Source organism: Streptococcus sciuri (genome assembly GCF_024814375.1).
In the GTDB taxonomy this organism is placed as follows: domain Bacteria; phylum Bacillota; class Bacilli; order Lactobacillales; family Streptococcaceae; genus Streptococcus; species Streptococcus sciuri.
Genome location: NZ_JANUXX010000010.1, coordinates 1 through 57671, shown reverse-complemented (window position 1 = coordinate 57671; position 57671 = coordinate 1). Strand labels below are relative to the sequence as shown.

Annotated in this window: 57 protein-coding genes and 1 tRNA gene (1 of these 58 running past the window's edge); 45 read left to right on the top strand and 13 right to left on the bottom strand. The window is 37.6% G+C overall.

Annotation, left to right across the window (positions count from 1 at the left end):
- A protein-coding gene (locus NXS10_RS07940) for a class II fructose-bisphosphate aldolase (RefSeq protein WP_259139300.1) crosses the window boundary here: on the bottom strand, nucleotides 1-515 show its 5' portion. The gene continues 367 nt to the left of window position 1, outside the view; only the first 515 of its 882 coding nucleotides appear in the window; its start codon is at nucleotides 513-515; its stop codon lies beyond the left edge, outside the window.
- 232 nt (nucleotides 516-747) lie between these two features.
- On the opposite strand from NXS10_RS07940, the gene NXS10_RS07935 reads away from it, so the two are divergent.
- The 9 genes from NXS10_RS07935 to NXS10_RS07895 all read left to right on the top strand — a co-directional run bounded on the left by NXS10_RS07935 (nucleotide 748) and on the right by NXS10_RS07895 (nucleotide 9421).
- Nucleotides 748-820: transfer RNA gene (locus NXS10_RS07935), tRNA-Thr, on the top strand.
- Nucleotides 821-1255: 435 nt separating this feature from the next.
- Nucleotides 1256-1444: a 50S ribosomal protein L28 gene (gene rpmB, locus NXS10_RS07930; protein ID WP_259139299.1), complete on the top strand. Its 189-nt coding sequence runs from the start codon at nucleotides 1256-1258 to the stop codon at nucleotides 1442-1444.
- 119 nt (nucleotides 1445-1563) lie between these two features.
- Nucleotides 1564-1929, top strand: a complete 366-nt coding sequence (locus NXS10_RS07925) for an Asp23/Gls24 family envelope stress response protein (RefSeq protein ID WP_259139297.1) — start codon at nucleotides 1564-1566, stop codon at nucleotides 1927-1929.
- Entirely contained in the window at nucleotides 1929-3593 is a 1665-nt protein-coding gene (fakA, locus tag NXS10_RS07920) for a DAK2 domain-containing protein (protein ID WP_259139296.1), read from the top strand. The genes NXS10_RS07925 and fakA overlap by 1 nt, the downstream gene beginning before the upstream one ends.
- A 289-nt stretch (nucleotides 3594-3882) precedes the next feature.
- Nucleotides 3883-5586, top strand: a complete 1704-nt coding sequence (locus tag NXS10_RS07915; RefSeq protein ID WP_259139295.1) for an acetolactate synthase large subunit — start codon at nucleotides 3883-3885, stop codon at nucleotides 5584-5586.
- Nucleotides 5579-6061: an acetolactate synthase small subunit gene (gene ilvN / locus NXS10_RS07910; RefSeq protein WP_259139293.1), complete on the top strand. Its 483-nt coding sequence runs from the start codon at nucleotides 5579-5581 to the stop codon at nucleotides 6059-6061. The genes NXS10_RS07915 and ilvN overlap by 8 nt, the downstream gene beginning before the upstream one ends.
- A 46-nt stretch (nucleotides 6062-6107) precedes the next feature.
- Nucleotides 6108-7130, top strand: coding sequence for a ketol-acid reductoisomerase (ilvC, locus tag NXS10_RS07905; protein ID WP_259139291.1), 1023 nt, complete (start codon nucleotides 6108-6110; stop codon nucleotides 7128-7130).
- 84 nt (nucleotides 7131-7214) lie between these two features.
- Nucleotides 7215-8465: a threonine ammonia-lyase IlvA gene (ilvA, locus tag NXS10_RS07900; RefSeq protein WP_259139290.1), complete on the top strand. Its 1251-nt coding sequence runs from the start codon at nucleotides 7215-7217 to the stop codon at nucleotides 8463-8465.
- A gap of 59 nt (nucleotides 8466-8524) precedes the next feature.
- Nucleotides 8525-9421, top strand: coding sequence for an SPFH domain-containing protein (locus tag NXS10_RS07895; protein WP_259139288.1), 897 nt, complete (start codon nucleotides 8525-8527; stop codon nucleotides 9419-9421).
- A gap of 57 nt (nucleotides 9422-9478) precedes the next feature.
- Here the strand turns inward: NXS10_RS07895 and brnQ are convergent, their stop codons facing one another.
- From brnQ to NXS10_RS07880, 3 genes are all read right to left on the bottom strand, one after another.
- Nucleotides 9479-10855 (bottom strand): branched-chain amino acid transport system II carrier protein, encoded by a 1377-nt coding sequence (gene brnQ, locus NXS10_RS07890; RefSeq protein WP_259139287.1) that lies wholly within the window; start codon nucleotides 10853-10855, stop codon nucleotides 9479-9481.
- Between the two features lie 119 nt (nucleotides 10856-10974).
- Entirely contained in the window at nucleotides 10975-11715 is a 741-nt protein-coding gene (locus NXS10_RS07885) for an amino acid ABC transporter ATP-binding protein (RefSeq protein ID WP_259139286.1), read from the bottom strand.
- A complete protein-coding gene (locus NXS10_RS07880; RefSeq protein ID WP_259139285.1) occupies nucleotides 11715-13274 on the bottom strand; it encodes an ABC transporter substrate-binding protein/permease in 1560 nt (519 codons plus the stop codon). The genes NXS10_RS07885 and NXS10_RS07880 overlap by 1 nt, the downstream gene beginning before the upstream one ends.
- A gap of 199 nt (nucleotides 13275-13473) precedes the next feature.
- Here NXS10_RS07880 and NXS10_RS07875 point away from each other — a divergent pair, with 199 nt between their 5' ends.
- The 5 genes from NXS10_RS07875 (at nucleotide 13474) to NXS10_RS07855 (ending at nucleotide 18523) form a co-directional block, all read left to right on the top strand.
- A complete protein-coding gene (locus NXS10_RS07875) occupies nucleotides 13474-14316 on the top strand; it encodes an amino acid ABC transporter substrate-binding protein (RefSeq protein ID WP_259139284.1) in 843 nt (280 codons plus the stop codon).
- Nucleotides 14317-14482: 166 nt separating this feature from the next.
- Nucleotides 14483-15319 carry a MetQ/NlpA family ABC transporter substrate-binding protein gene (locus tag NXS10_RS07870; RefSeq protein WP_259139283.1) on the top strand — a complete coding sequence of 279 codons (837 nt, stop codon included), beginning with the start codon at nucleotides 14483-14485 and terminating at the stop codon, nucleotides 15317-15319.
- A 79-nt stretch (nucleotides 15320-15398) separates the two neighbouring features.
- Nucleotides 15399-16775: a M20/M25/M40 family metallo-hydrolase gene (locus tag NXS10_RS07865; RefSeq protein WP_259139282.1), complete on the top strand. Its 1377-nt coding sequence runs from the start codon at nucleotides 15399-15401 to the stop codon at nucleotides 16773-16775.
- A complete protein-coding gene (locus NXS10_RS07860) occupies nucleotides 16765-17838 on the top strand; it encodes a methionine ABC transporter ATP-binding protein (protein ID WP_259139281.1) in 1074 nt (357 codons plus the stop codon). The genes NXS10_RS07865 and NXS10_RS07860 overlap by 11 nt, the downstream gene beginning before the upstream one ends.
- Entirely contained in the window at nucleotides 17831-18523 is a 693-nt protein-coding gene (locus tag NXS10_RS07855; protein ID WP_259139280.1) for a methionine ABC transporter permease, read from the top strand. Before NXS10_RS07860 ends, NXS10_RS07855 begins: the two co-directional genes overlap by 8 nt.
- Before the next feature lie 450 nt (nucleotides 18524-18973).
- Here NXS10_RS07855 and NXS10_RS07850 read toward each other — a convergent pair whose 3' ends face one another.
- Together NXS10_RS07850 and NXS10_RS07845 are read right to left on the bottom strand one after the other, a co-directional pair.
- A complete protein-coding gene (locus tag NXS10_RS07850; RefSeq protein ID WP_259139279.1) occupies nucleotides 18974-20212 on the bottom strand; it encodes an HNH endonuclease family protein in 1239 nt (412 codons plus the stop codon).
- A gap of 16 nt (nucleotides 20213-20228) precedes the next feature.
- A complete protein-coding gene (locus NXS10_RS07845) occupies nucleotides 20229-21212 on the bottom strand; it encodes an adenine-specific methyltransferase EcoRI family protein (protein WP_259139278.1) in 984 nt (327 codons plus the stop codon).
- A 351-nt stretch (nucleotides 21213-21563) separates the two neighbouring features.
- On the opposite strand from NXS10_RS07845, the gene sstT reads away from it, so the two are divergent.
- Nucleotides 21564-22784 (top strand): serine/threonine transporter SstT, encoded by a 1221-nt coding sequence (gene sstT, locus NXS10_RS07840; RefSeq protein ID WP_259139277.1) that lies wholly within the window; start codon nucleotides 21564-21566, stop codon nucleotides 22782-22784.
- A 53-nt stretch (nucleotides 22785-22837) separates the two neighbouring features.
- Here the strand turns inward: sstT and NXS10_RS07835 are convergent, their stop codons facing one another.
- The 3 genes from NXS10_RS07835 to rsmG are packed head-to-tail and all read right to left on the bottom strand — an operon-like array spanning nucleotide 22838 to nucleotide 25630.
- Nucleotides 22838-23509, bottom strand: a complete 672-nt coding sequence (locus NXS10_RS07835) for a potassium channel family protein (protein WP_259139275.1) — start codon at nucleotides 23507-23509, stop codon at nucleotides 22838-22840.
- 16 nt (nucleotides 23510-23525) lie between these two features.
- Entirely contained in the window at nucleotides 23526-24905 is a 1380-nt protein-coding gene (locus NXS10_RS07830; protein ID WP_259139273.1) for a TrkH family potassium uptake protein, read from the bottom strand.
- Nucleotides 24906-24916: 11 nt separating this feature from the next.
- A complete protein-coding gene (gene rsmG / locus NXS10_RS07825) occupies nucleotides 24917-25630 on the bottom strand; it encodes a 16S rRNA (guanine(527)-N(7))-methyltransferase RsmG (RefSeq protein WP_259139272.1) in 714 nt (237 codons plus the stop codon).
- A 134-nt stretch (nucleotides 25631-25764) separates the two neighbouring features.
- On the opposite strand from rsmG, the gene NXS10_RS07820 reads away from it, so the two are divergent.
- The 14 genes from NXS10_RS07820 to greA all read left to right on the top strand — a co-directional run bounded on the left by NXS10_RS07820 (nucleotide 25765) and on the right by greA (nucleotide 40977).
- Nucleotides 25765-26316 carry a LemA family protein gene (locus NXS10_RS07820; protein WP_259139271.1) on the top strand — a complete coding sequence of 184 codons (552 nt, stop codon included), beginning with the start codon at nucleotides 25765-25767 and terminating at the stop codon, nucleotides 26314-26316.
- A gap of 33 nt (nucleotides 26317-26349) precedes the next feature.
- Complete coding sequence (gene htpX / locus NXS10_RS07815) at nucleotides 26350-27243, top strand: zinc metalloprotease HtpX (protein ID WP_259139270.1); 894 nt, start codon at nucleotides 26350-26352, stop codon at nucleotides 27241-27243.
- 130 nt (nucleotides 27244-27373) lie between these two features.
- Nucleotides 27374-27907: a YceD family protein gene (locus NXS10_RS07810; protein WP_259139304.1), complete on the top strand. Its 534-nt coding sequence runs from the start codon at nucleotides 27374-27376 to the stop codon at nucleotides 27905-27907.
- A gap of 93 nt (nucleotides 27908-28000) precedes the next feature.
- A complete protein-coding gene (locus NXS10_RS07805; RefSeq protein ID WP_259139268.1) occupies nucleotides 28001-28690 on the top strand; it encodes a response regulator transcription factor in 690 nt (229 codons plus the stop codon).
- 136 nt (nucleotides 28691-28826) lie between these two features.
- The gene (gene nrdR / locus NXS10_RS07800) at nucleotides 28827-29324 is read left to right on the top strand and encodes a transcriptional regulator NrdR (protein WP_259139267.1); all 498 of its coding nucleotides are present in this window, start codon (nucleotides 28827-28829) and stop codon (nucleotides 29322-29324) included.
- On the top strand, nucleotides 29311-30486 hold the full coding sequence (locus tag NXS10_RS07795; protein ID WP_259139266.1) for a DnaD domain protein: 1176 nt from the start codon (nucleotides 29311-29313) through the stop codon (nucleotides 30484-30486). The genes nrdR and NXS10_RS07795 overlap by 14 nt, the downstream gene beginning before the upstream one ends.
- Entirely contained in the window at nucleotides 30487-31386 is a 900-nt protein-coding gene (dnaI, locus tag NXS10_RS07790; protein WP_259139265.1) for a primosomal protein DnaI, read from the top strand.
- A 38-nt stretch (nucleotides 31387-31424) separates the two neighbouring features.
- Nucleotides 31425-32735, top strand: a complete 1311-nt coding sequence (gene der / locus NXS10_RS07785; RefSeq protein WP_259139264.1) for a ribosome biogenesis GTPase Der — start codon at nucleotides 31425-31427, stop codon at nucleotides 32733-32735.
- 132 nt (nucleotides 32736-32867) lie between these two features.
- The gene (locus NXS10_RS07780; RefSeq protein ID WP_259139263.1) at nucleotides 32868-35990 is read left to right on the top strand and encodes a pilus expression-regulating Snf2 family helicase; all 3123 of its coding nucleotides are present in this window, start codon (nucleotides 32868-32870) and stop codon (nucleotides 35988-35990) included.
- 135 nt (nucleotides 35991-36125) lie between these two features.
- Nucleotides 36126-36704 carry a divisome accessory protein ZapJ gene (zapJ, locus tag NXS10_RS07775; protein ID WP_259139262.1) on the top strand — a complete coding sequence of 193 codons (579 nt, stop codon included), beginning with the start codon at nucleotides 36126-36128 and terminating at the stop codon, nucleotides 36702-36704.
- A 29-nt stretch (nucleotides 36705-36733) separates the two neighbouring features.
- Nucleotides 36734-38065: a UDP-N-acetylmuramate--L-alanine ligase gene (murC, locus tag NXS10_RS07770; RefSeq protein WP_259139260.1), complete on the top strand. Its 1332-nt coding sequence runs from the start codon at nucleotides 36734-36736 to the stop codon at nucleotides 38063-38065.
- Between the two features lie 71 nt (nucleotides 38066-38136).
- Nucleotides 38137-38619, top strand: a complete 483-nt coding sequence (locus NXS10_RS07765; protein ID WP_259139259.1) for a GNAT family N-acetyltransferase — start codon at nucleotides 38137-38139, stop codon at nucleotides 38617-38619.
- A gap of 81 nt (nucleotides 38620-38700) precedes the next feature.
- Complete coding sequence (gene mltG, locus NXS10_RS07760) at nucleotides 38701-40476, top strand: endolytic transglycosylase MltG (RefSeq protein WP_259139257.1); 1776 nt, start codon at nucleotides 38701-38703, stop codon at nucleotides 40474-40476.
- Nucleotides 40477-40494: 18 nt separating this feature from the next.
- Nucleotides 40495-40977: a transcription elongation factor GreA gene (gene greA / locus NXS10_RS07755; RefSeq protein WP_259139256.1), complete on the top strand. Its 483-nt coding sequence runs from the start codon at nucleotides 40495-40497 to the stop codon at nucleotides 40975-40977.
- Nucleotides 40978-41028: 51 nt separating this feature from the next.
- Here greA and yidC read toward each other — a convergent pair whose 3' ends face one another.
- Both yidC and NXS10_RS07745 read right to left on the bottom strand, forming a co-directional pair.
- Entirely contained in the window at nucleotides 41029-41958 is a 930-nt protein-coding gene (gene yidC / locus NXS10_RS07750; RefSeq protein WP_259139255.1) for a membrane protein insertase YidC, read from the bottom strand.
- Between the two features lie 145 nt (nucleotides 41959-42103).
- On the bottom strand, nucleotides 42104-42382 hold the full coding sequence (locus NXS10_RS07745) for an acylphosphatase (RefSeq protein ID WP_259139254.1): 279 nt from the start codon (nucleotides 42380-42382) through the stop codon (nucleotides 42104-42106).
- A gap of 50 nt (nucleotides 42383-42432) precedes the next feature.
- Here NXS10_RS07745 and NXS10_RS07740 point away from each other — a divergent pair, with 50 nt between their 5' ends.
- From NXS10_RS07740 to yidD, 14 genes are all read left to right on the top strand, one after another.
- Nucleotides 42433-43173 (top strand): TrmH family RNA methyltransferase, encoded by a 741-nt coding sequence (locus NXS10_RS07740; RefSeq protein WP_259139252.1) that lies wholly within the window; start codon nucleotides 42433-42435, stop codon nucleotides 43171-43173.
- Nucleotides 43174-43209: 36 nt separating this feature from the next.
- Nucleotides 43210-43713: an HD domain-containing protein gene (locus NXS10_RS07735; RefSeq protein ID WP_259139250.1), complete on the top strand. Its 504-nt coding sequence runs from the start codon at nucleotides 43210-43212 to the stop codon at nucleotides 43711-43713.
- 93 nt (nucleotides 43714-43806) lie between these two features.
- Entirely contained in the window at nucleotides 43807-44493 is a 687-nt protein-coding gene (locus tag NXS10_RS07730; protein WP_259139248.1) for a Bax inhibitor-1/YccA family protein, read from the top strand.
- Between the two features lie 107 nt (nucleotides 44494-44600).
- A complete protein-coding gene (locus NXS10_RS07725) occupies nucleotides 44601-45851 on the top strand; it encodes a diaminopimelate decarboxylase (protein ID WP_259139247.1) in 1251 nt (416 codons plus the stop codon).
- 83 nt (nucleotides 45852-45934) lie between these two features.
- Nucleotides 45935-46177 (top strand): YneF family protein, encoded by a 243-nt coding sequence (locus NXS10_RS07720; RefSeq protein WP_259139246.1) that lies wholly within the window; start codon nucleotides 45935-45937, stop codon nucleotides 46175-46177.
- A gap of 140 nt (nucleotides 46178-46317) precedes the next feature.
- The gene (gene racE / locus NXS10_RS07715) at nucleotides 46318-47112 is read left to right on the top strand and encodes a glutamate racemase (RefSeq protein ID WP_259139245.1); all 795 of its coding nucleotides are present in this window, start codon (nucleotides 46318-46320) and stop codon (nucleotides 47110-47112) included.
- A complete protein-coding gene (locus tag NXS10_RS07710; protein ID WP_259139244.1) occupies nucleotides 47109-48077 on the top strand; it encodes a nucleoside-triphosphate diphosphatase in 969 nt (322 codons plus the stop codon). The genes racE and NXS10_RS07710 overlap by 4 nt, the downstream gene beginning before the upstream one ends.
- A complete protein-coding gene (locus NXS10_RS07705) occupies nucleotides 48059-48577 on the top strand; it encodes a metallophosphoesterase (RefSeq protein WP_306345025.1) in 519 nt (172 codons plus the stop codon). The genes NXS10_RS07710 and NXS10_RS07705 overlap by 19 nt, the downstream gene beginning before the upstream one ends.
- Nucleotides 48574-49044 (top strand): cyclic-di-AMP-binding protein CbpB, encoded by a 471-nt coding sequence (gene cbpB, locus NXS10_RS07700; RefSeq protein WP_259139243.1) that lies wholly within the window; start codon nucleotides 48574-48576, stop codon nucleotides 49042-49044. The genes NXS10_RS07705 and cbpB overlap by 4 nt, the downstream gene beginning before the upstream one ends.
- Nucleotides 49037-49786: a site-specific tyrosine recombinase XerD gene (xerD, locus tag NXS10_RS07695; RefSeq protein WP_259139242.1), complete on the top strand. Its 750-nt coding sequence runs from the start codon at nucleotides 49037-49039 to the stop codon at nucleotides 49784-49786. Before cbpB ends, xerD begins: the two co-directional genes overlap by 8 nt.
- Entirely contained in the window at nucleotides 49776-50510 is a 735-nt protein-coding gene (locus NXS10_RS07690) for a segregation/condensation protein A (protein ID WP_259139241.1), read from the top strand. Before xerD ends, NXS10_RS07690 begins: the two co-directional genes overlap by 11 nt.
- Entirely contained in the window at nucleotides 50507-51076 is a 570-nt protein-coding gene (scpB, locus tag NXS10_RS07685) for an SMC-Scp complex subunit ScpB (RefSeq protein WP_259139240.1), read from the top strand. The genes NXS10_RS07690 and scpB overlap by 4 nt, the downstream gene beginning before the upstream one ends.
- Nucleotides 51073-51795, top strand: a complete 723-nt coding sequence (locus NXS10_RS07680) for a pseudouridine synthase (RefSeq protein ID WP_259139239.1) — start codon at nucleotides 51073-51075, stop codon at nucleotides 51793-51795. The genes scpB and NXS10_RS07680 overlap by 4 nt, the downstream gene beginning before the upstream one ends.
- On the top strand, nucleotides 51792-52034 hold the full coding sequence (gene yidD / locus NXS10_RS07675; RefSeq protein ID WP_259139238.1) for a membrane protein insertion efficiency factor YidD: 243 nt from the start codon (nucleotides 51792-51794) through the stop codon (nucleotides 52032-52034). The genes NXS10_RS07680 and yidD overlap by 4 nt, the downstream gene beginning before the upstream one ends.
- 25 nt (nucleotides 52035-52059) lie before the next feature.
- Here yidD and NXS10_RS07670 read toward each other — a convergent pair whose 3' ends face one another.
- Nucleotides 52060-53499: a TrkH family potassium uptake protein gene (locus NXS10_RS07670; RefSeq protein WP_259139237.1), complete on the bottom strand. Its 1440-nt coding sequence runs from the start codon at nucleotides 53497-53499 to the stop codon at nucleotides 52060-52062.
- Nucleotides 53500-53502: 3 nt separating this feature from the next.
- Complete coding sequence (gene trkA / locus NXS10_RS07665; protein ID WP_259139236.1) at nucleotides 53503-54852, bottom strand: Trk system potassium transporter TrkA; 1350 nt, start codon at nucleotides 54850-54852, stop codon at nucleotides 53503-53505.
- A 338-nt stretch (nucleotides 54853-55190) separates the two neighbouring features.
- On the opposite strand from trkA, the gene NXS10_RS07660 reads away from it, so the two are divergent.
- Nucleotides 55191-55739, top strand: coding sequence for a tRNA (cytidine(34)-2'-O)-methyltransferase (locus tag NXS10_RS07660; RefSeq protein ID WP_259139235.1), 549 nt, complete (start codon nucleotides 55191-55193; stop codon nucleotides 55737-55739).
- A gap of 113 nt (nucleotides 55740-55852) precedes the next feature.
- The coding region (locus NXS10_RS07655) for an N-acetylmuramoyl-L-alanine amidase (RefSeq protein WP_259139234.1) at nucleotides 55853-57671 on the top strand (1819 nt) is incomplete at its 3' end.

The following is a 57671-nucleotide window of genomic DNA, read 5'->3' as shown; positions in this document are numbered from 1 at the left end:
GCAGCCAAGAAGTCTACACCAGTAGCAACCATTGCTTTAGCATCTTCAATTGGTGCCAATTCACCGTCACCGATAATTCCGTCTTCTTCACCACCGATAGTACCAACTTCGGCTTCGACAGAAACACCTTTAGCATGTGCCTTTTCAACAACAATTTTAGCTTTTTCAAGATTTTCCTCAATTGGAAGGTGTGAACCATCAAACATAACAGAAGTATAACCTACTTCAATACATTCCAATGCATCTTCAAAATGACCGTGATCAAGGTGAATGGCAATAGGAACAGTGATTCCCATTGATTCTACTAAGTTTTCAATAAGCGTTTTACAAAGTTTGTATCCACCCATGTATTTAGCAGCTCCCATTGAAGTTTGGATAAGTACAGGAGCTTTTTTAGCTTCTGCAGCACGCAAAATTGCTTGAGTCCATTCAAGGTTGTTTGTGTTAAATCCACCAACTGCGTAGCCGTTATCACGAGCAGCTTGAACAAATTTTTCCGCTGAAACGATTGCCATTTTAAGGCCTCCTAATTATTTTTTGGGGAAATTTTCCCTCTTACACAGTAAATTATATCACAATTTAAAAAAAATTCTAGTCTTTTTGTTATTTAAGGATTTTTTGTATTATTTTAATTTTTCTAAAGAAGTGTTGCAATCTATACTCGTAAATAACTGTCTTATTAAAATCTTGATAAGTATAACTTGACGGTATTATGTTATTTATGATAAAATAACTAAGAAAAAAGGAGCCGATTTAGCTCAGCTGGTAGAGCAACGCACTCGTAACGCGTAGGTCACAGGTTCGAATCCTGCAATCGGCATAAGTTAATGCTCATAAGCATATTTTAAATAGCAAAAAGTGTTGTAATAGAGAGTGTTGTATTTTTTGTAAAGGTATAGCTTAGAAGGGTTTATATGTTAATTAGCGATAAGGCGGTGAAGTAAAGAGTATTAGTTTAGTGACTAGTATTTTTTATTTTGTTGTTACGTACAGTTTACAGGATTTGTTAAAAATAGATAGACGTAGTGATATAAAAATTTATCGGACTTTTTAAACATCCAGGAGAGATTAAGAATGTTCTAGCTTATAGCTTATCCTATTCTTTGATTTTCTCAAACTTCTAATGTTGTTGCGAAATGTTTTGTCCTTTAGTAACCTTTTTGAGTTATAAGTATTGCAACAATGGATGGTCTATGTTATAATGAATGTGTGTGGTGCTAGCACATCCGTAATAAATCAAAAGGGAAGGAGAATCATGGCTAAAGTTTGCTATTTTACAGGTCGTAAGACGGTTTCAGGAAACAACCGTTCACATGCGATGAATAAAACAAAACGTAGCGTTAAACCTAACCTCCAAAAAGTTACAGTGCTTATTGATGGGAAACCTAAAAAAGTTTGGGTTTCAGCTCGCGCACTTAAATCAGGTAAAGTTGAGCGTGTTTAATGCGAAAGCTCCTTTGGAGCTTTTTTGATTGCTAGCTATACTTAGTTCTCACATCTAAGTTTTTACAAGTGACTTAAACTATGGTAAAATAAAGCGATAGAAACTTTTGAGGTAATAATATGACTGTAAAAATTAATACAAAAGATGGGCAAATTGAGCTATCTGATGATGTAATCGCTACGGTTGTTGGTGGTGCTGCAACTGAGATATTTGGTGTTGTAGGTATGGCTAGCAAGAGCGCTTTTAAGGATAATTTTCAAGCTTTACTACGTCGTGAAAACTTTGCTAAAGGTGTGGTTGTCAAATCAACAGAAGTGGGTATTACCGTTGATGTTTACACAGTAATGAGTTATGGTGTTAAGATTAGCGAAGTTTCTAAAAACATTCAGGAGCGTGTCAAGTTTAGTTTAGAACAACAATTGGGTCTAAGTGTTGATTTAGTTACTGTCTATGTGCAAAATATCAAAGTCGTAGGAGAAGGTTAGTGTCAAAGATTACAACAAGTTTATTCCAAGAAATGGTTCAGTCAGGGAGTACCAGACTTGCAAGTCAAGCAGAATACGTGAATTCTCTCAATGTTTTTCCTGTTCCAGATGGTGATACGGGAACGAATATGAGTATGACAATGGGTAATGGAGCTAAGGAAGTTTCAGATAAGCCGGCTGTAACTGTTGGTGAGGTTGGACAAATTCTAGCGAAAGGTCTATTGATGGGTGCTAGAGGGAACTCTGGTGTCATTACTTCACAACTTTTTCGTGGCTTTAGCCAAAGTATCAAAGATAAAAAAGAACTTGACGGTATTGAATTGGCTCATGCTTTTCAAGCTGGGGTAGAAGTTGCCTATAAAGCTGTTATGAAGCCTGTTGAAGGGACAATTTTGACAGTTTCACGCGGTGCAGCTATTGCGGCGCTGAAACGAGCGGAAGAGACGGATGATGCTGTTGAGGTCATGCGTGCAGCCCTAGAAGGTGCTAAAAATGCCTTGATAAAGACACCAGAAATGTTGCCTGTGCTAAAAGAAGTTGGTGTTGTTGATTCTGGCGGACAAGGTTTAGTTTTTATTTATGAAGGATTTCTAGCATCTTTGACTGGCGAATATATTTCATCTGAGGAATTCAGAGCTACTCCTGCCACAATGAGTGAGATGATTAACGCAGAACATCATAAATCTGTTGCTAGTCATGTGGCGACTGATGATATTACCTATGGCTATTGTACTGAAATTATGGTTTCTCTTAAACAAGGTCCTACTTATGTCAAAGAGTTTAATTACGACGAATTTCAGGGATATTTGAGCAATTTGGGAGATTCTCTTTTAGTTGTCAATGATGATGAGATTGTCAAAGTCCATGTGCATACGGAAGATCCAGGTTTGGTACTTCAAGAAGGTCTTAAATATGGTTCGCTTGTTAAAATTAAAGTAGATAATATGCGTAATCAGCATGAAGCACAAGTGAAAAAAGAATATGTTGCAGAAACAAACCAAGAGCAAAAAGAGTTTGGTATTATTGCAGTTGTTGCAGGTGATGGTTTGGCAGACATTTTTAAAGCACAAGGAGCTGATTATATCATCTCAGGCGGTCAGACAATGAATCCATCAACAGAAGATATAGTTAAAGCTATTGAGTCTGTTAATGCTAAAAATGTTATTATCTTACCAAACAACAAAAATATATTTATGGCTGCTCAGAGTGCTGCTCAAGTTGTTGCCAAGTCCGTAGCAGTCATTGAAACACGAACAGCTCCACAAGGTTTAACGTCGTTATTGGCTTTCGATACCACTAAGACTTTAGAGGAAAATAAAAAAGCAATGTCATCAAGTCTTTCTGAAGTTGTTAGTGGAAGCATTACCTTAGCGGTTCGTGATACGACTATTGATGGTTTAGCTATTCATAAAAATGATTATCTTGGTATGGTAGACGGAAAAATCGTCGTTTCTAAACCAGATATCAAACAAACATTAAAAGAGACATTTGCTCAAATGATTGATGAAGATAGTGAAATCATTACTATTTTTGTTGGTGAAGATGGAGATTTTGCTCTTGCCGAAACATTGGCTGATGAATTAGAAGATATTTATGGAGATGTAGAGGTTGAAATTCACAATGGTAAACAGCCAGTCTATCCTTATTTGATGAGCGTTGAATAATATATATGACATTTGTTCTGCTTAAAGAATGAGTGTCATTTTTTAAATAGCTTACAAAATTTTCAGATAATTGTTGACAATTGTCGTAAAAATGTTACTATTTAAAGTGTGCTAATTAGATAAATCTTTAAGTTTTTGTAGAGATATCTTTAAGGAGTTGGTAGAAGTTTTATAAAAAATTTTTTAAATAGCTTGTGGGACTTGAATTTTTTAAATAAAGTGTTACAATGACATATAGGACTTTGAATTTTTAGAAAATTCGGATAAGAAAATGTTAAAGGAGGAACTTGTGAAAAAGCTCAAACTAGAAAAGCGTAAAAAAGGTTCAGAACTCATTCTTGAAACTTTGTTAAGTCTAGGTGTTGAGACTATTTTTGGGTACCCTGGCGGTGCGGTATTACCTTTATATGATGCTATTTACAACTTTGATGGTATTCGTCATATTTTAGCAAGACACGAGCAAGGAGCCCTCCATGCAGCAGAAGGTTTTGCAAAATCAACTGGGCAATTAGGTGTGGCGATAGTCACCAGTGGACCTGGAGCAACAAATGCTATTACAGGTATAGCAGATGGTATGAGCGATAGTGTTCCAATGTTGATATTTACAGGACAAGTTGGAACAGGTGGTATTGGTAAGGATGCCTTTCAAGAGGCGGATATTATCGGAATAACGATGCCAATCACCAAGTATAATTATCAAGTGCGTGATGTAGCGGATATTCCTCGAATTATAATAGAAGCGGTTCATATAGCAACAACCGGAAGACCTGGTCCTGTTGTTATTGATGTCCCAAAAGATATCTCAGAAACTGAGACAGATTTTTATTATGATTCGGCTGTTCATCTTCCTAGTTATCAACCTACTGTCGAACCAAATGGTCTACAAGTTAAGAAAATATTGGAACAACTTGAAAAGTCTAAAAAACCGTTGATTATTGCTGGTGGTGGTGTCAATTACGCTAAGGGTGCTAATGAATTAGTTGCATTTGCCGAGCGTTATCAGATTCCTGTTGTATCAACATTATTAAGTTTGGGTGTTATGCCAATAGAGCATCCTCTGTCGCTTGGTATGGGAGGAATGCATGGTTCTTATGCTTCCAATATGGCTCTGTCTCAGTGTGATTTTATGATTAACTTTGGTTCTCGCTTTGCTGATCGCCTGACAGGTAATCCTGCGACTTTTGCTAAAAAAGCGGTTGTTGCTCATATTGATATTGATCCAGCCGAAATTGGGAAAGTTGTTTCTACACAGATTCCGATTGTTGGAGATGCCAAGAGAGCTTTGCAGATTTTGCTAGAGGCTGACACGGTTGAGACGAATTTTAGTATCTGGACAAAAAAAGTGTTGGATAATAAAGCGAGAGCACCATTTAGCTATAAGTTTGATGAGAGTATTATCAAGCCACAGCATGTTGTAGAGACTATCGGAAAACTGACTGATGGAGATGCCATCGTTGTGACAGATGTTGGGCAACATCAGATGTGGACAGCCCAGTTTTATCCTTTTAAAAACGAACGTCAGCTTATCACTTCTGGTGGCCTTGGAACGATGGGATTTGGTATTCCAGCAGCTATTGGAGCAAAGCTAGCTAATCCAGATAAAGAGGTTATCCTGTTTGTCGGTGATGGTGGTTTTCAGATGACCAATCAAGAATTAGCTATTTTAAATGGTTATGGTGTTCCGATAAAGGTGGTACTTATCAATAACCATTCGTTAGGAATGGTGCGCCAGTGGCAAGAGTCTTTCTATGATGAACATCGTAGTGAGTCAACTTTTGATGATGAACCTAATTTTCAACTATTAGCGGAAGCTTATGGTATTGCGCATTATAAGTTTTCTAATCCAAACACTTTAGAAAAAGATTTGGAAGTGATTACTGAAAATCGACCAATGCTCATTGAGGTGAACATCTCAAATCGTGAGCATGTTTATCCTATGGTTCCTACAGGAAAGAGTAACAGTGAGATGTTGGGGGTGGTGTTTAATGCGTAGAATGTTAACCGCAAAGCTCAAAAATTCGACGGGCGTCCTCAATCGTTTCACTGGTGTTCTGTCGCGACGTCAGGTCAATATTGAGTCAATTTCAGTTGGGCATACAGATGAACCTGAAATTTCTCGCATTACTATTATTATTGATGTCGAAACTTTGAAAGAGTCAGAGCTTATCATCAAACAACTCAATCGACTGATTGATGTTGTCCGTGTGCGAGATATTACGGATATCCCTCATCTGGAGCGTGAGGTTCTTCTCGTGAAACTCTCTGCTCCACCAGCTAAGCGAGCGGAGATATTAGCAATCATACAGCCTTTTAGAGCAAGTGTAGTTGATGTCGCCCCTAAATCGATTACCGTTCAGATGTCTGGTGATAGTGAGAAAATTAAAGCTCTGTTGCGTGTTATTCGACCATATGGGATTCAAAATATTGCACGAACAGGTGCAACTGGTTTTTCAAGAGATTTTTCCTAAAAATCTTTCAATTTAGTATAAAATAATTTAGAAAAGAGAATAGAAAATGACAGTAAAAATGGAATATGAAAATGATGTAAAAGTAGCAGCTCTTGACGGTAAGAAAATTGCTGTTATTGGGTATGGTTCACAAGGACATGCTCATGCGCAAAACTTACGTGATTCAGGTTATGATGTTATCATCGGTGTGCGTCATGGGAAATCATTTGATAAAGCTAAGGAAGATGGCTTTGATGTTTATGAAGTAGGAGAGGCAACTAAACTAGCTGACATCATCATGGTTTTGGCACCAGATGAAATCCAAAAAGATATTTATGCTAACGAAATTGCACCAAATCTAGATGCTGGTAATGCTATTGGTTTTGCTCATGGTTTTAACATTCATTTTGGTTATATCAAAGCTCCAGAAGATGTTGATGTCTTTATGGTTGCTCCTAAGGGACCAGGTCATTTAGTTCGTCGTACTTTTACAGAAGGTTTTGGAGTTCCAGCTCTTTATGCTGTTTATCAAAATCCAACTGGGCATGCACAAGAAATTGCTATGTCATGGGCTAAAGGAATCGGATCTGCTCGTGTTGGTCTTTTGACTACAAGCTTCAAAGAAGAGACTGAAGAAGATCTCTTTGGTGAACAAACAGTTCTTATGGGTGGTTTGACTCACTTGATTGAGGCGGGCTTTGAAGTGTTGACCGAAGCAGGCTATGCACCTCAATTAGCTTATTTTGAAGTTCTTCATGAAATGAAATTGATTGTTGATCTCATTTATGAAGGTGGTTTCAAGAAAATGCGTCAATCATGTTCGAATACTGCTGAATTTGGAGACTTTGTGACTGGTCCACGCATCATCGGACCAGAAGTTAAGGAAAACATGAAGGCAGCTCTTAAAGATATTCAATCTGGAAAATTTGCAAAAGAGTTTGTTGAAGATCATGATGCCGGTTTCCCACGTTTGAAAGCTTACCGCAAGGAAGCTGAAAATCTTGAAATTGAAAAGATTGGGGCAGAATTGCGTAAGGCAATGCCATTTGTTAATCAAAATGATGACGATGCTTTCAAGATTTATAACTAATTTACGGATTGGTAGAAAAGAGCCTGCTGGCTCTTTTCTTTTAGAAATAAGATAGACTATAGATAAATTTAAAAAAGGGGAAAAATGATAACAGCTAAAAATATTGTTGAAGCTTATAAGGTTTTGAAATCAGTTGTTGAAAAGACACCACTTGATTTTGACCGCTATTTATCAGAAAAGTATGGAGCAACCATCTATTTAAAACGCGAAAATATGCAAAAAGTACGCTCTTTTAAAATTCGTGGGGCTTATTATGCTATTTCACAGTTATCAGATGATGAAAAAAAACGAGGTGTTGTCTGCGCAAGTGCAGGAAATCATGCACAGGGTGTAGCTTATACTTGTAATGAAATGCAAATTCCTGCAACTATTTTTATGCCAGTGACAACTCCGCAACAAAAAATTGGACAAGTTCAGTTTTTTGGAGGTTCCTTTGTCAGCATTCAATTGGTGGGGGATACCTTTGATGCTTCCGCTCAAGCAGCACAGGATTTTACAAAAGCAGAGGGTATGACATTTATCGATCCTTTTGATGATGATAATGTTCAGGCAGGTCAAGGAACAGTAGCCTACGAGATTTATGAGCAAGCGCAAGAAGAGGGAGTTTCTTTTGATCAAATTTTTGTTCCTGTAGGAGGTGGTGGTTTAATTTCTGGCGTTGCCACCTACATTAAGGATGTGTCACCAGAAATTGAAGTTATCGGTGTCGAAGCGAGTGGTGCTCGTAGCATGCGAGCTGCTTTTGATAAAGGTTATCCTGTCAAATTGGAGAATATTGATAAATTTGCAGATGGTATAGCCGTTCAAAAAGTTGGCCAACATACTTATGAAGTGGCCAGAAAGTATGTGGATAGCCTTATTGGTGTTGATGAAGGTTTGATTTCTGAAACTCTGATCGATATGTACTCTAAACAGGGAATCATTGCAGAACCTGCAGGAGCAGCCTCAATTGCAGCGCTTGAGATGATGAAAGAAGATATTAAAGGGAAAACTGTTGTTTGCATTATCTCAGGTGGCAACAACGACATCAACCGCATGCAAGAGATGGAAGAGCGTGCGCTTATTTATGATGGTGTTAAACATTACTTTGTTGTGAATTTTCCACAACGTCCAGGAGCTCTTAGAGAATTTGTAAATGATATTTTAGGACCAAAAGATGATATTACACGTTTTGAGTACATCAAACGTGCCAACAAAGGTAAAGGACCTGTTTTGATAGGTATTACGCTAGATAATAAAGATGATTACGCTGGTTTATTAGACCGTTTAAGACAGTTTGATCCAAATTATATCAATTTACATGGGAATGAAAGTCTTTACAACATGCTTGTTTGAGAATTCTGTCTTGATTGATAGCGATTTTATCACATAAAAAAGTTTGAGAGGAGAGGTCTATGATTATCGTAACACTGTTTATTTTATGTTTTTTGATAGTGATAGCTTTAAGTGTGGTGACAGGTAGTTTGTATGTTGTCAGGCAGCAATCAGTCGCTATTGTTGAGCGCTTTGGGAAATATCATCAGACAGCTTCAAGTGGTATTCATTTACGTTTACCTTTAGGAATCGATAAGGTTGCTGCTCGTGTACAATTGCGGCTGTTGCAAAGTGAGATTGTTGTTGAAACTAAGACTAAGGATAATGTTTTTGTGACGCTAAATATAGCAACTCAGTACCGTGTTAACGAGGAAAATGTCACTGATGCTTACTATAAATTGATGAAACCTGAAGCTCAAATCAAGTCTTATATTGAGGATGCGCTACGTTCATCTGTGCCAAAGCTTACACTTGATGAGTTGTTTGAGAAAAAAGATGAGATAGCTCTTGAAGTGCAACATCAAGTAGCTGAAGAAATGTCAACATATGGATATATCATTGTTAAAACTCTGATTACGAAAGTAGAGCCAGATGCTGATGTTAAGCAATCAATGAATGAAATTAATGCTGCTCAACGTAAACGTGTTGCTGCACAAGAACTTGCAGAAGCAGATAAAATTAAGATTGTCACTGCAGCTGAGGCAGAAGCTGAAAAAGATCGATTGCATGGTGTGGGGATAGCTCAGCAACGTAAGGCTATTGTTGATGGTTTAGCAGAGTCCATTCAGGAGTTAAAAGAAGCAAATGTTACTTTAGCAGAAGAACAAATTATGGCAATTTTATTAACGAATCAATATTTGGATACACTGAATAATTTTGCTAATAGTGGTAATCAGGCTATTTTCTTGCCTAACAATCCAGAAGGTGTCGAAGATATTCGAACTCAAGTTTTATCTGCTCTAAAAGTCAAATCTTAGTATAAAAATCCGTATCAAATCTGATACGGATTTTTTTGGTCTTTCTTAAAGGAAGTATTAAGATTTTTGAGGTGAGATTTTATAAAGACTAAAACTAATGGCAAAACCTATCAAGGCAAAGCAGATATAGCCCATATTGTAATTACCAAGAGGTACGATATGAGTAAAGAAATGAGATATAGATTTGGGAATAGTAAAGAGTTGTGTTTGACTTGCTAGAGTGCTAATGGCGTCGTAAAGAGCTGGCATAGCTGTAAAGGTTATTGTCGTTTTATAGACCAGTTGACTTTCTGCTATAAAAGGTTTTAAGAAAACTAGAATAATAATCACCATAGTCAACGGGTAAAGAAGATAGAGGACAGGAAGTGACCATTTTATTAACTCCGATAATCCACCGAAATAAAAAACGGTTGCAATAAGAGTAAAGAGAGTGGCCCATGTGATGTGAGAGAGTTTTGGAAAAGTTTTGTGAAAATATTCAGCACAGGCAGTGATAAGCCCTGTTGAGGTTGTTAGGCAAGCTAGGAAAATAGCCATAGCTAAGATAGATCGACCGATACTTCTCATGTAGTAAGCAGCTGATTGGCTGAGGACATTTCCACCATCGATAGGTGTGCTATGGAGTTGGAAAGCTCCATTTGAGAACGTAAAGAGAGACTGAGAGGTTGCACCTATACGTGCAATGAAGATATAGATAGATGCCAATAAAAGAGCAGCTATTATACCAGATTTTAAAGTTAGCTGTGCGATATCTTTAGGTGTTTTCGCTCCGTAGCCTTGGGCTGATTTGATAACTAAAATCGCAAAAGCCAGTGCTGCAAGGGCATCCATAGTTCCATAACCTTGTATTAGTCCAGCGACAAAGGGAAACTTCTGAAAACTATCACTGACATTAGCGCTAGCATTATATGCTTGACCGAGGTGTCCTGCTGGAGAGATGAAGGAGGCAATAATTAATATGGCAAGGATAAGTAGTAGTGTAGGTGTCAAATATTTACCAATACGATCGGCAATTTTACTAGGGCGAATGGCTAAAATATAGGATAATCCAAAGAAAAAGAGTCCATAGATAATTTTAATAGTCAAACCGTTTCCAAAGATAGGCGCAATTCCTACAGAATAGGAAGTTGCTCCTGTTCTAGGAATTGCAAAGAAAGGTCCGATAGATAGGTAGAGAGCGATAGCAAAAAAACGTGCGTAAGCTTTTGAAGCTGGTTGGGTAATACTTTCAATATCATGTTTACCAGAATAAGCGACAGCGACGACACCTAGTAATGGTAAGGTGACACCTGTGATGATAAAACCTAAGATGGATTGCCAAAGGTTTTTACCTGAGTAAATACCAAGGAGTGCTGGGTAGATAAGATTAGCAGCTCCAAAAAAGAGTGCAAATAGCATAAGACCAACAATCCAGTAAGTTGATTTACGTTTCATATAACCTCCTAAAGATGTACGATGGTATGTCATTATTATAATCAAGCTTGTGTAAACTTGTCAATAATCTTAAAAAAAGTAAAAAAGAGTGGCGAATTGTTGCCCTCCTCTTTTTTGAATTAGCTTAAGAAGCGTTTTAAGAATTCTTTGGTACGTTTTTCATGTGGATTTTCAAAGAGTTGTTGGGGTGTACCTTGTTCGGCAATAACCCCTTTATCCATGAAAATGACACGGTCAGAAACCTCGCGTGCAAACTCCATTTCATGTGTTACAATAATCATTGTAAGTCCTGATTGGGCAAGTTCTTTCATTGTTTTGAGTACTTCACCAACCATTTCAGGATCCAGAGCAGAAGTTGGTTCATCAAAGAGCATAGCTTCTGGATTAACAGATAGAGCGCGTGCGATGGCGACACGTTGTTTTTGCCCACCAGATAGTTGTTTGGGTTTGGCTTTCCAATATTGCTCGGTCATACCGACAGTATTAAGATTATTTTGAGCAATCTCTTTTGCTACCTCGTAACTACGCTTTAGGACAGTGGTTTGAGCGACGATAGCATTATCAAGAACGTTGAGATTTTCAAAAAGATTAAAGGATTGGAACACCATACCTAGTTTTTCACGATAAGAGGTCAAATCGTACCCTTTTTCTAAGACATTCTGACCATGAAAAAGAATATCACCAGCTGTTGGTTGTTCTAAGAGATTGATAGAACGTAAAAAGGTTGATTTTCCTGAACCAGACGAACCGATAATGGAGATGACCTCGCCTTTATTGACAGATAGAGAAATGTCCTTTAAAACTTCATTTGCTCCAAAAGATTTTTTTAGATGTTTAATCTCAAGAATTGTTTGTGTCATTAGTGTACCACCTTTGTTTGCATTTGGTTTGCACCGGTTGTATAATCATCTGAGTCAAAACGATGTTCAATATAGCGAAGGATGCGAGTTACTGTAAAGGTTAAGACGAAGTAGATGACAGCTATGATAAAGAAAGTTTGGAAGTACTGGTAGGTTTGTGTTGCTACGGTATTTCCAGAGAAATAGAGCTCGACAACGGAGATAACATTTAAAACAGAGGTATCCTTTATGTTGATAACAAACTCATTGCCAGTGGCTGGTAGGATATTACGAATGACTTGCGGTAGGACGATTTTACGCATGGTCTGATTATGGGTAAATCCAAGAGCATTAGCGGCTTCAAATTGTCCTTTATCAACAGCGAAAATACCACCACGAACAATTTCACTCATATAAGCACCTGTATTGATAGAGACGATGAAAATTGCAGCTAAAGTTCGATTAATCGAGATACCAAAAGCTTGAGCTGTTCCGTAGTAGATAACCATAGCTTGAACAATCATTGGTGTTCCTCGGAAAATTTCAATGTAGATATTAAGTAGCCAACCAAAAGCTTTTTGAAGAACAGCAAGGATTTTATTAGTTGCGATAGGAGCAGTACGATAGACTCCGATTAAAAGTCCGATTAAAAGCCCAACGACTGTCCCAATGATAGAGATGAGTAAGGTGATTCCTGTTCCTCGTAGAAATTGTTGCCAATTTTCTTTAAAAATCGTGATGACTTGTTTAAAGAAAGAGGATTTTTCATTGTCTGTATTAGTTGCCGGCTGATGTGAAATCATATTATCCATCAGACTAACTTGTTCTTTTTTTGATATATCATCAAGCACTTTATTGACCTCTGTGATGATTGGATCATTTTTACGGAGTCCAACCGCAATGTTTGTATCAGACTCAGATGTTTTAAAGCCATCTTTGAGCGTAATCATCTTGAGATTAGGATTAGCATTTTGTGCTGATAAGGCATCTGGACGTTCAGAGACATAAGCGTCAATGACACCAGATTCGACTGCTTGGCGTAGCTGTGTGAAATCTCCCATAGCAACTTCTTTTTGCACACCGTTGATTTGGGAGATGAGATTGTAGAGGTAAACACCTTGTTGAGCAGATACCTTGGCTCCTTTAAAATCACTTAGTTTAGTAGCGTTAGCATATTTGCCTTTGCTATTGACCACTAAAGTAGGCTTTGAGATATAGTAAGCATTTGAGAAAGCAATTTCTTTTTTACGTTCCTCGGTAGGACTCATTCCAGCGATAATCATATCAATCTTACCAGAAGTAAGGGCAGGAACTAACCCCTCCCATTTGGTTTTGACAACTAGGACTTTCTTATTAAGAGCGCTAGCGATTTTTTTAGCAATTTGCACATCGTAACCGTTAGCGTATTGATTGGTCCCTTCAATCTTGACAGCGCCATTACTGTTATCATTTTGTGTCCAGTTAAAAGGTGCATAAGCCGCTTCCATTCCTACACGGAGGTAGTCGTTAGCTTGAGCTGTCGATACCCCAAAAAAGAGAAGAAAAAGAGCTGCTGTGATACTTATAAAAAGTTTCTTCATGACATAACTCCTGTAAAATAAAATACAACCTCTATTTTATAAGAAAATACCGTAAAAGGCAATAGAGCATTGAGAGCAAAGGGGTAAAATAGAAGTGATAACTATTTATTATCACTATGATAGTAATTTTATATTAGTGTTATAGGCGCAAACATGCTATCATATAAGCATATCAATTTCAGAAAAAGGAGATAATCTCATGAAAATGAAGAAATTATTGGGTATTGCAGGTCTGACACTAGTTGCTGGAGCGTTTTTAGCAGCTTGTAGCTCAAAGTCTGATAGTAGTTCATCTACTAGCAAAAGTAAAACAGAAGTTACCTTTGCAACTGTTGGTACGACAAAGCCATTCTCATACGAAAATAGTGGCAAATTAACAGGATACGACGTTGAGGTTGCAAAAGCTGTCTTTAAGGGTTCGGATAAATACTCTGTAACCTTTAAGAAAACCGAATGGTCTTCTGTCTTTACAGGTATCGATGCTGGTAAATATCAAATAGGAGGTAATAACATCAGCTTTTCAACAGAGCGTGCAAGTAAGTACCTCTTCTCAACGCCGACTGCTTCAACACCAGCAGTTCTAGTTGTGCCAAAAAATAGCAATATCAAGTCCTATGATGACATTGCAGGGCATTCAACGCAAGTTGTTCAAGGAACTTCAACAGCAACACAGTTGGAGAACTTTAACAAAGATCACAGCAGTGACCCAGTCAAAATTAACTATACAGAAGAAACCATCAGCCAGATTCTTGGAAACCTAAACAGTGGTAAATACGACTTCAAGATTTTTGATGCGCCATCTGTAAACTCAATTATTAAAGAGCAAGGATTGACAAATCTCAAAACTATTGAATTGCCATCGGATGAAAAACCATATATCTACTTTATTTTTGGCAAAGATCAAAAAGATTTACAAACTTTTGTTAATAAACGTTTGAAAGAACTTCAAAAAGATGGTACACTCACTAAACTCTCTAAAGAATATTTAGGTGGTGACTATGCGCCAAGCGCTGATGAGTTGAAAATTCCATCAGCAAGTTAAGCTATAAAAAAACATCTCATAAGTGATTTTTGAGGTGTTTTTATAGAATAGAACAAGCTAGGTATAGTTTTTAACTATATCAAACTCTTTGAAATAACAATTTGAAAGATGAAATAATCTATGCGATAATAAGCGCATATCAAGAAGAGAGAAAAGAGGAATCCCTATGAAGTTTAATAAAATTATCACAAAAATTGCCCTAGTGACAGCGGCGGCATTATCATTAGCTGCTTATACCACACACAGTGCATCGGCTGCTAGTAAATCAAGTAGTAAGACGGTTAAAGTAGGTGTCATGACTTTCTCCGATACTGAAAAAGCACGTTGGGATAAAATCAAAGAGCTTGTTGGTGATAAAGCAAACATTGAGTTTACAGAGTTTACCGACTACACACAGCCAAATGAAGCAGTAGCTAATAAAGATGTTGATATCAACGCTTTCCAACACTATAATTTCTTGAAAAACTGGAATAAAGAAAACAAGCAAAATTTGGTAGCTATTGCAGACACCTATCTCGCTCCAATCCGTTTGTACTCAGATAAAGTGAAAAAGGTAAAAGATATCCCTAAAAATGCTACTATCTCTGTTCCAAATGATGCAACCAATGAAAGTCGTGCGCTTTATCTCTTGCAGTCAGCAGGATTGATTAAGCTAAATGTTTCAGGAACAAAAATTGCAACAACTGCTAATATCGCTAAGAATCCTAAAAACATAAACATCAAAGAATTGGATGCTAGCCAAACTGCTCGCTCCCTAAAAGATGTTGATGCAGCGGTTATTAATAACACTTATGTTGAGCAAGCGGGTCTGACAACAAATGATGCTATCTTCGTTGAAAAGTCAGATAAAAACTCTAAACAATGGGTTAATCTCATTGCAGCACGTAAAAACTGGAAAAAACAAAAGAATGCAGCTGCTATTAAAGCGATTATCGCTGCTTATCATACAGATGAAGTGAAAAAAGTAATCAAAGATACTTCATCAGATATTCCACAATGGTAAGAATGATTTGTTATACACTATAAATAGAAGAAGTTGAGACTGTGGTTTCAACTTCTTTACATCGATTGAGGAGAACAGCATGTCATTTTCCACTGAAAAAGAACAACTAGCTAAATTTCAGCAAGATGAGATTAGTCAGCACTATTTTGAAGTATTAAGAACGTTAATTTCAAAAAAGTCTATCTTTGCCCAAAATATAGGTTTAAAAGATGTAGCGACCTATCTTGGGGAGGTCTTTACAGCTGCAGGAGCTCATGTTATTGTAGACGATAGCTATACAGCACCTTTTGTTATTGCAGAGTTTAAATCATCACGTAAAGATGCTAAAACTATTATTTTTTACAATCATTATGACACTGTACCGGCTGATAATGATCAGCCTTGGACGGATGATCCGTTTACCTTGTCTGTTCATTACGGTATGATGTATGGACGTGGTGTTAATGATGACAAAGGAAATATCACAGCTCGCTTGTCTGCAGTGAGAAGGTACATGCGTTCTCATAAGAATTTACCTGTTAATATCACCTTTATCGTAGAAGGTGCCGAAGAGTCTGCCTCAATGAATTTGGAGGATTATCTGGCTAAGTATAAAAAACGTTTTCAAGGTGTGGACTTACTTGTCTGGGAAGATGGTTCTAAAAATAAGGAAGATCAGCTTGAGATTTTAGGTGGTAACAAAGGAATTGTGACGTTTAATCTCTCTGTGAACTCTGCTGATGTGGATATTCACTCCTCTTTTGGGGGAGTGATTGATTCAGCCGCTTGGTATTTGGTGAGAGCATTAGCGAGCTTGCGAGATGATAAAGGTAAGATTTTAGTAGATGGTATCTATGATCAGGTCATTCCACCAAATGAGCGTGAGCTGTCTTTGGTCAGACGTTATGCGAACCGTTCAGCGTCTTCTTTAACGAAAATATACGATTTACAACTTCCTGTGCTTAAGACGGACAAAGAGGAGCTGTTGCACTATTTCTTTTTTGAGCCCTCGTTGACAATTGAGGGAATAACGACAGGCTATCAAGGTGAAGGGGTTAAGACCATCCTTCCTGCGTACGCTTTTTGTAAAGCAGAGGTTCGCCTTGTCCCTGGTTTGACACCAGAAGGTGTCTTAGAAGCTATTCGGACACACTTGGATAAAAAAGGTTTTTCTGCTGTTCAGTTGGAGTTTACTCTGGGTGAGATGAGTTATCGCAGTGATATGTCTGCTCCTTCCGTTTTAAATGTGATTGAGTTGGCAAAACAATTTTATCCAAAGGGAGTCTCGGTTCTGCCAACTTCAGCGGGAACTGGACCTATGCACACTGTTTATCAAGCTTTAGGTGCTCCTATAGCAGCTTTTGGAATCGGCAATGTGAATAGTCGTGATCACGGTGGAGATGAAAATGTGAGCATCGCAGATTATTATACGCATATTGAATTAGTGGAGGCTTTGATAGAATCTTATGAGAAATGAAGTAATGATTGATTTAAATCATATTGATGTGATCTTTCATCAGAAAAAACGCACGATTGAGGCGGTTAAAGATGTGAGTTTGCAAATCAATAAAGGAGATATTTACGGAATTGTTGGTTATTCAGGAGCTGGAAAATCAACGTTGGTTCGTGTGGTGAATTTGCTGCAAGAGCCAAGTCATGGTACTATTACCATTGATAAACAGGTTATTTATAACAATAAGATCAAGCTAAGTGGTAGCGAGCTACGTCAGAAACGTCGTGATATTGGAATGATTTTTCAACACTTTAACTTGATGAGTCAGCTGACAGCAGAGCAAAATGTTGCTTTTGCGTTGAAACATTCAGGTTTATCAAAAGCTGAAAAGAAAGAAAAAGTAGCTCGTCTTTTAAATTTGGTTGGGTTGTCTGAACGTACCCAAAACTATCCTTCACAATTATCAGGTGGTCAAAAACAACGTGTCGCCATTGCGCGTGCTCTAGCTAATGATCCTAAAATCCTCATTTCTGATGAATCAACATCAGCGCTTGACCCTAAAACGACCAAGCAGATTTTAGCTTTACTAAAAGAACTTAATGAAAAGTTAGACTTGACCATTGTCCTCATCACACACGAGATGCAAATCGTAAAAGACATCGCAAATCGTGTAGCTGTCATGCAAAACGGTCATTTGATTGAGGAGGGGAGTGTTCTTGACATTTTCACTAATCCAAGAGAAGAATTAACACAAGACTTTATCAAAACAGCGACAGGTATTGACGAAGCGCTGGCAAAAATTACACAACAATCTATTATCAAAAACTTATCAGCTAATAGTCGTCTTGTCCTACTCAAATATGCAGGAAGCAGTACAGATGAGCCGTTATTAAACGGTATCTACAAACGCTTCAATGTTGAGACCAATATTCTCTATGGTAATATTGAAATTTTAGATAATGTTCCTGTGGGTGAAATGATTGTGGTTTTATCAGGTGAAAGAGACAATGTAGAGGCTGCATGTGCTGCTATTGAAGAAGCAAATGTACATATCACAGTATTGAAAGAGGGGAAAGCGCATGATTGAATGGATTCAGACACATTTACCCTATGTTTATCAAATGGGCTGGAGTGGACCTTATGGTTGGCAGACAGCTATCACACAGACACTATATATGACTTTTTGGTCTTTTATTATCGGTGGTTTTATGGGATTAGCTGGTGGTTTATTTCTCGTATTGATGGGACCACGTGGTGTGATTGAAAATCGTTTTATTTTTAGCATTTTGGACAAAGTTGTTTCTGTATTTAGGGCATTTCCCTTTGTAATTTTATTAGCCTTTATCTCACCTGTGACGAGATCTATTGTGGGAACGACACTAGGTTCTGATGCGGCGCTTGTGCCTTTATCTTTGGCAGTATTTCCATTTTTTGCTCGTCAAGTTCAAGTCGTTTTATCTGAGCTTGACGGAGGAGTTATAGAGGCAGCGCAGGCTTCTGGCGCTACACTATGGGATATTATCCTCGTCTATCTAAGAGAGGGTCTACCTGATCTTATTCGTGTTTCAACGGTGACTTTGATTTCACTGGTTGGTGAAACAGCGATGGCTGGTGCTATCGGTGGTGGTGGTTTAGGTTCTGTCGCTATTGCAAAAGGTTACAACTATTCTAGGCAAGATATTACATTGGTAGCAACATTATTAATCATGTTTTTGATTTTCTTTATTCAGTTTTTAGGAGATTTCCTGACCCACAGATTGAGTCATAAATAAAGAGACAAGAGTAACTTGTCTTTTTTTGTATATGCAAAGAAAACAGGTGAGTGTATTGTAGGAGTGAGCTGATATCAAGGGTGATGAGTGACGATTGTGGTACAATGTTGCAAGATATAGCAATTATATCATTGCTTACAAAAGGAACGAAAAATGTGATTATCAAAGTTACTATGACATTATGTTTAGCGAAAGGATACAAAAAAACAACCATTACAAATATCATAAGTGAACGAGGTGTTCTTACAAATGGTAGAGAGTAGATTATATTTGGTGAATAAATGTTTGAATGATTTTGAGATTTCTCTTTAGTCAAAAAGGTTTGTACTTATTAGGCAGTATGGTTTTTTATTGTTGGGGGAATAGATACTAGTTTACACAGTCACAAGATATAGTTTTTCTGACGACATCAAAAAAGGCATTTTACAAATTTGAAACGCCTTTTTATATTTAATAATTGTTCCCTTTTGAAGAATTGTGTTTTTTACATAGTAATTGACAATTCTCAGGTACGGTTTTGCCGCCTTTACTCCAAGGAATGATGTGGTCGCCTGCCAACTCTTTAAGAGCATACTCTCTATTATTACCTTCGTCTACGCAATAGATACAATGATGATTTTGTTCCTCATATTTTTGCTTAATCGTCTTATCGTCAAAAAGTCTAAGTTGAAGATATTTGACATCACCGTAGATGATATATTGGTAAATACCTTTCATTTTGGCAGTGACTTCCTCATCATTTACTAAGTCTGCTATTTTTTCATTTATGATAGAAGCACTTTCTTTGATAATATTATCATCTAATTTTCCTGATTGATATTCTTTATAAATCGTTCCCCAATCCATTCCTTTTAGGCTGTTATGATAGCTTACAAATTTTCCACGTACCCACTCCAAAATAGCTGAGAAGTTTTGCCACAATTCAGACGCGTCAGCATCTCCCTGATGCTTCAACATATAATCTTCGATTGTATTTGTACTGTCGTCATTGTCGTTTTGTGTAGCCCATTTAATAGCGGTTTGTAGATATTCTTGTCTATTCCAATTACCATTTAAGAGTGGTTCTGCCTTATCATTATTCGGATTTTCGTCTGCAAGAACGACTCCACGTCCACTTTTTGTTGAAAATCTCTGTTTGGCATCAGAAAGCCAAGTACCGGTATAAGCGGAATTTCGTAATTCTTGCTCGTTTAATGGCTCGCCTGCTGTATTGATAACATGAAACCATTTCATTTTTTCGGAAGCCGTTCCTTTACAAACATATACGTCTAACTCATAATCAAGAATTTGGTCTGCTAAGTCAGTTAGATTCATCTGAAGATTTGGAAAGTCTTGTTGAGGTGCACTGGATGGAAATTGACTTGATTTTACAGAGTAATTACCCATAACATAATTACATATCGCTAAAATACGCTGTTGTCCATCAAGGACTTCATATTGTCCGTTTCCTAAATCAACCCAGTACATTATACCTAGAGGGCATTCCTCTAGAATAGTTTGAATGACTGCTTGTTTTTTGTTGTCGTCATAGACGCTGTTTCTTTGATATGAGGGACGAATGTTCAAATTTCCATTATATCCTTTCACAGCATCTGTGGTAGCACCATCATCATTATTAGTATAACCATTAGCTAAATCGCGAATAGTGAATGGTCTATCGAGTATGTCTCTCAGTCTAGTTACTTTCATTGTATTATCTCCTTTGTTAATAACCTTTGTCTTCAGAACGACTGATTGGATTTAGATTTTTCACCAATATCCTAAAATAAGGTGCTTTACCCTTAATAGTCAAATCTTTATCATCATCTCCTTTTCTGAATTTTATAATTTCAAATTCTTTAGGGTTGAAATAATTGATAAATGTTATTGGAACCCCCATAGCACCATTGTAATCAATTGGAATATCTTTCACATTGTCTACATTTATTGCATCGTAGTTATCGTATTTAGGATACTTTTCCTCAAATCCTTCATAATATCTATGAGCTTTTGTCTGATCAAATACATCGCCTACATGCCATAATCCATCGTGTCTTTTCTGTAAATCTAAGTTAGTAAACCAGCACCCCATGATGTGCTTTACTTTTTTTCCATCTTCATCCAATTTTTCATAATCAGCTCCCTCTGGAACGTACAACCAAAAGTCAGAGTTCATACTTCTTGCACCAATCCAAATTTGGTTGTTCTGTATGAGCGGAAAAATTTCCTTATATGTTACAGAGTTTTTATTTCCAATAACGATAAATTTTTTCTGATGTTCCATTATTTGAGCTATGTATTCTCTAAATAAACTGAACGGTGGATTTGTAACAATGATATCGGCTTCCTTAAGATATTTTATACTATCCTGACTACGGAAATCTCCGGCTGTATAATTTTCATCACCATAAATGGTTACAATTTCACCAGCATCCATATTGAAATCGTCACCGCCTTCATAAATCAAAGCATAAGAAGGTTCACTATCCTCTTGAAAATGTGTTGCTATCAATTTTTTAAGACCTAAGCTAGCAAAGTTATTATGAAAATATCTCCAAAAATTAGATTGTGTAGGGTCGTCACAGTTACAATAAACAATCTTCCCTTTGAAATGGTCGCGATAGTGCCCCATCTCCTCAGCGATGTCTTTATAACGAGTATAAAACTCATCATTTTTAGCTTTTTTAGCGTTATGAAGTGAGCCAGCCATTATGCCACCCCACTTTCATGGGTAACATAATAGGCTTTCTCACAAAAATGTGAAAAAGCCTGTTTTAGTGCTTGACAAAAAACACGTCCGATTACATAATCAGCGTGAGCTGGTGAGCTGGTGAGCTGGTGAGCTGGTGAGCTGGTGAGCTGGTGAGCTGGTGAGCTGGTAGTGCGTTCATACCAATCGTTTCCTTTACTTTTTGATAGTTCTATTATATCAAAAAATGGTGATATTTCATGAGATAATATAGGAACCCATTAAAATAAAAATAATCAGAAAATTTTGATAAGATTGACGAGTTCCCTTGCTTGTGTTATCATAGCAGTATTGAATTAGTTAGGAGACGCTATGAAGCATATTATTCAAACATGGAACAAAACAAGCCTAATCAAACGTATTACAATAGGCGTTCTTGTCGGACTTTTATTGGGCTTATTGCTACCAAAGGTGAGTGTTATAGGTATTTTGGGTGATCTTTTTGTTGGTGGACTAAAAGCTATTGCACCACTTCTTGTTTTTACCTTAGTGGCTAGTGCTCTATCACAGCATCAATCTGGTCAAAAAACCAATATGACAACAGTTATTTTTCTCTATATTTTTGGGACATTTTCAGCGGCTTTAGTGGCAGTTTTGGTTAATTACATTTTTCCATTGACTCTTGTTTTGGCTAAATCCCCTAAGTCCAATTTATCTGCACCGCAGGGAGTAGGAGAAGTTTTTCACGATTTATTGCTCAAAGTGGTGGACAATCCATTCAATGCACTTGCTACAGCTAACTACATCAGTGTGTTGGCTTGGGCAGTTGTCTTTGGCTTAGCTATGCGTACTGTTAGTCAACATACTAAAGATTTGATGCAAACAATGGCAGAGGTCACTTCAAAAGTTGTACGTTGGATTATCAATCTCGCACCATTTGGTATCATGGGACTTGTTTTTACAACAATTTCTGATAATGGAATTGGTATCTTGGCGAAGTACGGTATCCTTATTTTGACCTTGGTTGGAACGATGCTTTTTGTGGCGCTGGTCATCAATCCGCTTATTGCATTTGTCGTGACTCGTGAAAATCCATATCCACTCGTTTTTCGTTGTTTGAAAGAGTCAGGAGTTACTGCATTTTTCACCAGAAGTTCAGCAGCTAATATCCCAGTTAATATGAAACTTTGTGAAGATTTAGGTCTAGATAAGGATACTTATTCAGTGTCTATCCCACTGGGAGCTACAATTAATATGGCAGGAGCAGCAGTAACGATCAATGTTTTAACACTTGCTGCAGTCAATACCTTAGGTATTTCAGTTGATTTTCCAACAGCACTATTATTGAGTGTTGTTGCGGCTGTGTCAGCTTGTGGTGCTTCAGGTGTTGCTGGGGGGTCGCTTCTTTTGATTCCTGTTGCGTGTAGTTTATTTGGTATTTCAAATGATTTAGCGATGCAAGTTGTTGGGGTTGGATTTATTGTAGGTGTTGTGCAGGATTCTTGTGAGACAGCGCTCAATTCATCAACAGATGTACTTTTCACGGCTATTGCTGAAAAATCCGTCTGGGGAAAGAAAAAAGAACTGTACTGATGTGTTTTAGAAACATAAACGAATAGACTAGCAAGCATTGCTAGTCTATTCGTTTAATCAAAATACCCCAAGTAATCGAATTTTTCGAAAGTGTTGTTATTAGCGATAGCTACAATGATTTCTCCCTCTTTGAGGGGTTCTTGAAGGGCTGTATCGGTTTGTAGTTTGTTAGTTTTAGAACGTCTAATGCCAATCAGATTAAGATTGTATCGTTTACGGACATCAAGCTCTACTACTGTTTTTCCTGACCAATTTTTAGGAACGGTAAATTCAATCACTTTGACATCTGATTCAATCTCAAATACGTCTGTAATACGATGGCGTAACAATTGAGAGGCAAGGTAGCTCCCAGATTCGCGTTCGGGTGAGATGACTGTGTCAGCTCCAATTTCGTAGAGAACTTCTTGAAAAAGAGTACTTCGTGCTTTAGCAATAATTTTAGGAACGCCTAATTTTTTACAGTGCATAATCGCTAAAACAGAGCTTTCCAAGCTATTCCCAGTTGCGATAACAACACAATCACAATTAGCAATGCCGATGCGTTTAAGAAAGTCTAAATCTGTAATATCGCCGATTGTTGCCTTTGTCACATAATCTGCTACTGCTTGAACTTTTTCAGAATGCGTATCGCAAGCAATAACGTCTTGTTCAAATTTGCTGAGGTCTTGGGCAACGGTTTGACCGAAAATGCCTAAGCCTAAAACGCCAAAAATTTTTGGTTTCATAGTAACCTTTCTATATCTAGCCGAGAATAATATCTGTTTTTGCATAAGACACTTCTTTTTGATGATTTTGCAGAAGTGCCATGAGAACAGTGATAGGTCCGACACGTCCGATAAACATCAAAAGCATAATAATAATGCGTCCTGCTGTTGATAGTTTTGTTGTAATGTCCATAGAAACGCCGACCGTTGCAAGAGCACTACTTGCTTCAAAAAAGAGTGAAAATGGGCTGAGATGAGGCTCAAACTCTAATAGCAAGAGGTAAGCTGCCAATAGGGTGCTAAAGAAGAAAATAAGAATGACAAGGGTTTGTCGTGTAATCTTTTGAGGAATAGTTCGAAAGTGATAGGTAACCTGAGTTTGTCCTCTTGCTTCAGATTTTAAGAGGAGGAATAAGACTGCCACGACCGTGACTTTTAGTCCACCGGCAGTTCCTCCTGGGGCACCTCCAATCATCATCTGAATGATATAGATGAGATTAGTAGCATTTTTGGAGTGAGCATAGTCAATGGTAGAAAAGCCAGCTGTTCTCATGGTGACGCTTTGGAAAAAGCTCACAAGTCCTTGCTTAGTAAAAGAAAGCTGACCAATCGTTCTGACGTTGGAGCTTTCTAATAACCAAGAGAGGGTAGTTCCTAGGATGAGAAGCGCAACTGTTGTCTCTAAAACAAGTAGTGTGTGACTATTGAGTTGCTTTGTAAAAGATCGCAAATGTTTGGGTCTGCTCGTGATGAAGTGTTTTGTAGCGTGATAGAGGTTTCCCCACACCATAAAGCCTAGACCACCAGAGATGATGAGAAAAGCTATGATCAGATTAACCAATGTATTTGTTTTGAAACCTTGGAGACTACTCGCACCTAAGTTGTCAAAACCAGCGTTACAGAATGCTGAAACAGAAAGAAAAAGACTGTTAAATATACCATTTCCAAGACCATAACGTGGAATGAAATCAATCATTAAGAGACATGAGCAAACACTCTCTATGATCAAAGTTACACGGTAAATCGTAAAAAGATAATTTTTTAGATTATTTGCGCTATCATAGGTAATAGCACTTTGTAGTAAATGTTGATCTCGCAATGATAATTTGCGATTGAGCACAAAATAAGAAACAGAAATCAAAGTGACAAGCCCCAATCCGCCAATTTGTATCAATAGCAGAGCAATTAGCTGCCCAAAGCCATTATACACATGGGCAATTGGAAACACAGAGAGTCCTGTTACACAGACCATGGAAATAGCGGTAAAGAGATGATCGAGGTAAGTCGTAGCAGGGGCATTTGGATAGTGCATAATAGGCAGAGAAAGCAAAAAACTACCTACAAAGATAACTAGCAAGAAACTAACACTCAGTTGTTTAGTGATTGATAGCTGATGGCGATTAAAAATCGAAAACATAACAGACCTCACTAAAGTGGTTTCTTAGCAGGAACCCCAGCACGTCTAGGATATTTGTTGGGGGTTTCTTTTCTTTTTTCAACGATTGTCAGATTGCGCTTATCACCATTTGGTAACTGGTAATTGTGGCTGGTGATTACGGTAGCAAAAAGCAATGTTAAAGCTGCTTTAGCCTCATCCAGCTCACTATTAATCGAAGAAGCTTTTAGAGCGATGAGTTGTCCTTTGATTTTTAAAAAAGGAATTGTTAGTTCTGATAATACTTGCATTCTAGCTACAGCGCGTGCTGTCACGATGTCAAATTGTCCACGAAAAGTTTTATCATGTCCAAAATCTTCAGCGCGCCCATGGTAAAAATGAACATTTTCAAGCTGCAGTTCAGTTGCTAAATGTTTTAGAAAGGTGATGCGTTTATTGAGAGAGTCGATAATCGTTACATTTAAATGTGGGAAAATAATTTTCATGGGTAAGCTTGGAAAGCCAGCGCCTGCACCAATATCAAGTAACTTGAGAGGGCTGTTCTTAACATTCCCAAACAAGATAGGGCTAATAGAGTCGTAGAAGTGCTTGAGATAGACGTCGCTTTTTTCTGTGATAGCTGTCAAATTTATCTTTTGATTCCACTCAATTAAAAGCTCAAAGTAGCGCTCAAATTGCTCTTTTTTCTCTTGTGATAAACAGATATTTTGCTGTGCTAATCGTTGATAAAAATCTTCAGGTGTCATGTGTCCTCCTTTAGGCTTGTAGATTTTTATTGTACCAAAATGCGGACGAAAAATATATCATAAAAAATACCTTTATTTTGTGTTTATCTGAAAAATTGTTATAATATAACAAAATAGAGAATGGAGATTTCACCATGACGTGGATTATTTTAGCTATTATTGTGATTGTTGTATTATGGTTAGTCATAAGCTATAACGGTCTTGTGAGAAGTCGTATGCACACACAAGAAGCATGGAGTCAAATTGATGTGCAACTCAAACGTCGTAATGATCTTATCCCAAATGTGATTGAGACTGTTAAAGGTTACTCAAGCTACGAAGAAAAAACATTAGAGAAAATCACCACTTTGCGTGCCCAAGTGGCTAAAGCGCAAAATCCTGTAGATACTATGGCTGCTAGCAATGAGCTTAGTCGTCAGGTGACAGGTCTTTTTGCAGTTGCTGAAAATTATCCTGACTTGAAAGCAAATGCTAGCTTTATCAAATTGCAAGAAGAACTGACAAACACGGAAAATAAGATTTCTTATTCACGCCAGTTATATAACACAACAACGGCTAACTATAATGTTAAACTGGAAACATTTCCATCTAATATCGTAGGTAATCTCTTTGGGTTTAAAGCGGGTCAATTTTTGGAAATCCCAGAGGGAGAAAAAACCGCTCCGAAAGTATCATTTGATTTTTAAGAAAATACAGCTGAATGTAAGGAAGGGGGAGCTATGCTTTACAATCAAATCGCTCAAAATAAAAGACGTACTGTTTTCTTGCTCTTTTTCTTCTTTTTGCTGACAGGCTTGATTGGTGCAACAGTTGGTTATCTCTGGTTAGATAATGCCCTAGGTGGAGTGATAATTGCATTAGTTATTGGCTTTATCTATGCGTTTTCGATGGTTTTTCAGTCAACCAGTATTGTCATGTCTATGAATCACGCGCATGAGGTGACAGAGCAGCAAGCCCCAGATTTGTATCATATCGTTGAGGATATGGCAATGGTTGCTAAAATCCCTATGCCACGTGTCTTTATCATTGATGATTTATCTTTGAATGCTTTTGCAACAGGCTCCAATCCGCAAAACGCTGCTGTTGCTGTAACAAGTGGTCTTCTTGATGTGATGAATAGAGAAGAGATAGAAGGTGTGATTGGGCATGAAATTAGTCATATCCGCAACTATGATATTCGTATCTCCACCATTGCTGTTGCTTTAGTTAGCGCCATTACGTTTTTATCTAGTTTTAGTAGTCGCATGATGTGGTATGGTGGATCTAGGCGTCGTGACAATGAGCGTGTAGAAAGTGGAGTGGGAATTATCATTTTCATCTTTTCAATTTTTTCTTTGATATTAGCACCATTAGCCGCTACATTGGTTCAACTAGCCATTTCACGGCAAAGGGAATATCTAGCAGATGCCAGCTCAGTGGAGTTAACCAGAAATCCTCAAGGGTTAATTAGGGCTTTGGAAAAATTAGAACACTCTCAGCCTATGCAACAGCCTGTTGATTCTGCAAGTGCTGCTTTATTTATCAACAATCCTAGAAAAAAAGAGGGTATCAAATCACTCTTTTATACACATCCTCCAATTGAGGAGAGAATTGAGCGATTAAGACATATCTAGTTTTATTAGCTTGTGAATAATTAAGATAATTAGATGGATAAAACAAATAATTGTTAGTTCATTTTAGTGAAATATGTTATAATAATAGTATGGGATGTTGCTGACTTCTAAAACAAAATAAGGAGAAATGATGCTCGCATTAGCAGAAATACGCAAGCAAGTTGCAGGATTAACTTTTGATGTTACCTTAGATTTGAGTGATGTTTTAAAACAACGTAACACAGATATTATTGCAGTAGATGATATTCGTGCTGTGGGTCTTGCCACTTATGATGATGGACTTTACTTGTTACATTATCAGTTGACTTATCGCATTGTTTTGCCGTCCAGTCGTTCAATGCAACCTGTTACTCTTGTAGAAAAAGAGGTGGTTGATGAGGTGTTTATCGAGAAAAGTCATCTCACCTCTAAAAAAGAGTTTGTTGAACAAAACTTAGCTTTAGTGCTTGAAAGTGATAGTATTGATTTGAAAGAGAGTGTTGTGGATAATATTTTGCTTGCCATTCCATTGCGTATTTTGACTGATGAGGAAGTTACAGAAGAAAGTATGCCTTCTGGTCAAAATTGGACAGTTATGACTGAGGAGCAATACCGTTCATTGCAGGCTAAAAAACGAAACGAAACAAATCCCTTTTCGAATTTAGCTGGTCTTTTTGAGGACTAGATTGTAACTGTTAGAGAGCGATTTTCTCATGATAGACTTAAATATTAAAAAGTTAATAGGCAATAGTTTAACAGGTTGGGGGTGTTGGGACATATGAAAAAAAAGGTACTGATTATTGAGGCAGAAAAAAGTTTGGCACGCCTGTTATCTTTGGAACTGATGAATGAAGGTCACATAGCAGAGATAGCACATAGTGCACAGTCAGGCTTGAAGCGTGCACTAGAAAAAGAGTATAATTTGATTTTACTAGACCTTGGCGTATCAAATGAAAGTGATAAGACTTTGATACACCAATTGCAAGAAAAGCAATCGGGTCATATTATTATAATTATGTCACGTGATTCCGCTCTGAATGCTGTTTCGGTTCTTGAAGATGGTGCGGATGCTTATGTTACCAGACCATTTGCTATTGGAGAATTAATGGCACATGTTCACGCTATTTTCCGCAGGCAAAATAAGATTAATCAAGATAGCTCGATTGAAACAAAAGTTATTGCTCACGATTTGGTGTTAAACAAACAAAATCGCTCTGTGAGACGTGGTAATAGGGAAATTCCTTTGACGAAGCGCGAATTCGATTTATTGAGTATTTTGCTACAAAATGTAGGACAAGCTATGAGTCGTGAAAGTTTACTTGAAGGTGTTTGGCAATATGATCTAGGTGCTAAGACCAACGTTGTGGATGTCTATGTGCGTTATTTACGTGGTAAAATTGATGTTCCGGGTAAAGATTCCTTGATTCAGACAGTACGTGGTGTGGGCTACATCATCCGTGACAATTAGCAATAGGAGCAGGTTGACGAAAGGGGTCAGCCTGCTTTGTTTCTCAGTTTTATTTTTAAGTAAAATATGGTATAATACGCTATTGTGATAAACTAGTTTGTACTGCCTATTTATTAGTATCTATGGAGGTCTTGATATGCGTTGTCCAAAATGTCATTTTAATAAATCAAGTGTTATTGATAGCCGTCAAGCCGAAGAGGGAGCAACTATTAGGCGTCGTAGAGAGTGTGAGAGTTGTCATTGTCGGTTTACGACTTTTGAACGTATAGAGTTATTGCCTTTGCTGGTTGTCAAAAAAGATGGGACAAGGGAGCAGTTTTTACGTGATAAAATCTTAAATGGAATTGTCCAATCGGCTCAAAAACGCCCTGTATCTAGTGATGATATAGAGTCTGTTATTAGTAGGATTGAACAGCAAGTTAGGGCAGACTATGAAAATGAGGTGCCTAGTACTGTGATTGGCAATCTTGTTATGGACGAATTAGCAGAGCTTGATGAGATTACGTATGTACGTTTCGCTAGTGTCTACAAGTCTTTTAAGGATGTCGATGAGATTGAGGACTTATTACAACAAATTACTAAACGTGTTCACAGCAAGAAAAAGAAGGCAGAAGTAAAAGATGATGCCAATTGATACCTTTCGCTATGTCAAAAATAATCAAACCAGTAGAGATTTAGACAATCTGACCCAGCTTTATCAACCGATTATTGGGAATGATGCCCAAGTTTTGTATCTCTATTTTCAAAGTTTTTTTGATAATGGTGATTATGATCACAAAATAACAGATATTTTAAATCATCTACAGTTTGGGATTCCTCGCTTGAATGAAGCTTTAGATTTTTTGATGGCTATGAGCCTAGTTGAGCTTTATCAAACTGTGGAAGGTGTCTATTTGGTTAAGCTGTGTTCGCCTCTTGATAGAGAGCGATTTTTGGCACATGCCGTTTACCGCAAGCTGTTAGAAGATCGTATTGGTGAGCTAGCTGTCAAAGAGTTAGAATATGTTTTGCCTAAAGATGCGCTCAATCGTTCAAAGCGTTTTTCAGATATTTTTGGGCATGTGGAAAAAAGTGCGTCCGCTAAACCTTTGGTACGCTCTACTGTGCAATTTGACTTGGAAAGTTTCAAACGACTAATGCAACGCGATGGGTTGTATTTCCAGTCTGAGCAAACAGATGTGGTAACTTTGTATTCGATTTCTGAACGCTATCAACTTAACTGGTTTGATACTTACCAATTGGCAAAAAAAACGGCAATTGATGGCGAGATTGCTCCTAAAAGAATGGAGAAAGATTGTCAAAAAGGGTCTCTAAAAACGAATGAGACCAATTTTACAGACAGTGAACAAACTCTTATCCGAGAAGCAAAATCTAGTGCTGCTTTGCCATTTTTAGAAAAAATCAAACAAACAAGACGCGCTGTTGTGACGTCCAGTGAGAAACAGTTACTTAATGAGTTAGCGACTATGAATTTTTTGGATGAGGTTATCAACGTCATGACTCTTTATACGCTCAATAAAACAAAGTCTGCAAACCTTAACAAACCTTACTTGATGAAAGTGGCAAATGATTTTTCCTATCAGAAAATCACAACAGCAGAAGAAGCGGTTCTAAAGATGCGTAGCTTTACAAATTACAAGAAGACGAACTCTAAAAAACAAAAAACAAAAGTTAAAACGAATGTTCCTACTTGGAGCAATCCTGACTTTAAAGAAAAAACAACACCCGAGATGCGAGCTGAGCTTGATAGTCAAAAGCAAGGATTATTAGAGAAATTGAGAAAGGCTGGTGAGTAGATGAAGTCTATCAGAGAGTCTATGAAAGAGCTTAACCGTCAAGTTGATGCTGACTGGGAACAGGCAATTTTGTCAGATCCTCAGGTGGCAGAATTCATTACGAACCATCAGCTAACTCAGCACGAAATCAACATTAGCTTGTCAAAATTTAATCAATTTTTACTTGAGCGTAAGAAATATGAGACAAATGATGTAACCTATTATGCCAAGGGTTATCGACCAATATTGGTCATGAATGAGGGCTATGCAGATGTCACTTATCAAGAAACAAAAGAGCTAATTGAGGCGCAAAAATCTCAATCTATTATCAATAATATCAATCTGCTTAATTTACCTAAATCTTATAAAAATATTATGTTTAAAGATATTTATCCAACTGAATCTAAGTTAGCCGTTCTCAATATTTTGGTGGATTTTGTTGAGCAGTATCCTAGCGCTAATCAAAAAGGGCTTTATCTCTATGGTGATATGGGAATCGGAAAGTCTTATTTTATGGCAGCATTAGCTCATGAGATGTCTATTAGGGGAGTGCTTACGACTATGGTGCATTTTCCGAGTTATGTCCTTGATGTCAAAAATGCTATTTCGATTGGTGCTGTGAAAGAGATGGTAGATAGGGTTAAGACAGCGCCTATTTTGATTTTAGATGATATTGGTGCAGAGCAAGCAACTTCTTGGGTACGTGATGAAATTTTGCAAGTCATTTTACAATATCGTATGTCTGAAGTGTTGCCGACTTTTTTTACTTCTAATTATGCCTTTTCAGATTTAGAGGCAAAGTGGGCGAATGTTAAGGGTAATGACGAGACCTGGCAAGCAAAACGTGTCCTAGAGCGTGTACGTTATCTTGCCAATGAATTTCATTTAGAAGGTGCTAATCGCCGTCACGATGACAAATAAAAATAGAGTTAACCAATCAAAAAAGAAAGAAGGTTTTTATGGCTTTACCTACAGTTGCTATTGTCGGACGTCCAAATGTTGGAAAATCGACTTTGTTTAACCGTATCGCAGGTGAGCGCATTTCAATTGTAGAAGATATTGAAGGCGTTACACGCGACCGTATTTACACAATAGGTGAATGGCTTAACCGTAAGTTTTCATTGATTGATACTGGTGGTATTGATGATGTCGATGCACCATTTATGGAACAGATTAAACATCAAGCTGATATTGCGATGACTGAAGCAGATGTTATCGTGTTTGTGGTTTCAGGAAAAGAGGGCGTTACAGATGCTGATGAGTATGTTTCAAAAATCCTCTATCGCACTAATAAACCAGTGATTTTAGTGGTCAATAAAGTGGATAATCCTGAGATGCGTAGTGATATTTACGACTTTTATTCACTTGGTCTTGGGGATCCGTATCCAGTGTCATCTGTTCATGGGATTGGTACAGGAGATGTCTTGGATGCTATCGTTGAAAATCTGCCTATTGAAGAAGAAAACGAAAATCCAGATATTATCAAATTCAGTTTGATTGGTCGCCCAAATGTCGGAAAATCAAGCCTCATCAATGCTATTTTAGGTGAGGAACGTGTGATTGCAAGTCCAATTGCAGGGACAACACGTGATGCGATTGATACGCATTTTACGGATAGTTCTGGTCAAGAATACACAATGATTGACACTGCAGGTATGCGTAAATCTGGTAAAGTTTATGAAAAAACGGAAAAATACTCAGTCATGCGATCAATGCGCGCCATTGATCGTTCAGACATCGTCCTTATGGTTATCAATGCCGAAGAAGGAATTCGTGAGTATGATAAACGTATTGCAGGGTTTGCTCATGAAGCTGGAAAAGGGATTATCGTCGTTGTTAATAAATGGGATACTGTTACTAAGAACAACCAAACGGTGAAAGAGTGGGAAGCTGATATCCGTGATAATTTCCAGTATATCAGTTATGCCCCCATTATATTTGTGTCTGCCTTGACCAAGCAACGTCTTAGTAAATTGCCTGATATGATAAAAGCAATCAGCGAAAGTCAAAACAAACGTATCCCATCATCTGTCCTTAACGATGTTATCATGGATGCTATTGCAACCAACCCAACACCAACAGATAAAGGTAAACGCTTGAAGATTTTCTATGGCACACAAGTCACTGTCAAACCACCGACTTTTGTCATCTTTGTCAATGAGGAAGAATTGATGCATTTCTCCTACTTGCGCTTTTTAGAAAATCAAATTCGTGCTGCTTTTGGCTTTGAGGGGACTCCGATTAATTTGATTGCACGCAAACGTAAATAATACTTTAAAAACACCTTTTGGGTGTTTTTAAACGGATAAAATGCCCTTTAAAATCAAAAAACTCTATTTTTATGAGCTAAAGAGTAGTAAATTTGATATAATGATAAAACGAAGGAAAGGTGGTAGCTAAAAGTGGGGAGAATGATTCCAGGGCGTATTCGTAATCAGGGAATTGCTCTTTATGACGATGGTCTAATTGCATCTGTTTCCAAACAAAACGAGATAATTGTCGCTAATATTCAAAATGAAAAATTACAATATACTTTAGATGGAGATGTTGCTGATTGCACGTGTGCGCTCTTTAGAAATAAGGGTTATTGTGAGCATTTAGCAGCTTTAGAGTATTATCTCAAGAACTCTCCAAATGGGAAAGTGCTTGTTGATAGCTTAACATCTCCTAAAGAAGCAGTAAAACTCCCCAAGGAATCCTCTTTTAGTACCCTTTTTTTAGATAGTTTATTAGGTAGTAATGATGATACGATGCGCTACCGTCTCTGTGCACATGGTGAAATAAATACTAATAGCCATGAGGTATGGTGGACGCTAAAGCTAAATCGTTTATTCGAAAGTAAAAGTTATGTTATTAGAGATATTCGAGCTTTCTTGATGACGGTGCAAAAAGAAGGTTTTTATCAAATTGGAAAGCACTATTTTGAGTCATTATCTTATGAGCGGTTTGATGAGAATAGTCAAAAATTGCTTTACTTTTTAAGCAAATTGCTTCCTGATTCTGATCAGTTTGGGGCAGAAAATTTTCTGCGTTGCAATGGGCGCTACCTCTTTTTTACTAGTGGCTTTTTCGCTGAAGGTGTCGAATATTTACAAGCTCTTTATGATTTTAGTTTTGATGCAGATAATAAAACTTATTCAAAGATTATCACCAAGATGTTAGAAAGTCAGGATAATCTTTTTACTTTTACAGTACTCGTTGAACGTCATAGTGTTACTCTAACAATCGCTGAACAGGATTTTTATGATTTATGCAACAGTCGTATCTTGCGTCGTACGAATACTTTTTATCTTTTAAACCCAAAGCAATTTAAAATTCTTCAAGCTATTCGTAGCTTACCGCTAGATACATATGATAAACGTCATCTTTTCTTTACACACGATGACCAGCCATCTGTAGCTATGAGTTTGATTGATTTTCAGCTCTTAGGTATGGTTAATGCACCTAAAAATTATCAAATTAGGGATTTTACGACGCATTTTTACTTTGACATGTCAGATGATGACCGCATTGTTTTGAAACTTGTTTTTGATTATGGTGACAGTCTGTTAGTAGATAATCAAAAGGACTTGCTTGATTTGCCTTTTACTAGTCATTATCGCCATCAAGAGCGACTTTTTAGCTTTTTAGCAAATAAGGGATTTGGTAAAGGTTTTCAAACGAGTGTCATTTTAAAAAATGCAGAAGCTCTTTACACTTTTTTTGTGGAATGGATACCAGAGTTTGAAAAGCGCGGTGTGGTGCATTTATCTAAAAGTCTAGAACGTCGTCGTTCTCTGGAGCAACCGCAGATTTACCTTGATTTTCAGGGTGGTTTTTTAGATGTTTCGTTTGATTTTTCTAGCCTTGACGAGAAAGATATTAATCAAGCCCTTGATGCTCTTTTTGACAATCAGCCTTATTTTGTCAGTGGCGATGGGAAATTACTGGTCTTTGATGAGGGGACACAAAAAGTTAGTCAAACTTTGCAGAAACTGCAAACTGCAACATTTTCTGATGGTCATTTAAAGGCACATCAAGCGGAAGCTTACAAGCTTTCTCAGCTATTTTTTTATGAAAGTGGAGCAATATTTTCTGAAAAATTCGAACAATTAGTTCATGACTTGAGATATCCAGAGGAGTATCGCCTACTAGATGTGAACATACAAGCAACATTGAGAGATTATCAACGCTTAGGTGTTCAATGGCTATCGATGCTTGCTGACTATGGCTTTGGTGGGATTTTAGCAGATGATATGGGTCTTGGTAAGACTTTGCAGATGATAACGTTTTTGACATCACGTTTGACAAAAGATTCGCATGTTGTTATTTTGGCGCCCTCTAGCTTAATTTTTAATTGGCAAGATGAATTTAAGAAGTTTGCTCCACAGATAGATGTTGCGGTTTCTTATGGTTTAAAGCCCATAAGAAACAGTATCATTGCTGAAAATCATCAAGTTATCATCTCAAGCTACGCTACTTTTCGTCAGGATTTTGAGATCTATCATTCTCAAAACTATACCTATGACTATTTGATTTTAGACGAAGCTCAGGTGATGAAAAATGCTCAGACGAAAACATCAAAACGTTTGCATCAATTTAAAGTAAAACACTGTTTTGCCTTGTCAGGAACGCCGATTGAGAATAAGTTATTAGAAATATGGTCCATTTTCTCGGTTGTTATGCCAGGTCTATTGCCAAATAAGCGAGAATTTCTCAAGTTGACCTCTGAGCAGGTGTCGCATTATATTAAACCCTTCATCTTACGTCGTAGAAAAGAAGATGTCCTTCCGGAATTGCCAGATCTCCTTGAGATAACTTATACGAACGAGCTAGCAGATGAACAAAAAGTGATGTATTTGGCACAATTACGTCGTATGCAACAAAGTATCTCTGGGACCAGCGATGCTAGTATTAGTCGTCAAAGGATTGAGATTTTATCAGGGATTACACGTTTACGTCAAATTTGCGATTCACCTAGCCTTTTTATGGACAATTATGGCGGAGAAAGTGGTAAGGTGGATAGCTTGAGGTTGTTACTCACTCAGTTGAAAGAAAATAGACATCGTGTCCTTATCTTCTCGCAATTTAAAGGGATGTTAGATATTGCTGAAAAGGAACTGCAAGATCTGGAAATGGCGAGCTACAAATTGACAGGTTCAACACCGTCTAATGATCGTCAAGAAATGACTAAAGCTTTTAACAAAGGATCTAAAGACGCTTTTCTCATTTCTTTAAGGGCAGGGGGAGTTGGACTTAACCTTACAGGGGCAGATACTGTCATTTTGATTGATTTATGGTGGAATCCAGCGGTTGAGATGCAAGCTATTAGTCGTGCACACCGTCTTGGCCAAAAAGATACAGTTGAAGTCTATCGCTTAATCACACGTGGTACCATAGAAGAAAAAATCCTCAAACTTCAAAAGACAAAGGAACATTTGGTAACAACCGTCCTAGATGGCAGTGAAAGCAGAAGTGCTTTATCAGCTGAAGAAATTCGAGAAATATTAGGTATCGATGAGACTCTTTTCCAAAATGGCGATTAAACTTTGAAAAATGATAGATTTTAGTTTATAATAGGAACGTTACCACCTAAGGGTGATAGGTAGTTACAAAAACGGTAGTAAAAAATCGTTGTAGCTGCTCTGTTTAGAGGAAATTGTGTTAGAGAGGGTGACGCTATGCATCAAGACAGAAAATCTTTTCCGCTTGTAGCGGATGGTGAGCCAGTCAGTACAGAAGAGGCTATCATGTCTTTGTATGATAATGAAGATTTGATTAGCAATATTCATGGGGTTTATCATGAAAAATCTTATGATGATATTGTATCAAATCACAGAGTTGTGCGACCTAATCAAAGACAGGTTCAGCGCCATCAAAAAGATATTGCCAGTGGTAAGTCTTATGCTAGGCAGGCTAGACAGCAAGCTAAGGAAGATGTCAAAAAGAAGCGTCAGACCTATTTGACTAAAGATGTCACTAAAACAACGGGCTTTGAGTTGTCTAAAAAAGTTGTTTCTGCACCTATCAGAAATAAACGTCAAGGTGATTATGCCAAATATTCTGGCAGATTATCACAGGCTGATTATATTTTAGCGGAATTGCCAAAGGTCTATAAAGAACCTAAGAATAAATTAAATCTGAAATCACAAAAAAACAATTATGATTTCTTGAAAACAAGTCAAATCTACAACCCCAAAAATAAACAAACATTTCATGAGCCGGCTCAAGAGTTAAATTTAGCTCGCTTTGAAGGTTAGTTTATTTGTTATCTTAAAGAGGAAGAAAAATGTCAAAAGTCTATCATTTTATCGGAATAAAAGGCTCAGGAATGAGTGCGCTTGCTTTAATGCTTCATCAAATGGGGTATAAAGTCCAAGGAAGCGATGTTGACAAGTATTATTTCACACAACGCAGTTTAGAGCAAGCAGACATTACCATTTTACCGTTTTCTGAGACTAATATTACAGAAAATGTGGAATTAATCGCTGGGAATGCTTTTCGCAAAGATAACAATGTAGAGATTGCTTATGCAATCAAAAATAACCTCCCCTTTAAACGTTACCACGAGTTTTTAGGGCATTTTATGGAGCAGTTTACAAGTTTAGGTGTGGCAGGTGCTCACGGTAAAACCTCTACAACTGGGCTTTTATCACATGTTTTAAAGAATATTACAGACACGTCATATCTCATTGGTGATGGAACAGGGCGTGGCTCTAAGGAAGCTAAGTACTTTGTCTTTGAGTCTGATGAGTATGAGCGTCATTTCATCCCTTACCATCCAGAATACTCCATCATTACCAACATTGACTTTGACCATCCAGACTATTTCACAAGCATTGATGATGTCTTTAGTGCCTTTAATGACTATGCCAAGCAGGTGAAAAAAGGTTTGTTCCTCTATGGCGACGACGTTTACTTGCGTAAGATTGAGTGTGATACTCCCATTTATTATTATGGTTTTAATGATAATGATGATTTTACCGCTTTTGATATTACACGTACAACAAGTGGTTCTGATTTCAAGGTAAGGCATAATGGAACTATTTTAGGAAGTTTCCATGTACCAGCTTTTGGACGTCATAATATTTTGAATGCAACATCTGTTATTGCAAACTTGTATGTGATGGGGATTGATATGGAGTTGGTAGCAGAACATTTGAAAACTTTCTCTGGAGTTAAACGTCGCTTTACCGAAAAGGTAGTGAATGGTACGATTATTATTGATGACTTTGCACATCATCCGACTGAGATTATTGCGACGTTGGATGCTGCACGCCAAAAATACCCCTCTCGTGAAATAGTAGCCATTTTTCAACCGCATACATTTACACGTACCATTGCTCTTTTAGATGAGTTTGCAGAAGCTCTCAATCAAGCTGATAGTGTCTATTTAGCGCAAATTTATGGTTCAGCCCGTGAGGTAGACCATGGAGATGTTAAGGTAGAAGACTTGGCTACTAAAATTATTAAACCTGCCCAAGTGATTGCAGTGGAAAATGTGTCACCACTACTTAATCATGATGGTGCGGTTTATGTCTTTATGGGAGCTGGGGATATTCAACTCTACGAACATTCTTTTGAAGAATTACTCTCAGGCATAACTAAAAATAGACAATAATCTCCTAAAAGTTAAGGTTGGTGAGAAAGACTGAGCTTTGCAATGCTCAGTCTTGTTTGTAGGAGAATGATATGATGATTAGAAATGTAAGATTAGAAGATTTTGAGATAATCTGTCAGATAGAGCAGTCAAATTTTTCAATCTTTGAGGCAGCTAGTCCTCAAGCAATGAGGGAGCGAATAGAGTTGTTAGATGATACTTTTTTAGTTGCTGAGGTGGAGGGAAATGTTGTAGGCTACATAGTTGCTACTGCTGTTTTAGATAAGTACTTGAATGATGATATTTTCAAAAAGGTTATTAAAAATCCTATACAAGGCAGTTTTATTGCGGTGATGAGTCTATCAGTTTCAAAATCTTATAAAAAGCAAGGTTTTGGAACGGCGCTATTGGCAGCTTTAAAAGATGTAGCTATTTCAAGACAAGCCATGGGAATTACCTTGACCTGTCACGAGGAGTTGATTACCTATTATGAGATGAATGGTTTTTGCAATGAGGGAGAATCGCTCTCATCACATGGCCAATCTACTTGGTACAATATGCTTTGGTATTGCTGAGAAACTAGCTATTGTTGTAAGGCTTGATTTTACTAGCCTTTTAAGGTATAATAACTTGATTACTATTAGGAGGACGGTGCTTTGGCGGATAATCAAGACGACAAGCAGAGAGCTAATCAGGAGTTTGTTAGCTTTAAAGAGCGTATCCTAGCAGAGCTAGAAGAAGCCGTGCGTATTAGACAGAAGCGTGAGGAGGAATCTTACCAAGATCAACTAATACAGCAAGAAGCTAGCTTATTAGCACAACAATTGGAAAAGAAAAATTCTCAGTCTAATGTTATCAATACTACAGCATCATTGGAAAGAGAGTTCGTCCATTCTCAAGAGACAGAAAAACAAACCCTGTCAGAGACGCAGGAAACTGTTTCTGAAAAAAACATTGAGAATAACGCTTCTGACCACGTGACCTTTACTACTGTTGCAAATAAGGAAGATGAGAAGAACTCACCTCTTGAAAATGCTTCCTTTCTTGATGTGACAGCAGGACGTACAGAAGTACACCAGGTTTTGGATAACTTGGAGAGAGTTTTTACCCCAGAGATAGAAAATGAATCTGGGGGTTCTTCTTTTGTTATGAAAGAAGAACCGTTGCCTAGTGCGTTAGAGACAAAACAAGCAGTCACAGATGATTTTACTTCTGAGGCAGCAGTAGCGGAGTCAGATGTGAAAGAGTTGGTGGAGAGTGTGGGAAAGCGTAGAACGAAAAAGTCAGTACAAAGAAAGCGCCAGAGATGGGATTATCTCGCTAAAAAGTTAGCTTTGTATATTATTTCCTTCACCTTGATTATTCTATTGGCATTCGGTGGATTTGGAGTTTATTACGTTTCAAGTAGTTTAAAACCTGTCAATAGTAAATCAACAGATTATGTGCAGGTTGAGATTCCAACGGGCTCTGGAACTAAGATGATTGGACAAATTTTGGAGAAAAAAGGTCTCATTCGGAATGCTACGATTTTTAACTATTATTCTAAATTTAAGAATTATAGCAATTATCAGAGTGGCTACTTTAATTTACAAAAGAGCATGTCATTAGATGAAATTGCAAAAGCCCTTCAAAAAGAAGGGACAACTAGTCCAACGCGTCCTGTTCTTGGCAAAATTTTAATCAAAGAAGGTGACACGATTGAGCAGATTGCAAAAGCTATAGAAGTGAATGCCAATAGTAAAAAATCAAGCAAGACACCCTATAGTGCAAGTGATTTTTTGAAATTAATGAAAAATGAATCTTTTATCAAAGAAATGGTTGAGAAATATCCTAAGTTGCTAGCTAATTTGCCATCAAAAGAGGAAGCTATTTATCAGCTTGAGGGCTATCTCTTCCCTGCGACTTATGACTATTATAAAGCAACAAATCTTAAAGAATTAGTTGATAGTATGCTTCAGACGATGGATACGGCACTTTCTGATTACTATACAACTATTTCAGATAAAGGGATGACAGTAAATCAGGTTCTGACTCTAGCTTCTCTTGTCGAAAAAGAAGGAAAGACAGATGAGGATAGAAGAATGATTGCTAGCGTCTTTTATAATCGTCTAAACGCTGGACAAGCACTTCAAAGTAATATCGCTATTTTATATGCAATGGGAAAACTTGGTGAGACCACTACACTTTCTGAAGATGCTAATATTGACACAAGCATAGACTCGCCGTATAATGATTACACTCATACAGGTCTCATGCCTGGACCTGTAGATAGCGCAGGCTTGTCAGCTATCAAAGCAGTTCTTAATCCTGAAAGCACCGATTATTATTATTTTGTAGCAGATGTCAAGACTGGTAAAGTCTATTATGCAAATGACTATGAAACCCATCAGAAAAATGTTGAAAAATATGTCAACAGTCAAATTTCAAATTAGAAAAGAGAGTAAGTAATAATGGCAGAAAAAACATATCCTATGACGCAGGCTGAAAAAGAACAGCTTGAAAAAGAATTAGAAGAATTAAAATTAGTTCGTCGTCCAGAGGTTGTTGAACGTATCAAGATTGCACGTTCTTATGGAGACCTTTCTGAAAATAGTGAATACGATGCAGCTAAGGATGAACAAGCCTTTGTTGAAGGGCAAATTTCAACGCTTGAAACGAAAATTCGTTATGCAGAAATCGTTGATAGCGATGCAGTTGCTAAAGATGAAGTGGCTATCGGAAAAACAGTTGTTGTCCAAGAAGTAGGAACAACTGATAAAGATACTTATGTTATCGTTGGTGCGACTGGTGCTGATATTTTTACAGGCAAGATTTCAAATGAAAGTCCGATTGCTCAAGCACTCATTGGTAAAAAGATAGGTGAAAGAGCTGTAATTGAGTCACCAGCTGGCGATTATACTGTCGAAATTATCAGTGTTGAAAAAACAAACTAGATGATGAATGTTACATTAAAAGCTCTCAAGTTTAACTTGAGAGCTTTTAATTTAGCTTTTACGTTTCTTTTGTTTCCCAATATTACGTTTTTTCTGAGCTGGTTGTAAAATAGCACTCTTTGCTGCTGTATTTTTAGTTTTCTGCGTGACATCTTTACGGTATTTTGGTGTGATGGCACGAGGAGGATTTTTCTTGTATTCTTCCTCAACACGTTTACGTAAACGTGGTTTAATAATATAAGTTGCAATTAACTGCTGGATGATACTAAAGATACCACCGACAAACCAGTAAAGTGCAACACTAGCAGGAAGGCTAATAGACATAAAGAGCATTACAAGTGGCATGGTGTAAGTCATGGTTTTCATTTGACTACGTTGTGCCTCAGGAGCAGTCTGCAAGGATAGCCAAGATTGAACATAATAAAGAGCAGCAATGATAAGCACTAAGATGATACTTTGCTTACCAAGTGACATTCCGAGGAAAGTTGCCTCTGAGACCCCTTCAGTGTAGCGAGTTGCCACAAATATTGCAGAAAAGAAGGGCATTTGAATGATGAGAGGAAGACATCCCACTCCTCCCAATATGCTAACACCAGCTTCACGCTGAGCTTGCATGAGTTCAGTCTGTGCTGCCATTTTCTCTTCCTGAGTTGAAGCATTACGGATGCGTTCATTGATTGGTTCAAAAACAGGTTTGAGATAATTCATTTTTTCTGCTTGATAGCTTGCCTTATAGGACTGGTAGAGACCTAGTGGTAAAATAATCAAGCGAACAATGATGGTTACAAGAATGATAGCAATCCCAAATCCTAATCCTTGATTTTTGGCAAAGAAAGTGATGAGATTTGCCATAGGAACACCAAGAATATTCCAAATCGTTCCAGTTGGATGACCGTTTTTGACACTGACACATCCAGAGAGCAACACTAATAGAGATAGAGCTAATCCTGAAAAGAGAAAACGCTTCTTATTTTTTTTCAATGATACAATCCTTTTTCTAAATTTAGTTTTACCTTACTATTTTACTTTTTTTTGAGATAGAATACAATAGTTCTTAGGATGGATTTTTGTACTCGTAGTTGGCATTTATCATGATTTATATAGAGGGATTGCACAGCTTTAGACTTTAATTGGCGATTTTAAAATCGTGATAATTTGAAAAGTTTGCCATTTTGACGTCGACATAAGTGACTTTTGCCCATTTAGAGGGTCCTTGTCTGATACCTTTTATAAAAGAAGCCATTTTGCTATTATCATGTGATTGAGCGAGAATTTCAACGGTACCGTCGTCATTATTCCAGACACGACCATAGATGTCACCAATGTCAAGTGCTAGAGCGTATGTGGCGTAACGAAATCCGACTCCTTGAACACGTCCAGATACAATTATGCGTACTTTTTTCATATTCTCCTCCTTTATTACCGATGTTACGTGATTTGTGTTATAATCTTCCTATGACTATTATAACCTCAAAGACAAATAATCTCATCAAAAAGACGAAAAAATTACTCCAAAAAAAGTATCGTAAAACATCTTATCTCATTGAGGGCTGGCATTTACTTGAAGAAGCTCGAGCAAATAAGGCTGGAATATTACGTGTCTTTGTGACGGAGGATTTCTTAGAGCGTGTAAAAGAGGAAAGGCATATCAGTGTAGTTTCCTACGATGTATTAAAAGAACTAACAGAATCACAAACGCCACAGGGTGTAGTGGCTGAGATAGCTCTAGATAAACAAGACTGGTCTATTGGAGCTAAGAAGCGTTTCTTAATTTTAGAGGATGTGCAAGATCCTGGTAATGTTGGTACTATGATTAGAACAGCTGATGCAGCTGGTTTTGATGCAGTTATTGTCTCTGATAAGTCAGCAGACATTTATAGCCAAAAAACGCTACGTTCCATGCAAGGTAGTCACTTTCATTTGCCTATTTACCGTTTAGCTATGTCAGATATATTAGATGATTTGAAGGCAAATCATATTCCTCTTTTGGTTAGTACCTTGTCAAAAGATTCTATAGATTATCGCCAGCTAAAACCTCTTTCTTCTTTTGCACTTGTCATGGGAAATGAGGGAAAAGGTATCTCAGATGAAATGGCAAAGCGTGCAGATTATCTAGTACATATCGATATGCTTGGACAAGCAGAAAGTCTCAATGTTGCAGTCGCTGCCGGCATTCTGATTTTCAGCCTTATTTAAGTCAAGGTGGTATAATAGCATTTAGAGGTGATTGCGATGAAATCTTATAAAACAGATAAAGAATATATGTCTCTTGTTGGTTCACTTATTGACCATCCTCGCTTTCAAAAGTTAGATGGCATTGTCCAACATCACCACTCTACTCGATTAGAGCATTCGATACATGTTAGCTACACCAGTTATAAGATTGCTAAACGCCTCGGCTGGGATGCTAGTAGCACGGCACGTGGGGGACTGTTGCATGACTTTTTCTATTATGATTGGCGCACGACAAAATTTAATAAAGGGCATGCTTGGGTTCATCCCCGTATTGCGGTGCGTAATGCGCAAAAAATTACTACGCTCAATAAACGTGAAGAGGATATTATTTTGAAACACATGTGGGGTGCTACCATTGCACCGCCACGCTACAAAGAAGGTTATATTGTTACTATGGTTGATAAATACTGGGCAGTTCGTGAAGCATCTCGCCCTTTGAAAAAATGGCTTCAAAAACCAATTGCGTACAGCAAGAAAATTTTAGGCAGTTATTATCGTTAAAGGATAGGTTTTACTTAGTTTTTAAAGAGATAATAGACGTTTAAGATATATTTATGTTAGAATAGAACTATTACAAGTTGAGAGGATATTGATATGAATGATAATGTAATTTATACACAGAGTGATTCTGGACTCAATCATTTTTTTGCTAAGATTTATGGTCTTGTTGGTATGGGGATTGGTCTATCTGCTTTTGTGTCTTATTTGATGCTCTATGTTTTTACAGATAATTTGATTGCTAGCTATTCTAATCCTATGATTTACTACGGAGCGATTATATTAGAACTTATTTTAGTATTTACTGCAAGTAGTGCTGCACGTAAAAATACACCAGCAGCTTTGCCTTTGTTTTTACTTTATTCAGCTTTAAATGGTTTTACACTTAGCTTTATCATTGCTACTTATGCACAAGCTGTTGTTTTACAGGCGTTCTTATCTGCTATGGTCTTGTTTTTTGTCATGGCGCTTATCGGTGTTTTTGTCAAACGTGATTTATCAGGTATTGCCAAGGCCGCTATGGCTATGCTTATTGGTGTGATTATCGCAAGTGTGTTGAATTTATTTTTTGCAAACGGCATGATGAGCTACATTATTAGTCTTTTATCTGTGATTATCTTTTCAGGTTTGATTGCTTATGATAACCAACTCATCAAGCGTGTCTATCAATCAACAGGTGGTCACACAACAGATGGTTGGGCGATTTCTATGGCGTTAAATCTCTATCTGGACTTTATCAATCTTTTCTTGAGCCTGATTCGTGTGTTTAGTAGCAATGATTAAAAAAACTGAGTTCTCTCGGTTTTTTTGTTTTTTATCTTGTCAGAATTTTCTACAAAATTATCATTTTTATGTTATAATATGACTAGCACACTAAAGGAGCAGAATGTATGAAGATACCATTTGTTACGAGAGAACAAGTTGATTTTATGACTAAGCAGTTTCCAACCCCATTTCACCTCTATGATGAGAAAGGTATTAGAGAGACGGCTCGTGCTGTAAATGCTGCTTTTTCATGGAATGAGGGTTTTAAAGAATATTTTGCAGTTAAAGCAACACCGAATCCCACAATTTTGAAAATTTTGAAGGAAGAAGGTTGTGGGGTTGATTGTGCGACAGATGTAGAACTATTGATGAGTCATAAGGTGGGTTTTAGTGCTTCTGAGATTAGCTTTACTTCAAATGACACTAGACCAGAAGAATTTGCTTATGCTCGTGAGATTGGAGCGACTATTAATCTTGATGCTTATGAGGATATTGCCTTTTTAGAAGAAACGTGTGGCTTACCAGATAAATTGTCACTTCGTTTCAATCCTGGGGGTGTTTTTGCGCTAGGAACAGACATTATGGATCATCCAGAAGAGTCCAAGTTTGGTATGACCAAAGAACAGCTTTTTAAAGGATACAGAGAGTTAAAGCAAAAAGGTGTTCAATCTTTTGGACTGCATGCTTTCTTGGCTTCAAATACAGTAACGAACGCTTATTATCCAACGCTTGCAGCTCAGTTATTTGAACTTGCTGTTGAATTAAAAGAGCAGCTTGACATTTCGTTAGATTTTATCAACCTATCAGGAGGTATTGGTGTGGACTATACCCCTGACAATCAGCAAAATGACATTACAGTTATCGGACAAGGTGTTCGTGAGAATTTCGATAAAATTTTAGTACCGAATGGTCTTGGTCATATCAGCATTTATACCGAACTTGGACGTTATATGCTTGCTCCACATGGTCATCTCATTACAAAGGTTTTACATCGTAAAGAAACCTATCGTACCTATATTGGTGTTGATTCTTGTGCAGTTAACCTCTTACGTCCTGCGATGTACGATGCTTATCACCATATCACAAATCTCTCTAATCCAAATGGTGAGCTTGAAACGATCGATGTTGTCGGCTCTCTGTGTGAAAATAACGACAAATTTGCTAAAAATCGTGCCTTACCCAAGATAAAAATTGGAGATATACTTGTTATTCACGATACAGGAGCGCATGGTTTCTCCATGGGTTACAATTACAATGGGCGTTTGCGTTCTGCTGAAATTTTATTGCAGGAAGATGGCACTGCTAGGTTGATTAGACGTGCTGAGACAGCGCAAGATTATTTTAGTACATTATATGGTTTTGATTTTGATAAATAGGATGAGGAAGCACTTGTTTTCTTGTCTCTCTTGCTTTATTTTGGTATAATAAACTAAGAGAATTTGTAGAGGAGAATGTTAGAATGACTACTGCACTTTGGATTTTATTGGTTATCATTGCGCTTTTTGTCGGATCTGTTGGTGGGATTTTTATTGCTCGCCGTCAGTTTACCAAAGAAATCAGTGAATATCCTCGTTTGACACCAGATGCCATTCGTGAGATGATGAGCCAAATGGGACAAAAGCCAAGCGAAGCTAAAATTCAACAAACCTATCGTAATATTATCAGACAGTCAAAAGCCGCTGCTAATAAAAGAAAAAAATAGAAAGTCAACGAGATTGTCCAAAAGAGTGAGTCAGTATCCACTAAGCAGAAATTTGGGTCAGACTTAGCTTAGATGGTGGAAGAGTTTGGGGCATATGTCTCAAACTCTTTTTTAACAAGATAGGTAAAGAAGGAGAGGATATGGATAATCGTCCAATCGGTTTTTTGGACTCTGGTGTTGGTGGCTTGACAGTTATCAAAGAGATGTTTAAGCAATTGCCAGAAGAAGAGATTATTTTTATCGGAGATCAAGCGCGTGCTCCTTATGGTTCAAGACCAGCTGAGCAAATTCGTGACTATACTTGGCAGATGGTCAACTTTTTATTAACACAAAATGTCAAGATGATTGTCATCGCCTGCAATACTGCAACTGCTGTTGCTTGGAAAGAAATCAAAGAACAACTCACGATACCTGTTTTAGGTGTCGTTCTTCCTGGGGCAAGTGCAGCTATTAAATCTACGCAATTAGGAAAAATTGGTGTGATTGGTACTCCTATGACAGTTAAATCTGATATTTATCGTGAGAAAATTCAGCGTTTAGCTCCTGATATGCAGGTTGAGAGCCTGTCCTGTCCTAAGTTTGCGCCTATTGTTGAGTCCAATCAAATGACTTCAAGTGTTGCTAAAAAAGTAGTCTATGAGACTTTGTCACCCTTGGTCGGTAAAGTGGATACATTGATTCTTGGCTGTACGCATTATCCTTTATTAAAACCTATTATTCAAAATGTGATGGGACGTTCAGTTAAGCTCATTGATAGTGGAGCAGAGACAGTACATGACGTATCAGTCTTGCTCAATTATTTTGAGATTAATCGTAACCGTAAAGAGAAACAAGTTGAACATTATTTTTATACAACAGCCAGTCCCAAAGGCTTTAAAGAAATTGCTGAGCAATGGATGAGAAGAAAAATTACTGTGGAGCATATAGATTTATGACAGAAAATATAGTTGAATACAAAGATGATAAAGATTGGTATGTCGGAAAAATTGGAATGGATAGTTTTAACTTTTCCTCCTCTAATGAGATTGATTCTATCTTGACGTCTTTAGAGACGCTTTTGATGGATGAGAACAACAAGGGGAAAATCGCTCTTGGCATTATCAGGTATAGCTCGCCTTTTCGTTTGATTCGTTTTTATTTGAATCTTATCAATACACTTGAAAATCGCTCTTTAAGTGCTGTGTCACATAAAGGTTCTGTCCTTGTCCTTGAAGGGGAAAAAGTGTTATTTGTTCATATTCCGACAGATGGAGTAGGCTTATCGCATTTTTTAGATAGCAATGCAGTTGATTTCGGTGATACAATTTTGATTGCAACTCGCAATGAAGGAAAAACCAAAGAATTTCGTCAGTTATTTGCTAAGCTAGGTATATCCGTTCAAAATCTCAATGATTATCCAGATTTGCCAGAAGTTGAGGAAACAGGTATGACTTTTGAGGAAAATGCTCGTCTTAAGGCGGAGACTATTTCACAGTTAACGGATAAGATGGTACTAGCAGATGATTCAGGGCTTAAAGTGGACGCCTTAGGTGGACTACCAGGAGTGTGGTCAGCTCGATTTTCAGGGCCAGAAGCTAATGATGTTAAAAATAATGCTAAACTTCTGCACGAGTTAGCTATGGTTTTTGAGTTAAAAGATAGGAAAGCTCAATTTCATACGACTTTAGTCGTTGCTGCTCCTGGTAAAGATAGTCTAGTCGTTGAGGCAAACTGGGAAGGTTATATTGGCTTTGAACCAAGAGGAGAAAATGGCTTTGGTTATGACCCACTCTTTCTGGTAGGGAACACTGGGAAAACAGCAGCTGAGTTATCTGCTGAAGAAAAAAATAGCCAATCTCATAGAGGAAAAGCTGTTCAAAAACTGATGGAGGTATTTCCACAATGGCAACACAATTTGTAGTAATGAGTGACTCACACGGTGATTATGAGATTGTCAAGGATATCAAAGAAAGATACCAAGGTAAGGTAGATGCTATTTTCCACAATGGAGATTCTGAGCTTAAGAGCTCTGATCCTATTTGGAATGGGATTTATGTGGTGCGTGGCAATTGTGACTATGATGATGGTTATTCTGAAAGTAACGTTGTCAAGATAGATGATGTAACGATTGCTCAGACGCATGGACATCTTTATCAGATTAACTTTATGTGGGATAGGTTGGATTTATTTGCTCAGGAAGCACGTGCAGATATTTGTCTTTATGGTCATCTTCATAGAGCGAGTGCTTGGTCTATGAAAGGAACTGTTTTTATCAATCCAGGTAGTGTCCTTCAGCCACGAGGTGAGGTCGCAGAAAAACTTTATGCCCTAGTCACAGTGACTGCGGAGACGATAAAAGTAGATTTTTACACTCGTAACCATGAACTTTATCCACGACTATCACAGGAGTTTACACGATGATTGCAAAACCATTTGAAGATTTTTTACTAAAACACTTAGAGAATTATTTGATTCCTGCGAATGAGTTAGCCATTTTTATCGATACACACAACGCTGATCATGTTATGCTCGTTCTGAGTGCTAATGGCTTGTCACGTGTTCCAGTCATCACTAAGGACAAGGTGTATGTAGGAACGATTAGTATTGCAGATATGCTTAGTTATAAGGCAAAGCACTATTTGTCAGATTGGGAAGTGACAGGTAGTGACATTGCCCCTATGGTAAATACCAAAATTGAACCTTTGCATGAAAATGCTAGTTTAACTGAGATTATGCATAAGTTAGTCGACTATCCTTTCTTACCTGTTGTTGATGACGACTTTATTTTTCAAGGCATCATTACACGCAAATCGATTCTAAAAGCTGTTAATAGCTTACTTCATGATTTTACAAATGAATATGACATCCTCCCAAAAGAACATGACTAATCTGATAAACGATTTTTTATCCCAAAAGAACTTATCAGAAAGTTCACAAAAAAACTATCGCTATGACATCAACCAGTTTTTACAGGAAGTGAATAATCAGCTAACGCTTGATAAGTTGCGACTTTACGAGCAAAAGCTTCAAACAAAGTCGTTGGCGGTTAAAAAGCGTAAACAGTCCACGCTTAATCAATTTTTGTGGTTTTTGTATCAAGAAAGTGTCATTGGTTATGCCTATAAGTTTCACATCTCCTCCCCTATGAACTCACATCAGCCAGTCAAGCAGCCAAACTTAATCGATAAATCTCTGTTGTATACTAATTATGCTGATATAGATGGTCAGCTGATAGCTCTTTTAATAGTAGAGTTGGGGCTTACACCTATTGAAATTGCTTACCTTAAAAATGAGATGATTGACCTAGAGTTTGGTGTTATACGTCTTGAGAAAAAGAACTGTCTGCGCATTGTAACCTTGCCTAAACAATTGGTGGCACCGCTCAAAAAAAAGGTAATGAAAAAGGGCTATCTTTTTTCTCATAACGGTAAACCCTATTCGAGACAATGGTACTTTAATAAATTGACAACTTATCTAGAAGGGATTGGTCTAGCAAATGAAACCGCTCAATCACTTCGCACACAGTATATTCTGAATGAAAAAGCATCTGGAAAAACAGCTCAGCAAATTGCACAGCAGCTAGGTCTCAAAAGTGCAGTGACACTGGAGAAATATTTTAATGGATATTAAGTTAAAAGATTTTGAAGGTCCTCTGGATCTTCTTCTTCATCTTGTTTCAAAGTATGAAGTAGATATTTATGATGTTCCCATTGTAGAAATTATCGAGCAATATCTTGCTTACATTGCGACACTTAAGGCGATGCGACTGGAAATTGCGAGCGAATACATGGTCATGGCCAGTCAACTGATGGTGATTAAGAGTCAAAAGTTACTTCCGACAATGGTTGTTTCGCTTCCTGATGAAGAGGATTTGGAGCAGGAATTGCTTAGTCAGATTGAGGAGTATCGTCAGTTCAAAGAACTGAGCGAAGAACTTGCTAAACAGCATAATAAGCGAGCTCAATTTTATTCAAAACCAAAGCAAGAGCTTATTTTTGAAGAGACGACTTTAGCACATGATAAAACAATCATGGACTTGTTTTTGACGTTTTCAAAAATTATGACAAATCACCAAGAGACACTTTTGCAACAACATACAGTTGTTGAGAGAGATGACTATCGCATTGAAGACATGATGGAATACCTACTTGAGCGTATGGAAAGTCATAAAAAACTTTGTTTACAAGAGGTTTTTGAAGAATGTCATCAAAAAAATGAAATGCTCACTCTCTTTTTAGCCACTCTTGAGTTGATAAAGTTGCAAAGAGTAGATGTCCGACAACTCGAACACTTTGGTAAAATTTACCTATCGCTTTCTAAAGAAAATAAAACAGAAAAAGGACAAGGAAGATGAATTATTTAGCACGACTGGAGGCGCTTCTTTTCGTGGCAGGTGAGGATGGACTTAGTTTTCGTCAATTGGTAGAGTTACTAGACTTATCACCGACTGCGCTCACACAGCAGTTGGAGAAATTAGCAAATCGTTACGAAAAGGATGAGGATTCCAGTCTTTGTTTGCTAGAAACATCACAAACTTACAAATTGGTAACAAAAGACAGTCTATCCGATTTATTGCGTGTTTTTTCGACATCACCGATTAACCAAAGCCTGTCGCGAGCTAGTCTTGAGGTTCTTTCGATCATCGCTTATAAGCAGCCTATTACGCGCATCGAAATTGATGATATTCGTGGAGTCAACTCAAGTGGAGCTATCAGCAAACTTCAAGCTTTTGGATTGATTAAGGAAATAGGGAAAAAAGAGGTGGTTGGACGTCCAAAGATTTACGCAACGACAGATTATTTTTTAGATTATATGGGAATTAATCATCTTGATGAACTGATGGATGTGTCTAATATCCAGTTGGTTGACCAAGAGTTAACCTTATTTAACCTTGAAGAAAACGAAAGGAAAGAAGAATGAGAATAAACAAGTACATCGCACATGCTGGTGTTGCAAGTCGAAGAAAAGCAGAAGAATTGATTAAAAATGGACATGTCACTATAAATGGTAAAGTTGTTGATAACCTTGCTACACAGGTGACTTCAAGTGATCGTGTTGAGATTGATGCAAACCCTATCTACAATGAAGAAAAAGTCTATTATCTGCTTAATAAACCTCGTGGAGTCATCTCAAGTGTCTCTGACGATAAAGGGCGCAAGACAGTTGTTGACTTACTTTCTGGAGTCAAGGAGCGTATCTATCCAGTTGGGCGTCTAGATTGGGATACTTCAGGTCTTCTCATTTTGACTAACGATGGTGATTTTACAGATAAAATGATTCACCCACGTAATGAGATTGATAAAATTTACTTAGCGCGTGTCAAAGGGATAGCAACAAAAGACAATTTACGTCCCTTGACGCGTGGTATTTTGATTGATGGGAAAAAAACGAAACCTGCCCACTATCATATCGTCAGGGTGGATAAGGAAAAAAATCGTTCTGTAGTTGAGTTGACAATTCATGAAGGGCGTAATCATCAAGCCAAAAAAATGTTTGAAGAGGTTGGTCTCTTAGTGGATAAACTTTCACGAATTCAGTTCGGCACACTGGATTTGACAGGATTGCGACCAGGTGAGTTCCGTAAGCTAAGAAAAAAAGAAGTCAGTCAGCTACATAATGTAGCCGTTAATCGTAAATGATATCAGCATTCTTCATTTGGATTGTCAGATGCTACCAGCGCTACCTTTCACCAATTTTTCCAGCGACTTGTCGTTACCACCCTACTTGCTCATCATATATGATAGAAGCACTGCAAAAGCATGGTCTAAAAGGAGTTGTGATGGGAATAGCAAGACTCTTACGTTGTCATCCTTTCGTTAAGGGGGGAGAAGATCCTGTGCCAGACCACTTTACACTAAGAAGATCACCTAAAAAATAGCGGTGTCAGAGACACACGCTATTTTTTAGAGTTTAGACCATGTTCTAGGTAACAATAGAAGGATGATAGGATAGATTTCGAGACGTCCTGCAATCATAGCAAAAGCTAATAAAAGTTTTGAGAAGGGGCTAAAAATAGCAAAGGTATCCGTCGTTCCTAGCATGGGACCGATATTATTAAAGCAAGACGCTACAGCACTAACTACCACCATAAAGTTGTTAGTGTCAAGGCTTAAAAAAAGGGTTAAGACTAAGAAAATAATCCCATAGATTGTCAAGTACTTAAGAACACCTCGCTGGGTTTCTCTATCAATGACACTGTCGTTGATGTGAAGAGACAGGACACGGTTGGGATAGAGGTTTGAGAGAATATGATTTCGTGAGATTTTTGCTGAAATCAATACACGCATGACCTTGAGACCTCCAGCTGTTGATCCTGCTGATCCTCCGATAAACATCAATAGTAACAAAATGCACTGTGAGAATAAAGGCCAATGAGACAAATCAGTAATTCCAAATCCAGTTGTTGTAATGATGGTTGAAACTTCAAAGAAGACTTTCTCTAAACCATCTGTGAAGTTATCATACATACCAAGGACATTGAGTGCAATGAGTGCTGTCGCTACAAAGACAATACCAAGGTACGTTCTTAGTTCTTCATCTTTGAAGAAAGATTTGAATTTGCCAAGCAAAAGGAGATAGTAGAGGTTAAAGTTGACACCGAATACCAACATACCGATGGAGACAGTATTGGTGATAAGCGGACTGTTGTAGTGAATCATACTGTCGTTATAAACAGCAAAACCTCCTGTTCCAGCTGTACCCATGGCTGTCACAAAACTATCAAAAATGGGCATTCCCTCAATAATGAGGATAATTGTAAAAATAGCAAACATAACAAGATAGAGAATGTAGAGGATTTGTGCGGTTTCTTTTAGTTTAGAAACGACCTTACCAAAAACAGGTCCAGGAACCTCCGCACGCATCATTTCAAGATAATTACTTTTACTATTTTCCATAATAGCAAGAGCAAATACCAATACTCCCATTCCCCCAATGAGATGGGTAAAGCTACGCCAAAATAGCAGTGAATGTGATAGCACGCTGACATCAGGTAAAATCGTAGCTCCAGTTGTTGTAAAGCCTGAGCTAACCTCGAAAAAAGCGTCAATCATATCTGGAATCTGCTTTGAAAAGACAAAAGGCAAAGCTCCAAAGAATGACCATAAAATCCAGCAAAGCGCAACAATCAGTATTCCCTCACGGGTGTAGATGTGATGGTCACGTGGTTTTAAACAATTTCCAATCGTTCCCAGTACGACCAAGATAGCTATAGTTGCCAAAATACTTAGCAATATTTTGGCAGACTCGTGGTAGATGAGTGCTACGAAAAGGGGGACAATCAATAAAGTTGCCTCAATAAAGAGTAACTTTGAGAGAAGATAACGTACCATATGTTGATTCATACTCTACCTCGCAATCAAATCACTAAGTTGTGTGATGTTTTGCTTGAGTGTAATCACAACGATTTTATCATTACACTGTAGTCTATCCTCGCCTGTTGGATAAATGGCTTTTCCCTGTCGAATGATGGCTGCAATTAAAATATCGGACTTGAGTTTGAGGCTAGAGAGCGGTTTATCCACAATTTTTGTTGCCTCTGTAATCTCAAACTCTAGTGCTTCGATACGTCCATTTGCCACGTGATGGAGTGACTCTAAGTTAGAGTCTTTGGCATTGTAGCGTCCACGGATAAAATGCATAATACTATCTACAGCAATATTTTTTGGGGTGATAATCGTTGAAAACTCTTTACGATCGATGATTTCCAGTAAGCTGGTACGGTTAATTTTGGTGATATTTTTACTAACACCAAGTGATTCTAAGTACATCGAAGTGATAATATTTTCCTCATCTACCCCTGTCATTGTTGCTACAGCATCGTAGTATGTAACATTTTCTTCCATGAGAATAGGTTTTGCTGTACCGTCTCCTAGAACGACATTGACATTTGGAAATTCTTGACTAAAGAGTTCGGCACGCTGACGATTAATCTCTATAAGCTTTACTTTGATGTGTGTATTTTTAAGGAGTTTGAGCAGATAATAAGCAATTCTGCCAGCTCCAATCAACATCATGCTGTTTACCATTTTTGATTTGAGGGAGTTGTGGAAAAGAACCATTTCAATCCGATTTCCCGTAACAAAAATGGTATCTCCTTCTTGGATAGTAGCCTCACCATTTGGAATGAGAAGATGATCATTACGCTCAATAGCACAGATGACGATTTTACCAAAGCGTTTTCGAAATTGGCTCATAGATAAGTCAGATAATTTGCTGTTTTTAGAAATTTTAAATTCCATTAGCATGACACGACCATTGGCAAAGTGCTCTACAGATAAGGCATTTGGAAAGTCTACAATATTGGCAATTGCACGTGCAGATAGTAGTTCAGGATTGACAATCATAGAGTAGTCTAGAAAATTTCTCTCCTTGAAGTAGGCATTTGAATACTCTGGATTACGCACGCGTACAATAGTTTCTTTAGCTCCCATTTTCTTAGCCAGTACAGCTGAAATCATATTGAGCTCATCTTTATCGGTGAGGGCAATGAAAATATCACAGTTTTTAACCTCAGCTTGCTCTAAAATCTTAAAGTTTGCACCATTGCCAACAATGCCCATAATATCATAGCGTTTGCTGACACGTTTGAGGACAATTTCTTTTTCCTCAATGAGAATAACATCATGTTTTTCGCCGACAAGTGAGCGACAAAGTGCTGTACCCACTTTACCGCCACCGACAACAATAATCTTCATATTAACCTCCGAACTATCTTTTTATCATACTCTTTTTTTGAAAAAAAGTAACTATAAATGGCCAAAAAGATATAAAATACATAGAATTGTCTATGTTTTGTAATAAATAACAATTTTTTAATAAAAGAAGAGAACCTTCATTGAAAAAATATTTCTCAAAAAATGAAAAAGGCTATTGACAGATAAATCATAAATGTTATAATGGTGAAGATGATAGTTCGTTGTTTTAAATCAAACCTGTTATGATTTAAGATAATGAGTAAGTACAACCACATTGTTTGCTGAGCTAGACTCCGAGCAATGTGGTTTTTATTATATATTAAAGTGAGGAAGTCAGCATGAATATCGAATCACTCAGCCAACATAATCACCGTAGTGATAGTAGTTACAACCATATCGTTTTATTCAAACCGCAGATTCCTGCAAATACTGGGAATATCGCTCGTACTTGTGCTGCTACAAACAGTCCTCTCCATATCATTCGTCCTATGGGATTTCCTATTGACGATAAAAAAATGAAACGAGCTGGGCTTGACTATTGGGATAAACTTGATGTTACTTTTTACGATAGTCTGGAGGAGTTTTTGGAGGTTTGCAAAGGTAAGCTTCACCTGATTAGCAAGTTTGCGAGTCGTGTCTATTCGCAGGAAGATTATAACGATAGGTGTACACATTACTTCTTGTTTGGACGTGAAGATAAAGGGTTACCAGAAGCTTTCATGCGTCAACATGCTAACAAAGCTTTGCGTATCCCTATGAATGATCAGCACGTCAGAAGTCTCAATCTTTCAAATACGGTCTGTATGATTGTTTATGAGGCACTTCGACAGCAATCTTTTCCAAATTTGGAATTGAGTCATATTTATGAAAAAGATAAGCTAAAATAAAAGCTCACATAATCAGTGGTTTTCGGCTTAAAAAAAGCTTAAAATTCCTTGAAAAACTTTTAGAATCATGTTAATATGAGAGCATAGAGAAATAGGAACGAGGTTATTGTGGGATGCATTATTCACGTGTGGAAAGATTACATCAACATAGAGTTGTTCGGAAACAGCGTTTTGGTATTCGTAAGGTATCTGCTTTAGGTGCCGTATCTGCTTTGTTGGGGACAGCTGTTTTCTTTTCTGCTGGTGTTCGGGCGGATGAAGTAACAGATAATCAGTCTACTGCAGTAGGTACAGAAACGATAGTAGCTAATATTGATCAGCAAGAAGATTCTAAAGATACTACACCATCTGCTGAAAGCGATACTCAAGTCACTACAGCATCTAGTTCAGTCGTTAATCAGACATCAGAAGCGGACGTTGTATCAAATACGAGTGAGGTAGCTAGTGTAACAGCGTCTAACGAAAATGAGGGTGACACCGTAGCGAGCCAAGAGAATGTCAAAACTTCTGAGACAGAAACAAACACAGTAGTAGAAACTACTCAAGAGGCAACTAGCTCCTCCCAGACTGCTGTAGCGGAAAAAACAGTTCCAGAAACCACAGCAGTTGAAGATACAGCTTCTATGGGTAGCGAGGCAACTGACAACCCAGCGGTAGGTGTCATCAATTACGATAAGAATAAAACGACGTTTGATGTTGCTGTTGTGGGAACAGATAGTAGTAAGGCTATCAAGGGTGCCCATATCGCTGTATGGTCAGCAGACAAAGGTCAAGACGATCTCAAATGGTATGCACCAGTAGCAAAGGACAATCAAATTCGTCAAACGATAAATATTTTAGACCACGCTGGTAATACTGATGATTACTTTGTTCATGTCTATACTGACTATGTAGACGGCACAACTTATGGTGTCAACTTGGGAAGCTATCATTTTGATGTACCAAGGGATAAAACTTTGGGGAATTCAGCTTCACAAGGGAAGTATAATGTCATTAACAGAGTTGTCTATTTGGACGCTGGGCATGGTGGCTCTGACCCAGGAGCAAGTTATTTTGGACAATCCGAAAAAAACTTGACGTTATCTGTTCAAAATCTTGTCAAGAAAAAACTAGAAGCGGCGGGTTATAATGTTATTACGAGTCGTAATATTGATGCTACCGTTGAACTATTAGACCGCTCAAATCGTGCTAATAATAGCCAAGCAGATATTTTTGTGAGTTTACACTTTAATGCTGGCTCTCAAGGTGCGAACGGTGTTGAGACTTATTATTACCAATATGATAGCCAGTATCCTTCTAAAATTAACCAAATTTATCATAACAATGCAGAGCGTCTCAAACGCAGTAGTGAGTTGGCACAAGCTATTCAATCAAATGTTGTTGCTCAAACAGGTAGTAAGAATAATGGTGTCAAACGTGAAACTTTTGCTGTCGTACGTGAGACAACAGCCCCTGCTGTTTTGGTAGAGTTAGGCTTTATTTCTAATCAAGCAGAATTTAATAAAATTAATACTGCTGCTTATCAGGAAAAATTAGCTGAGGGTGTTACGAAGGGAATTTTAGCTTACTATGATAAATATCGTCCGTCAACCTCTCTTACTAAACCTACTCCGACACCTACAGAAAAACCAGAAATCAAAGTTGAGAACTATAGCAAAGATAAACCTACCTTTGATGTTGTCGTAAGAGGTAGCGAAAAAACGAAACAGATTAAAGATGCGCATATCGCCGTATGGTCAGCAGACAAGGGTCAAGACGATCTCAAATGGTACGCTCCAGTAGTTAAGAACAACCAAGTTCATCAAACGATAAATATTTTAGACCACGCTGGTAATACTGATGACTACATTGTTCATGTCTACACAGACTACACCGATGGCACGACCAGTGCAGTGAATCTAGGTTCTTACCATATTGATATTCCAGAACCAG

Bases quoted from the DNA above. Each gene is read 5' to 3' on its own strand.
- NXS10_RS07830 (WP_259139273.1), bottom strand. From the start codon at position 24,905: ATGTTTTCGATTTTTAATCGCCATCAGCTATCAATCACTAAACAACTG.
- NXS10_RS07895 (WP_259139288.1), top strand. From the start codon at position 8,525: ATGATTATCGTAACACTGTTTATTTTATGTTTTTTGATAGTGATAGCT.
- zapJ (WP_259139262.1), top strand. From the start codon at position 36,126: ATGCATCAAGACAGAAAATCTTTTCCGCTTGTAGCGGATGGTGAGCCA.
- NXS10_RS07845 (WP_259139278.1), bottom strand. From the start codon at position 21,212: ATGGCTGGCTCACTTCATAACGCTAAAAAAGCTAAAAATGATGAGTTT.
- NXS10_RS07720 (WP_259139246.1), top strand. From the start codon at position 45,935: ATGACTACTGCACTTTGGATTTTATTGGTTATCATTGCGCTTTTTGTC.
- NXS10_RS07885 (WP_259139286.1), bottom strand. From the start codon at position 11,715: ATGACACAAACAATTCTTGAGATTAAACATCTAAAAAAATCTTTTGGA.
- brnQ (WP_259139287.1), bottom strand. From the start codon at position 10,855: ATGAAACGTAAATCAACTTACTGGATTGTTGGTCTTATGCTATTTGCA.
- NXS10_RS07670 (WP_259139237.1), bottom strand. From the start codon at position 53,499: ATGAATCAACATATGGTACGTTATCTTCTCTCAAAGTTACTCTTTATT.
- NXS10_RS07740 (WP_259139252.1), top strand. From the start codon at position 42,433: ATGACTATTATAACCTCAAAGACAAATAATCTCATCAAAAAGACGAAA.
- greA (WP_259139256.1), top strand. From the start codon at position 40,495: ATGGCAGAAAAAACATATCCTATGACGCAGGCTGAAAAAGAACAGCTT.
- NXS10_RS07835 (WP_259139275.1), bottom strand. From the start codon at position 23,509: ATGAAACCAAAAATTTTTGGCGTTTTAGGCTTAGGCATTTTCGGTCAA.
- NXS10_RS07810 (WP_259139304.1), top strand. From the start codon at position 27,374: ATGCTCGCATTAGCAGAAATACGCAAGCAAGTTGCAGGATTAACTTTT.
- nrdR (WP_259139267.1), top strand. From the start codon at position 28,827: ATGCGTTGTCCAAAATGTCATTTTAATAAATCAAGTGTTATTGATAGC.
- NXS10_RS07925 (WP_259139297.1), top strand. From the start codon at position 1,564: ATGACTGTAAAAATTAATACAAAAGATGGGCAAATTGAGCTATCTGAT.
- NXS10_RS07660 (WP_259139235.1), top strand. From the start codon at position 55,191: ATGAATATCGAATCACTCAGCCAACATAATCACCGTAGTGATAGTAGT.
- NXS10_RS07710 (WP_259139244.1), top strand. From the start codon at position 47,109: ATGACAGAAAATATAGTTGAATACAAAGATGATAAAGATTGGTATGTC.
- NXS10_RS07705 (WP_306345025.1), top strand. From the start codon at position 48,059: ATGGCAACACAATTTGTAGTAATGAGTGACTCACACGGTGATTATGAG.
- NXS10_RS07735 (WP_259139250.1), top strand. From the start codon at position 43,210: ATGAAATCTTATAAAACAGATAAAGAATATATGTCTCTTGTTGGTTCA.
- murC (WP_259139260.1), top strand. From the start codon at position 36,734: ATGTCAAAAGTCTATCATTTTATCGGAATAAAAGGCTCAGGAATGAGT.
- NXS10_RS07680 (WP_259139239.1), top strand. From the start codon at position 51,073: ATGAGAATAAACAAGTACATCGCACATGCTGGTGTTGCAAGTCGAAGA.
- der (WP_259139264.1), top strand. From the start codon at position 31,425: ATGGCTTTACCTACAGTTGCTATTGTCGGACGTCCAAATGTTGGAAAA.
- rsmG (WP_259139272.1), bottom strand. From the start codon at position 25,630: ATGACACCTGAAGATTTTTATCAACGATTAGCACAGCAAAATATCTGT.
- NXS10_RS07795 (WP_259139266.1), top strand. From the start codon at position 29,311: ATGATGCCAATTGATACCTTTCGCTATGTCAAAAATAATCAAACCAGT.
- racE (WP_259139245.1), top strand. From the start codon at position 46,318: ATGGATAATCGTCCAATCGGTTTTTTGGACTCTGGTGTTGGTGGCTTG.
- NXS10_RS07690 (WP_259139241.1), top strand. From the start codon at position 49,776: ATGGATATTAAGTTAAAAGATTTTGAAGGTCCTCTGGATCTTCTTCTT.
- NXS10_RS07860 (WP_259139281.1), top strand. From the start codon at position 16,765: ATGAGAAATGAAGTAATGATTGATTTAAATCATATTGATGTGATCTTT.
- NXS10_RS07765 (WP_259139259.1), top strand. From the start codon at position 38,137: ATGATGATTAGAAATGTAAGATTAGAAGATTTTGAGATAATCTGTCAG.
- yidD (WP_259139238.1), top strand. From the start codon at position 51,792: ATGATATCAGCATTCTTCATTTGGATTGTCAGATGCTACCAGCGCTAC.
- cbpB (WP_259139243.1), top strand. From the start codon at position 48,574: ATGATTGCAAAACCATTTGAAGATTTTTTACTAAAACACTTAGAGAAT.
- NXS10_RS07745 (WP_259139254.1), bottom strand. From the start codon at position 42,382: ATGAAAAAAGTACGCATAATTGTATCTGGACGTGTTCAAGGAGTCGGA.
- ilvN (WP_259139293.1), top strand. From the start codon at position 5,579: ATGCGTAGAATGTTAACCGCAAAGCTCAAAAATTCGACGGGCGTCCTC.
- NXS10_RS07855 (WP_259139280.1), top strand. From the start codon at position 17,831: ATGATTGAATGGATTCAGACACATTTACCCTATGTTTATCAAATGGGC.
- xerD (WP_259139242.1), top strand. From the start codon at position 49,037: ATGACTAATCTGATAAACGATTTTTTATCCCAAAAGAACTTATCAGAA.
- NXS10_RS07730 (WP_259139248.1), top strand. From the start codon at position 43,807: ATGAATGATAATGTAATTTATACACAGAGTGATTCTGGACTCAATCAT.
- NXS10_RS07875 (WP_259139284.1), top strand. From the start codon at position 13,474: ATGAAAATGAAGAAATTATTGGGTATTGCAGGTCTGACACTAGTTGCT.
- htpX (WP_259139270.1), top strand. From the start codon at position 26,350: ATGCTTTACAATCAAATCGCTCAAAATAAAAGACGTACTGTTTTCTTG.
- sstT (WP_259139277.1), top strand. From the start codon at position 21,564: ATGAAGCATATTATTCAAACATGGAACAAAACAAGCCTAATCAAACGT.
- rpmB (WP_259139299.1), top strand. From the start codon at position 1,256: ATGGCTAAAGTTTGCTATTTTACAGGTCGTAAGACGGTTTCAGGAAAC.
- ilvA (WP_259139290.1), top strand. From the start codon at position 7,215: ATGATAACAGCTAAAAATATTGTTGAAGCTTATAAGGTTTTGAAATCA.
- NXS10_RS07805 (WP_259139268.1), top strand. From the start codon at position 28,001: ATGAAAAAAAAGGTACTGATTATTGAGGCAGAAAAAAGTTTGGCACGC.
- NXS10_RS07725 (WP_259139247.1), top strand. From the start codon at position 44,601: ATGAAGATACCATTTGTTACGAGAGAACAAGTTGATTTTATGACTAAG.
- trkA (WP_259139236.1), bottom strand. From the start codon at position 54,852: ATGAAGATTATTGTTGTCGGTGGCGGTAAAGTGGGTACAGCACTTTGT.
- ilvC (WP_259139291.1), top strand. From the start codon at position 6,108: ATGACAGTAAAAATGGAATATGAAAATGATGTAAAAGTAGCAGCTCTT.
- NXS10_RS07880 (WP_259139285.1), bottom strand. From the start codon at position 13,274: ATGAAGAAACTTTTTATAAGTATCACAGCAGCTCTTTTTCTTCTCTTT.
- NXS10_RS07850 (WP_259139279.1), bottom strand. From the start codon at position 20,212: ATGAAAGTAACTAGACTGAGAGACATACTCGATAGACCATTCACTATT.
- scpB (WP_259139240.1), top strand. From the start codon at position 50,507: ATGAATTATTTAGCACGACTGGAGGCGCTTCTTTTCGTGGCAGGTGAG.
- NXS10_RS07820 (WP_259139271.1), top strand. From the start codon at position 25,765: ATGACGTGGATTATTTTAGCTATTATTGTGATTGTTGTATTATGGTTA.
- dnaI (WP_259139265.1), top strand. From the start codon at position 30,487: ATGAAGTCTATCAGAGAGTCTATGAAAGAGCTTAACCGTCAAGTTGAT.
- NXS10_RS07870 (WP_259139283.1), top strand. From the start codon at position 14,483: ATGAAGTTTAATAAAATTATCACAAAAATTGCCCTAGTGACAGCGGCG.
- NXS10_RS07865 (WP_259139282.1), top strand. From the start codon at position 15,399: ATGTCATTTTCCACTGAAAAAGAACAACTAGCTAAATTTCAGCAAGAT.